This window comes from Poseidonibacter antarcticus, from assembly GCF_003667345.1.
GTDB lineage: Bacteria > Campylobacterota > Campylobacteria > Campylobacterales > Arcobacteraceae > Poseidonibacter > Poseidonibacter antarcticus.
Map to the genome: position 1 here is coordinate 1 of NZ_RCWF01000004.1, position 57,671 is coordinate 57,671.

At 26.3% G+C, this 57,671-nt stretch carries 49 protein-coding genes (1 of these 49 running past the window's edge); 11 read left to right on the forward strand and 38 right to left on the reverse strand.

Features of this window, described 5'->3' with window-relative positions:
- Nucleotides 1-215: 215 nt before the first annotated feature.
- The gene (locus D9T19_RS06315) at nt 216-1,460 is read right to left on the reverse strand and encodes a BaiN/RdsA family NAD(P)/FAD-dependent oxidoreductase (protein WP_121627386.1); all 1,245 of its coding nucleotides are present in this window, start codon (nt 1,458-1,460) and stop codon (nt 216-218) included.
- A gap of 61 nt (nt 1,461-1,521) precedes the next feature.
- On the opposite strand from D9T19_RS06315, the gene D9T19_RS06320 reads away from it, so the two are divergent.
- On the forward strand, nt 1,522-2,520 hold the full coding sequence (locus D9T19_RS06320; protein WP_121627387.1) for an endonuclease/exonuclease/phosphatase family protein: 999 nt from the start codon (nt 1,522-1,524) through the stop codon (nt 2,518-2,520).
- A 175-nt stretch (nt 2,521-2,695) separates the two neighbouring features.
- Here D9T19_RS06320 and D9T19_RS06325 read toward each other — a convergent pair whose 3' ends face one another.
- The 3 genes from D9T19_RS06325 to D9T19_RS06335 form a co-directional block, all read right to left on the reverse strand.
- Nucleotides 2,696-6,256, reverse strand: a complete 3,561-nt coding sequence (locus tag D9T19_RS06325; RefSeq protein ID WP_121627388.1) for an NACHT domain-containing protein — start codon at nt 6,254-6,256, stop codon at nt 2,696-2,698.
- A gap of 69 nt (nt 6,257-6,325) precedes the next feature.
- Nucleotides 6,326-9,313, reverse strand: coding sequence for a transcription-repair coupling factor (mfd, locus tag D9T19_RS06330; RefSeq protein ID WP_121627389.1), 2,988 nt, complete (start codon nt 9,311-9,313; stop codon nt 6,326-6,328).
- Nucleotides 9,313-9,621, reverse strand: a complete 309-nt coding sequence (locus D9T19_RS06335; RefSeq protein ID WP_121627390.1) for a hypothetical protein — start codon at nt 9,619-9,621, stop codon at nt 9,313-9,315. Before D9T19_RS06335 ends, mfd begins: the two co-directional genes overlap by 1 nt.
- Nucleotides 9,622-9,968: 347 nt before the next feature.
- Here D9T19_RS06335 and D9T19_RS06340 point away from each other — a divergent pair, with 347 nt between their 5' ends.
- Nucleotides 9,969-12,233, forward strand: a complete 2,265-nt coding sequence (locus D9T19_RS06340; RefSeq protein ID WP_121627391.1) for a cache domain-containing protein — start codon at nt 9,969-9,971, stop codon at nt 12,231-12,233.
- 67 nt (nt 12,234-12,300) lie between these two features.
- Here D9T19_RS06340 and D9T19_RS06345 read toward each other — a convergent pair whose 3' ends face one another.
- The 6 genes from D9T19_RS06345 to D9T19_RS06370 form a co-directional block, all read right to left on the reverse strand.
- Entirely contained in the window at nt 12,301-13,377 is a 1,077-nt protein-coding gene (locus D9T19_RS06345) for a tyrosine-type recombinase/integrase (protein WP_228197974.1), read from the reverse strand.
- A 64-nt stretch (nt 13,378-13,441) separates the two neighbouring features.
- A complete protein-coding gene (locus tag D9T19_RS06350; protein WP_121627392.1) occupies nt 13,442-13,753 on the reverse strand; it encodes a helix-turn-helix domain-containing protein in 312 nt (103 codons plus the stop codon).
- Between the two features lie 103 nt (nt 13,754-13,856).
- Nucleotides 13,857-14,708, reverse strand: a complete 852-nt coding sequence (locus D9T19_RS06355; protein ID WP_121627393.1) for a site-specific integrase — start codon at nt 14,706-14,708, stop codon at nt 13,857-13,859.
- On the reverse strand, nt 14,701-15,078 hold the full coding sequence (locus D9T19_RS06360; protein ID WP_121627394.1) for a hypothetical protein: 378 nt from the start codon (nt 15,076-15,078) through the stop codon (nt 14,701-14,703). The genes D9T19_RS06355 and D9T19_RS06360 overlap by 8 nt, the downstream gene beginning before the upstream one ends.
- 1,046 nt (nt 15,079-16,124) lie before the next feature.
- Nucleotides 16,125-16,511 (reverse strand): hypothetical protein, encoded by a 387-nt coding sequence (locus tag D9T19_RS06365; protein WP_162984552.1) that lies wholly within the window; start codon nt 16,509-16,511, stop codon nt 16,125-16,127.
- 170 nt (nt 16,512-16,681) lie between these two features.
- A complete protein-coding gene (locus D9T19_RS06370) occupies nt 16,682-17,617 on the reverse strand; it encodes a COG2958 family protein (RefSeq protein ID WP_121627396.1) in 936 nt (311 codons plus the stop codon).
- A 720-nt stretch (nt 17,618-18,337) separates the two neighbouring features.
- Between D9T19_RS06370 and D9T19_RS06380 the strand changes: the two genes are divergently transcribed.
- A complete protein-coding gene (locus tag D9T19_RS06380) occupies nt 18,338-19,147 on the forward strand; it encodes a restriction endonuclease (protein ID WP_121627398.1) in 810 nt (269 codons plus the stop codon).
- Nucleotides 19,148-19,738: 591 nt separating this feature from the next.
- On the opposite strand, the gene D9T19_RS06385 is transcribed toward D9T19_RS06380, so the two are convergent.
- Entirely contained in the window at nt 19,739-20,446 is a 708-nt protein-coding gene (locus D9T19_RS06385; protein WP_121627399.1) for a DUF445 domain-containing protein, read from the reverse strand.
- Between the two features lie 121 nt (nt 20,447-20,567).
- On the opposite strand from D9T19_RS06385, the gene olsF reads away from it, so the two are divergent.
- Complete coding sequence (olsF, locus tag D9T19_RS06390; protein WP_121627400.1) at nt 20,568-22,280, forward strand: bifunctional ornithine lipid synthase OlsF; 1,713 nt, start codon at nt 20,568-20,570, stop codon at nt 22,278-22,280.
- An 11-nt stretch (nt 22,281-22,291) separates the two neighbouring features.
- Here olsF and D9T19_RS06395 read toward each other — a convergent pair whose 3' ends face one another.
- The 10 genes from D9T19_RS06395 to yajC form a co-directional block, all read right to left on the reverse strand.
- Nucleotides 22,292-23,905, reverse strand: a complete 1,614-nt coding sequence (locus D9T19_RS06395) for a cation:proton antiporter (RefSeq protein ID WP_121627401.1) — start codon at nt 23,903-23,905, stop codon at nt 22,292-22,294.
- A 16-nt stretch (nt 23,906-23,921) separates the two neighbouring features.
- Entirely contained in the window at nt 23,922-26,045 is a 2,124-nt protein-coding gene (locus D9T19_RS06400) for a DEAD/DEAH box helicase (RefSeq protein ID WP_121627402.1), read from the reverse strand.
- Between the two features lie 93 nt (nt 26,046-26,138).
- On the reverse strand, nt 26,139-27,308 hold the full coding sequence (locus D9T19_RS06405) for a Mur ligase family protein (RefSeq protein WP_121627403.1): 1,170 nt from the start codon (nt 27,306-27,308) through the stop codon (nt 26,139-26,141).
- 3 nt (nt 27,309-27,311) lie between these two features.
- Complete coding sequence (lptE, locus tag D9T19_RS06410; protein ID WP_228197975.1) at nt 27,312-27,851, reverse strand: LPS assembly lipoprotein LptE; 540 nt, start codon at nt 27,849-27,851, stop codon at nt 27,312-27,314.
- Nucleotides 27,852-27,858: 7 nt separating this feature from the next.
- Nucleotides 27,859-30,324 (reverse strand): leucine--tRNA ligase, encoded by a 2,466-nt coding sequence (gene leuS, locus D9T19_RS06415; RefSeq protein ID WP_121627404.1) that lies wholly within the window; start codon nt 30,322-30,324, stop codon nt 27,859-27,861.
- Entirely contained in the window at nt 30,324-30,668 is a 345-nt protein-coding gene (locus D9T19_RS06420) for a DUF6394 family protein (RefSeq protein WP_121627405.1), read from the reverse strand. Before D9T19_RS06420 ends, leuS begins: the two co-directional genes overlap by 1 nt.
- A gap of 107 nt (nt 30,669-30,775) precedes the next feature.
- The gene (locus D9T19_RS06425; RefSeq protein WP_121627406.1) at nt 30,776-31,270 is read right to left on the reverse strand and encodes a hypothetical protein; all 495 of its coding nucleotides are present in this window, start codon (nt 31,268-31,270) and stop codon (nt 30,776-30,778) included.
- A 134-nt stretch (nt 31,271-31,404) separates the two neighbouring features.
- Nucleotides 31,405-32,373: a protein translocase subunit SecF gene (secF, locus tag D9T19_RS06430; RefSeq protein ID WP_121627407.1), complete on the reverse strand. Its 969-nt coding sequence runs from the start codon at nt 32,371-32,373 to the stop codon at nt 31,405-31,407.
- Nucleotides 32,373-33,938, reverse strand: coding sequence for a protein translocase subunit SecD (gene secD, locus D9T19_RS06435; protein WP_121627408.1), 1,566 nt, complete (start codon nt 33,936-33,938; stop codon nt 32,373-32,375). Before secD ends, secF begins: the two co-directional genes overlap by 1 nt.
- A 76-nt stretch (nt 33,939-34,014) precedes the next feature.
- A complete protein-coding gene (yajC, locus tag D9T19_RS06440) occupies nt 34,015-34,290 on the reverse strand; it encodes a preprotein translocase subunit YajC (protein WP_121627409.1) in 276 nt (91 codons plus the stop codon).
- Between the two features lie 28 nt (nt 34,291-34,318).
- Between yajC and D9T19_RS06445 the strand changes: the two genes are divergently transcribed.
- Nucleotides 34,319-35,551 carry an apolipoprotein N-acyltransferase gene (locus D9T19_RS06445; protein WP_121627410.1) on the forward strand — a complete coding sequence of 411 codons (1,233 nt, stop codon included), beginning with the start codon at nt 34,319-34,321 and terminating at the stop codon, nt 35,549-35,551.
- Here D9T19_RS06445 and D9T19_RS06450 read toward each other — a convergent pair.
- From D9T19_RS06450 to D9T19_RS06490, 9 genes are read right to left on the reverse strand one after another with little or no spacing between them, the layout of a single operon-like run.
- Nucleotides 35,541-36,947, reverse strand: a complete 1,407-nt coding sequence (locus tag D9T19_RS06450; protein WP_121627411.1) for a CCA tRNA nucleotidyltransferase — start codon at nt 36,945-36,947, stop codon at nt 35,541-35,543. The genes D9T19_RS06445 and D9T19_RS06450 overlap by 11 nt on opposite strands.
- Complete coding sequence (locus D9T19_RS06455) at nt 36,922-37,749, reverse strand: mechanosensitive ion channel family protein (protein ID WP_121627412.1); 828 nt, start codon at nt 37,747-37,749, stop codon at nt 36,922-36,924. The genes D9T19_RS06450 and D9T19_RS06455 overlap by 26 nt, the downstream gene beginning before the upstream one ends.
- A gap of 15 nt (nt 37,750-37,764) precedes the next feature.
- Entirely contained in the window at nt 37,765-39,486 is a 1,722-nt protein-coding gene (locus D9T19_RS06460) for a proline--tRNA ligase (RefSeq protein ID WP_121627413.1), read from the reverse strand.
- Between the two features lie 17 nt (nt 39,487-39,503).
- On the reverse strand, nt 39,504-40,796 hold the full coding sequence (gene hemA, locus D9T19_RS06465; RefSeq protein WP_121627414.1) for a glutamyl-tRNA reductase: 1,293 nt from the start codon (nt 40,794-40,796) through the stop codon (nt 39,504-39,506).
- Nucleotides 40,797-41,696 carry a polyprenyl synthetase family protein gene (locus D9T19_RS06470; RefSeq protein ID WP_121627415.1) on the reverse strand — a complete coding sequence of 300 codons (900 nt, stop codon included), beginning with the start codon at nt 41,694-41,696 and terminating at the stop codon, nt 40,797-40,799. It abuts the gene before it with no gap.
- Nucleotides 41,697-41,706: 10 nt separating this feature from the next.
- Nucleotides 41,707-42,009 (reverse strand): DUF2018 family protein, encoded by a 303-nt coding sequence (locus tag D9T19_RS06475; RefSeq protein WP_121627416.1) that lies wholly within the window; start codon nt 42,007-42,009, stop codon nt 41,707-41,709.
- A gap of 32 nt (nt 42,010-42,041) precedes the next feature.
- On the reverse strand, nt 42,042-43,337 hold the full coding sequence (gene hisD / locus D9T19_RS06480; protein ID WP_121627417.1) for a histidinol dehydrogenase: 1,296 nt from the start codon (nt 43,335-43,337) through the stop codon (nt 42,042-42,044).
- Complete coding sequence (locus D9T19_RS06485) at nt 43,338-43,847, reverse strand: shikimate kinase (RefSeq protein ID WP_228197976.1); 510 nt, start codon at nt 43,845-43,847, stop codon at nt 43,338-43,340. It abuts the gene before it with no gap.
- A 42-nt stretch (nt 43,848-43,889) separates the two neighbouring features.
- Nucleotides 43,890-44,747 carry a 1-aminocyclopropane-1-carboxylate deaminase/D-cysteine desulfhydrase gene (locus D9T19_RS06490; protein ID WP_121627419.1) on the reverse strand — a complete coding sequence of 286 codons (858 nt, stop codon included), beginning with the start codon at nt 44,745-44,747 and terminating at the stop codon, nt 43,890-43,892.
- Between the two features lie 62 nt (nt 44,748-44,809).
- On the opposite strand from D9T19_RS06490, the gene D9T19_RS06495 reads away from it, so the two are divergent.
- The gene (locus tag D9T19_RS06495; protein ID WP_121627420.1) at nt 44,810-45,289 is read left to right on the forward strand and encodes a MotA/TolQ/ExbB proton channel family protein; all 480 of its coding nucleotides are present in this window, start codon (nt 44,810-44,812) and stop codon (nt 45,287-45,289) included.
- Between the two features lies 1 nt (nt 45,290).
- Nucleotides 45,291-45,680, forward strand: coding sequence for an ExbD/TolR family protein (locus D9T19_RS06500; RefSeq protein WP_121627574.1), 390 nt, complete (start codon nt 45,291-45,293; stop codon nt 45,678-45,680).
- A 28-nt stretch (nt 45,681-45,708) separates the two neighbouring features.
- Here D9T19_RS06500 and D9T19_RS06505 read toward each other — a convergent pair whose 3' ends face one another.
- Nucleotides 45,709-46,086, reverse strand: a complete 378-nt coding sequence (locus tag D9T19_RS06505) for a DUF779 domain-containing protein (protein ID WP_121627421.1) — start codon at nt 46,084-46,086, stop codon at nt 45,709-45,711.
- Nucleotides 46,087-46,179: 93 nt separating this feature from the next.
- Entirely contained in the window at nt 46,180-47,676 is a 1,497-nt protein-coding gene (locus tag D9T19_RS06510; protein WP_121627422.1) for an aldehyde dehydrogenase family protein, read from the reverse strand.
- A gap of 219 nt (nt 47,677-47,895) precedes the next feature.
- On the opposite strand from D9T19_RS06510, the gene D9T19_RS06515 reads away from it, so the two are divergent.
- Complete coding sequence (locus D9T19_RS06515) at nt 47,896-49,812, forward strand: FIST N-terminal domain-containing protein (RefSeq protein WP_121627575.1); 1,917 nt, start codon at nt 47,896-47,898, stop codon at nt 49,810-49,812.
- Nucleotides 49,809-50,468: a response regulator transcription factor gene (locus tag D9T19_RS06520; RefSeq protein ID WP_121627423.1), complete on the forward strand. Its 660-nt coding sequence runs from the start codon at nt 49,809-49,811 to the stop codon at nt 50,466-50,468. Before D9T19_RS06515 ends, D9T19_RS06520 begins: the two co-directional genes overlap by 4 nt.
- A gap of 6 nt (nt 50,469-50,474) precedes the next feature.
- Here D9T19_RS06520 and D9T19_RS06525 read toward each other — a convergent pair whose 3' ends face one another.
- Complete coding sequence (locus tag D9T19_RS06525; protein WP_121627424.1) at nt 50,475-52,022, reverse strand: ATP-binding protein; 1,548 nt, start codon at nt 52,020-52,022, stop codon at nt 50,475-50,477.
- Nucleotides 52,023-52,078: 56 nt separating this feature from the next.
- Nucleotides 52,079-52,954: an AraC family transcriptional regulator gene (locus D9T19_RS06530; protein WP_121627425.1), complete on the reverse strand. Its 876-nt coding sequence runs from the start codon at nt 52,952-52,954 to the stop codon at nt 52,079-52,081.
- Nucleotides 52,955-53,070: 116 nt separating this feature from the next.
- Between D9T19_RS06530 and D9T19_RS06535 the strand changes: the two genes are divergently transcribed.
- On the forward strand, nt 53,071-54,525 hold the full coding sequence (locus tag D9T19_RS06535) for an acetyl-CoA carboxylase biotin carboxylase subunit (protein ID WP_205588695.1): 1,455 nt from the start codon (nt 53,071-53,073) through the stop codon (nt 54,523-54,525).
- Between the two features lie 25 nt (nt 54,526-54,550).
- A complete protein-coding gene (locus D9T19_RS06540; RefSeq protein ID WP_121627426.1) occupies nt 54,551-55,234 on the forward strand; it encodes a hypothetical protein in 684 nt (227 codons plus the stop codon).
- Nucleotides 55,235-55,294: 60 nt separating this feature from the next.
- Here the strand turns inward: D9T19_RS06540 and pqqE are convergent, their stop codons facing one another.
- The 4 genes in view from pqqE to pqqB are tightly spaced (at most 17 nt apart) and all read right to left on the reverse strand, a layout consistent with a single transcriptional unit that may run on beyond the window.
- Nucleotides 55,295-56,395: a pyrroloquinoline quinone biosynthesis protein PqqE gene (gene pqqE / locus D9T19_RS06545; protein WP_121627427.1), complete on the reverse strand. Its 1,101-nt coding sequence runs from the start codon at nt 56,393-56,395 to the stop codon at nt 55,295-55,297.
- On the reverse strand, nt 56,388-56,657 hold the full coding sequence (gene pqqD / locus D9T19_RS06550) for a pyrroloquinoline quinone biosynthesis peptide chaperone PqqD (protein ID WP_121627428.1): 270 nt from the start codon (nt 56,655-56,657) through the stop codon (nt 56,388-56,390). Before pqqD ends, pqqE begins: the two co-directional genes overlap by 8 nt.
- A complete protein-coding gene (pqqC, locus tag D9T19_RS06555) occupies nt 56,626-57,369 on the reverse strand; it encodes a pyrroloquinoline-quinone synthase PqqC (RefSeq protein WP_228197977.1) in 744 nt (247 codons plus the stop codon). Before pqqC ends, pqqD begins: the two co-directional genes overlap by 32 nt.
- A gap of 17 nt (nt 57,370-57,386) precedes the next feature.
- Nucleotides 57,387-57,671, reverse strand: the end of a protein-coding gene (gene pqqB / locus D9T19_RS06560) for a pyrroloquinoline quinone biosynthesis protein PqqB (RefSeq protein ID WP_121627430.1). It continues 633 nt past the right edge of the window; 285 of the gene's 918 nt are visible here — the last part of the coding sequence; its start codon lies off the right edge, out of view — the gene reads right to left on this strand; the stop codon is at nt 57,387-57,389.

The window sequence follows — 57,671 nt, forward strand, 5'->3', positions numbered from 1 at the left end:
TATTTAGAGTATTATATTCAGTTTATAAAGATTACTTTACAAACTTAAATTACATTGTTAAAGATCATCCATTTCTCATTAGTCTTTCATCAAATGTTTTTGATGTCGTTCCTCTGTTTTTGGACGGGAATTATAGAACTTTTTTCTCTCTTTGTCAAGAGGATTTACTTTAAATAAACTTAAATTTGTTAATTTATGGTTTTTGGGGATTTTTATTAGTTTTGTAATAAATGTCCTGCTAAGTTTCCGCTTGAAAATGACCATTGTAAATTATATCCACCACAAGGTCCATCTAAATCCATTACTTCCCCACAGAAATATAATCCATCTATTAATTTACTTTGCATTGTTTTTGGATTAATCTCTTTTAGTGTAACTCCACCTCTTGTAATCATTGCTTTTTTATAACCCACTGAATCTATTACTGTTAATGGTGTTGATGCTACTATTTTTACAAGATTATTTCTTACTTCACCTTTTTGATCTTTAAATTTTAATGAGATATCTGCATTTACAATATTACATAATTCTTTTGATACTGATAGAGGAAGTAACAAGGCTAAACTTTCTAAGACTGTTGCATCAGGATTAATGACAGATTGTTTTTTGAAATGTGAGAAAATATCATCTTCATTTTTTCCTTTTACCATATTAATTAGTAAAGGAACTTCTTCATACTGTTCTAATAATGGTGTGATTTCTCTTGAAAAATCTAAAACTACTGGTCCTCTTAAACCTTTTGAAGTAAATATTAAATCACCTATTGCTTTTAATTTTTTTGCTTTTTTCAAATCTATTTTGATAATAGCTTTTGCAATAGTATCAGCGGTACAGTTTGCAACCCAAGTTTCTTTTGTATAAACAGGAAGCATTGCAGGATAAAGGTTAGTAATTTTATGTCCTAAATCTTTTGCAAATTCATATCCATCACCATTAGCACCAAGAACAGGAAAACCTAATCCTCCTGTTGCTACGATTACATTTTTGCAATTAAATATTCCCTTATTAGTATTTACTCCTGTAATTTTAGTTTCTTCACATAATAAGTTTTCAACTTTTACATCACATTTAATTTCAATTTCTAATCTATTTAGCTCTTTTTCTAATGCTTTTATAATTGTTGATGAGTTATGAGTAACTGGGAAAATTCTAAAACCATCTTTTGTATCAGTTTCAACTCCAATACTTTTGAAAAATTCTCTTAAAGAATTCTTATCAAGCATTTCAATAGCAGTACTCATAAAACGTCCATTTTTCCCAAATGAGTTCATAAAATCTTCATTACTTAGCGTATTTGTTAAATTACATTTTCCTCCACCTGTTGCTTTAAGTTTTGCTCCAAGTGTTGAAAGTTTTTCTAAAAGAAGTACGTTTTTACCTTGTTTTCTTGCAGTTATTGCAGCAATCATTCCCGCACCACCAGAACCTATTACTATTACATCATATATATTTGTTTTCATAAGCTAATAATAACTAAAGATGCTTAAATGTTTTATCTTTAAAATTCGATATAATAATAATATGAAAATAAGACTAGCAACATTTAACCTATTTCAATTTGTAAAACCACCACACTCATGGTACACTAAAAAAGAAAAGTTTACTAATGAACAATGGATAAAAAAAACCACTTGGATTAAAAAACAAATTAAAAAAATGGATGCTGATGTTATTGGTTTTCAAGAAGTTTTTTCAAGAGATGCATTAAAAATTCTAGTTAATGACTTAGGTTATAAATATTTTGAGACAACTGATGCTGCAAAATTAAGTAAAAATAATCCATTAATATTTGTATCTACAACAGTTGCAATTGCTTCAAAATATCCTATTACAAATATGCAAGAAGTTAAAGCACATATTCCAAGTATTAAAAAGCATAATTTTGAAGGTTTCTTTAAATTCTCGAGAATTCCTATTAAAGCAACAATAACTCTTCCTAATGAAAAAGAATTTTTAGTTTATGTTTCTCATCTGAAATCAAATAGATTAAATGAATTTGAATATGTTTTTAATGAAGAAGATAAATTATCTTATAAAAAAGAGTTAGTAAATAAAGCTTTAGAAGATAAATATTCATCTAGTCTAAAAAGAAGACTTTGTGAAGCTTCTTCACTTTTTTTTGATATTAAAAAATCAAAGAAACCATGTGTATTAATGTGTGATTTAAATGATAAAGAGTTTTCAATAACAATTGATGCTTTAAGTAATAATAAATATCATGATGAAAAGAGAAAAGAGACTTTTATTTTACATGATGCATATCATCAAATTGAACACGAAATATATAATCCTCATCCTGAACAAAAAGAGATTTTAAGAACTCCTACTAGTTATTTTGCTGGAAAAGGTAATGTTATTGATTATATTTTTGTTTCAAAAGAGTTTAATAAAAGAAATAAGCAAAATATTGCAAAAGTTAGTTCATATGAAATATATGATGATGCAATAAGAAGTAATCATGATGGATCTTTGCTTACAAGTGATCATGCACAAATAGTTTGCGAATTAACCTTTCATTAATAAATCATTCACAAACTCTTAACAATAGGAGTATATAATACTTTTATCGTTTAAGAAAGACCGCGAATCTTTCTTATTCTTAAAAGAGTAATTTTGTTGTGATTTTTACTTTTTCTCCTTTTTAAGGTCAAGTGTCTTTTGATATTTGGCCTTTTTATTTCCTATATTAATAAACTTAGAAATCATCCATAAATTCACGCTTTTTTTCTCTTTTAATATCATTTCTTTTATATTCTATAATTTCTTCAACATATTTTTTGTGTTCAATTCGATTAATCCCTTTAAACAAATCAAGTAAAGATTCAAAATATTCAAGTTCTTTTTGATACATAGGAATAGCACTACCACTCCAAAACTTAGAATATTCTTCAAAAGACAACTCTTTAAAATCTTTAAATTTAATACCTAAATCTAAAATATGTTTTATAAATATTTTTCTTTGCTTATTACTTAAACATAATATTAGGTCTTTAAATATAAATTTAATCTTTTCATTCTCATTTATATTTTTTTTGATAAAAATTTTTAAATAGTCAATTTGTTTATCTTTTAATTCACTTTGTGAATCTCTATGTTCTTTAATATTAAAAAATACTCTAAATTTTGAACCAAAAATTTCTATATCTTGATTTTCATAAAAATAGTTTGTAATTTTTTCTATTATGTCTTGATAATTGTTTCTTTCCCATAATACTTCATATTTTTTATGTAAAGATTTTTCTTTATCTTTTTGTTTTAAATAATCAAGTATAAAATTTGAGTCCAAATCTAGAATTACACATAGAGTTTTAGAATCATAATCAAAATGTTTTGAATAATTATCTAATTTTAAATAAATTAGTTTCAGTAATGTAAAATCATTTTTAAAAAGTTTAATTACATCAGTATTTGAATCAAAAAACATTTCTAATCCATCTAGAAATCTATTATTTATATTTGACTTTTCAAATAATATTCTTGATATTTTGATAATTATGTCTTTATCAATTTTTGTATATTTTTCTAAAAAAATCGGATGAAATGGAATTAGTTGTATATCTTCATTTATAGAATATAATTCCACTAAGTTTTTTATATCCTTATTGTTTATATATTTTTCTTCTAAACATTTATAAAAACTAAATTTGTATCTATTTTTAAATCTTGGAGATAAATTATCAATAAAAATTTCAATCTCATTTTTTTCTTTTATTTTTAATAATTTAGAAACAATAATATCTTCATTAAAATTCAAATTATAATCATTCTTAACTATTATATTTAGTACATCTATAAACATATCATTATTAATTACTAGTAATAACTTTGAAAGATTAGTATTAAAAATATATTCTCTATTATCTCCAAAATTTAGACTATAAATTTTACTTAAATTATTAAGAAGTTTTTCAATATCTGTTATTTCATAGTTTTTGATATATTCAAATATTTTATTTTTTATTAGTTCATCTATTTTTTCAGTATCTTTATCTTTATCCCAAAAATTTAGATAATCTAAATAAAATATTTTTTCAATTTCAATATATTCATGTTGAAATTTTCTCTCTAAACTTAAATCATAATCGATTGAGTATTTTTTCCATAATTTACATAATTTTAAAACAGTTTTTACTTCTAAATAATTTTTTGAATCAAATCTTTCATATATACATTTAGTAATAACATCTTTATCCCAATTTTCTATTTCAGAAATTTTCTTTTCATATCCATACTCATACTCAGATAATAAATCTAAAACTTTTTTTGCTTCAATTTTGTACAAAGAAAAAATGTTTTCAAAAATAGTTTCTCGAAAGCTTTTTAAACTAGGTATCTCATACAAACCAAATATATTAGTAGAAATAGTTTTATTATCAGATAATTGAGTTGATTTAAATTGTGTTTGTAAATAATACTCATTAATCTCAAACAATAAATCTATATAAATTCCACTATTTTCATTTTGTATTTTCTTTACAATAAAATCAATAATAAATTTTTGAATTGAATAATCTTCTTTATAAGAATACAGATGAAATCCAAATTCATTTTTCAATATTTCTAGTAATTTATCAGAAATAAGATTATTCTTTTCATAATAGGTAAACATTAATTCAATTACATTTTCATAATTTTCTTTATCATTTGAAAATACTTTTATTAATTCTAGGATTTTGTCATTTGAATATTTAGTATTGTTTATTTTTTCAATATCTTCATTTGATAAATTATCTATTAATTTTTTCAAATATACTAAATTACTTGTTCTATCAAGATACCAAAAGAATTTGATTAATTCATATTCTTTATCTAAATCTTTTTCATATTCTTTTTTCAATTTATCAAAAGAGTTTTTTAGTTTATTTGTTATTTTTTTAAAATCAAAACTATTTATAATAGGATTTATAACTTCATTTAATTTTTGATTTTGTATTAAAAAAAACTTAGTAATAAATAAATCACTATCTAAAATATTTTCAACAAATACAATTTTATAAAAAAGATATGTAGATAAAATTTGATCAGATACTTTTACTACTTCATTTTCATATAAATCAACAATTTCCAATTGATTTAGAACTTTCACTTTTTCCCAAAATAAATTTATCTTTAAATTAAAAAGTTCTTCTATTTGATTAACTTGGATTTCATTTGTTTTATCAACAATTCTATAAAAAGATATTATTGCAAATACTTTCATAAGTTCAATATCTTCAAATATCTTGATTTCACTACTCATTGATTTATAATAAATATCATAAACATTTGAAATATCATTTATAGTTGCTAAATTATTTGATTCAGAAGCTATTTTTGAAATCATTACAACAAGTCTTGGGTTTCCTTTTGATAAATATTGTATTCTTTTTATATATGAAGGATTTAGAATTTTAAAATCTTTTTTTATAATATCTTCGATATAGTTTTTTTCTAATTTATCAATAAAGACCTCATCAAAACTAAGCTTTCTATTAGATAATATATCAATAATCTTATCTTTTGCATAATCTCTTACTGTCATAATGATTTTCAAAGTATTATCATTTATTTTTTCTGGATATAACTGAATTAAATAGTCTAATGTATTATGAACTCTATTTACATCATCTATAAAGATTAAATATTTCTTTTTCCCTTGAAAAAAAGTATTAATATCATCAAATAAGTCAGCACTTCTATTGTAAATACAAACTATTTCATAATCAAAATCTTTTTTATAAGACTTTATTACCTCAATTACAACTTTTGATTTTCCTATTCCTGCTTTTCCTGAAACAAGTACAAAATTGTTTTGATTTAATTTTTCAGTAATTTCTTTTTTTTCATTATCTCTACCATATAGATTTATATCTAAAGGAGTTGCAAATTTATTGTATTGAGAGACATCAATAAATTCATCAAGTTTTAAAATTTGTTTTGTTGAAGGTTTACGCTTATATATTATTTCTAACATTTTTAATACAAAAATCATTATTGTAAAAAACATTGTTATACTTACTATTAACCAGCTTCCACCACCAACAAATATATCAACTAGTCCCAGTGCTAATTTTTCTTCTGGAGGAATGTAACTTTTTATTAATATATTTAATTTTTCACCAAGATTTATAAAAAATATTTCACATATTATTACAAAAAAGAACTTCCAAATAAGTGTAAGATATGATGGACTCTTTATTAACCATTTAACAAATTTATTCTCAAATAATATCCCTGTAAATTTGTTAATTCTTCTTAGTTTTTCAAGATAATTCATATAAGTCCCCTAATAATTCTTTATTATATTATTTTTAAATAAATTATTAGTGAATATATCGAATAATCTTTATTTCCTCAAATACTTCAAAGTCGTAATAATAATATCATCATCATCTTTACTTGGGCTTTTTATTGTTTCTTTTGTATCATCACTTTTTGTAAATGTTATATTCATTTCGTATGAGCTTACTGTTTGAATGCCTTTTTGTAAACAAAGAATTTTAATCATAATTAACTCTAGAAATTGTTTTGTTGGTAGGTCTGGTTTTCCAAATCTATCTTCCATTTCTTCTTCTATTTTATAAACTTCTTCTTTCTGTGTTGATTTTGAAAGTCGTCTGTATAATTCTAATCTTACTCTATCTTCAACTATGTAATCACTTGAAATAAATGCTGATATTGCTAATTTTATATCAACAGCTTTTTTCTCTTCTTGTGAATCTCCACTAAGTGTTGCTAGTGCATCTTCTAACATTTTTAGATATAAACCATATCCTATTTGTTTGATGTGTCCACTTTGTGCTTCACCTATAATATTTCCTCCACCTCTGATTTCTAAATCTTGATGAGCTAGAGCTGTTCCACTTCCTAGGTATGAGTTTGATTCTAAGGCTACTAATCTTTTTACTGCATCTGATGTGATTTGTTTTTTATCTTCTACTACGTAATAACAAAAACCTTCTTTATTGCTTCGTCCTACTCTTCCTCTTAGTTGATGTAAATCTGCAATACCAAATCTATCTGCTCCATCTATAATAATAGAGTTTGCATTTGGAAGGTGAAGTCCTGATTCTACTATTGAAGTTGCTAATAATATATCAAATTTCTTTTCTTCAAAAGCATCTAGGATTTTTTCTGTATCGGCTGGTTTTATTTTTGAGTGAATTATTTCAACTTTTATATTTGGAACTATTTCTTCTATATCTGCTTTTTTTGCTTCAATCGATGCGATATTATTATGAACATAGAAAAGTTGTCCACCTCTTCTTTTTTCTCTTAAAACTATTTCTTTTATTAACTTGTCACTATACTCTTTTACATAAGTTCTTACACCTAATCGCTCTGTTGGTGGTGTTAAAAGTGAACTCATTCCTTTTAGTTTTGATAAAGCTAGATTTAGAGTTCTTGGAATTGGTGTTGCACTCATTGAGAAAATATGTACATCTTCTCGTAAGTTTTTAAGTTTTTCTTTTTGTTTTACACCAAATTTATGTTCTTCATCAATTATTACTAAGGCTAAATCTTTTGCTGTAATTCCTAATAATGAATGAGTTCCGATTACTAACTGTATTTCTCCAGAATTTAGACCTTTTTTTACTTCACTTTTTTCTTTTGCAGTTGATTTTCCATCAAGTCTTGCAATTGAAAAATCATAAGCTTCAAATCTTTTTTTCATACTGTGATAATGTTGAGTAGCAAGAATTGTTGTAGGACATACAAAAATTGCTTGATGTCCGTCTAAAATAGTTGCTAGTAAAGCATTCATAGCAACTTCAGTTTTTCCAAAACCTACATCTCCTGAAAGAAGTCTATCCATAACTCTTCCTGAACTTAAATCTTTGAAGATTTCATTTACTGATCGTGTTTGGTCTTTTGTATAATCAAATCCTGAACTTTTTCTAAACTCTTCTAGTATATTTTTATTTGTATCTATTTTTATACCATTTACAAGTTCTCTTGCTGCTGCTAGTTTAATAATATCATTTGCTATTGCAAATAATCTTTCTTTTACTTTTTCTTTTAATTTAGCAAACGAACCTTTTCCAAGTTTATCTACAACTGCATAAGAGCTTCCATCTGCTACATATCTATCTACTAAATCAATATTTTCAACAGGAATTAAAAGCTTATCATCACCTGCGTATTTAACTATTACAAAATCTCGTTTTGCACCCATTACAGTAACAGGTTCTATTCCTTTGTATTGTCCAATACCATGTTTTTCATGAACTACGAAATCATTTACTTGTAATTCATCAATTACTAGTTTTATTTTTTTCTTTCTTCTTTTTTTAATCTCTTTATTTAGTGAGATTATTACCTCATCATTACTTACAAGATTTACAATATATGGTTCAAAAACATAATTTATATCTTTGTTACTTAAATCTAAGTCATAGGCTTTTACCTTAGCTTCAGTACTTGAAATAACAGTTACTTTTTTGCCTTGATGGAAAGAGATAAACTCTTTTACATTTGCAGGTGCTATTTCTTTATGAGTTTTACTTTTGAAAATTTGAGGAGTTGCTAAGAATTTATCTTTATTTATTCTTTTTTCTTCAAATACATAAACTTCTTCAAGTTCATCAAGTGATTCTTGGGTAATAAAACAATTCATGGAAGATGGTAAATATTCACCTAAGTCATTTAAATACCAAAATCCTAGAGAGTGAATATCTTTTATAAATGCATCACTTGAAACTTTTTGGATTTCATCTGTAATACCTGAATATGTTTGTTCATCTAAAGCTAAAAAAGCAGGAGGAATATTTATAGTTTCTATTTCATCTTTGAAAGATTTTTGATCTTCTATATCAAACTTTCTAATACTTTCAACTTCATCATCAAATAGTGAAATTCTATATCCAAACTCACTTCCTAAAGGACAAATATCTATAATATCACCTCTAATTGAGGCTTCTGCTTCGCTTGTAACAATATCTACAAAGTAATATCCCCAATTGTAAAGTTTTGATTTGAACTCTTCTATATTTATAGTATCTGCAAAATTTATTTCATAAGTATCAAAACATTTCTCTTTTGGTAAAGGAAAAGAGATTGTTCTTATTGGTGAGATTAAAATCTTATTTTGTTTTTTATATGAATAAAAATCATTTAATGTTTTTGTTATTTCTTGTAACTCTGTAGAAAAAGATAGTAAGTCATCACCAAAATTTGCTCTAAAATCAGATAATACAAAAGGTGTAAAACCTAAAAGTGCAACAATATCATTTGCCATTTGAGCTTGTTTATCATCATTTACGATTAGTAACTCACAATCTTTTAGTTTTTTATTATCTTTTAAACCTTTTAAAAATTCATATATATTATTCACTATTTAGTTTCTTCTTCTGTTAATTCAAATTCTTTTGTAGTTTTATCATAGTAATAAGCTGGATAAGGAGTTTCATTTAATAAAAAGATTAAATTTGCATCATTAAATCCTGCTTTTTCTAATCCTTCTTTAAACATTTGTAAAATAAAAGCTCTCGTTGTAACCAATGTTGTAGTTGAACTTGATGTATAAACATTTTTTTCACCCTCAACTACTTTAAAACTTTTTCTTTTTAAAAATTTATTTAGTTTTTCTTCATCTTCTAAACCACTTACATCTAATAATACTAATACTTCTATATTTTCCATATTTATAATTCCTATATATTTATCTCATTTGAACGTATTGTATTAAAATTAGGTTTAATTAACGAAATATTAAACTATTTACATATTTTTGCTTGCTCAATTTTCTAGATAATCAATTATGATTTAGTTATAAAAGAGCTTTGAGTTCCTAAAAATTTAAAATCAAAACACGAATTTAATCCATAACACAAATAAAATTTTATACTCACTCTTATGAGTTAGTTTATTCTGATACTTATAAATAATATTTTAATGTTTTAAGAAATAAAACTTTTAAATTCTTCATTTCTTAAATTAAAAGATATAATACCCACTAATTTAATACAAAAATAAACAGGGGTAAGTATTTGAGAAATCAAGTAAAAAATTTATTAAGAATCATAAGATTTTTTCCTCTTCTCATCATACTTGCAATTAGTATATTAGTAATAACTGTTCTAATCAATGAAGAGAAAAGAGAAATACAAGTTGAAAAAATAAATATAGAAAAACAATTTCTTCAAGATGAAAAAGAAAGAATAAAATTAAATGTCGATACTGTATACAATTATCTTAAAATACATAAAGATATTGCTGAAGATGAACTAAGAAAAGATTTAAAAAGTAAAATCAATAATGTGTATAAAATAATATCAAATATTTATATTAATAACAAAGACAAAAAATCTAAAGATGAGATTATCCAACAAATTAAAGAAGCAGTTGATACTATAAGATATAATAATGGCAATGGATATTTCTCAATACATACATTAGATGGAATAAATATTCTTCAACCTGTTAATAGAAGTTTTGAAGGAACAAATATATTTAACAGAAGAGATACAAAAGGTAATTATAGTATACAAAAAGCGATATCAATTGCAAAAAATAAAGGTGAAGGTTTTTTTACGTGGTATTTCCCAAAACCTAATGATAAATCAAAAGAGTTTGAAAAAATTGGAATTGTAAAAAAATTTGAACCATATAGTTTAATCATAACAACAGCTGTATATAGAGATGATTTTCTAAATAAATTAAAAAAACAAACTCTAAATTATATTTCACAATTAAAGTATAAAAATGATGGATATATTTATATAATATCATTTAATGGCGATATAATTTATCATCCATCAAAAAAACTATTAACTGCTAATATCTTTAGAGAAAAAAGATTTTCTTATATAAAAAATTCTTTTAAAGAATTAATTTCTAAAAATACTATAGATACAGCAGATTACTTTCTAGTTAAATCCAAAATAGATAAAAAAAATACCCAAGAAACTAATATTACTTATTCAAAAAAGTTTAACAATTGGGAATGGATTATATCTACAAATTTTAAACTTTCAGATGCAAATTATATTATAGAAAATATGAAAGTCCTTCAAGAAGAAAAATATGAAAATTATAAAGATGATATTATTTTTTATGGATTACTTTTTACAATATTCTTTTTAATTATTTCATATTTTATCTCTAAATTATTAGAAAAAGAATTTTTAAAATACCAAATTAAAATTGAAGAAGAAAAAGATACATTACTACTTTCACAAAAAATCACTAAAGTGGGACATTGGAAATATGAAGTAGCAACAAGAAAAGAGTATCTTTCAGAAGAAATTAAAATAATGTTTGGAATAAAAGAGATAAAAGACAATATATTTATTGATTACCTAAAAGAAGTTTTACATAAAGATGATTTACCTAGAGTTATGAAAGCATTTAATAAAACATTAGAAACAAAAAAAGATTTTAACCAAATATATAGAATACATAGACCTAATAATAAGATTAGATGGATAAGTAGCAAGGCTACACTTAACGAAGAAAAAGGATATATAAAAGGTGTTGCACAAGATATAACAGAATTAAAAGAACTAGAACTAGAAAAGAAACAAAAAGATGATATGTTATATCAACAAAGCAAAATGGCTGCTATGGGTGAAATGCTTGGAAATATTGCACATCAATGGAGACAACCTTTATCTACAATTTCAACTGCATCAACTGGTGCTAAACTACAAAAAGAAATGAATATTTTAAGTGATGAGCAATTATATAAATCATTAACTATAATTAATGATTCTGCACAATATCTTTCACAAACAATTGATGATTTTAGAGGTTTTTTTAATCCAAAATATAATATAAAAAAAGAATTTGATATTAATAAAGCTATTAATAAAACTATAAAATTGTTAAATTCTCAATTTAACGCAAAAAATATAGAGCTTATAAAAAATGTACAGAATCATAAACTTAAATCAATTGAAAATGAAATAATACAAGTTTTAATAAATCTACTTAATAATGCAAGAGATGCCCTACTTTCTAAAGAAAAACAAAGAAGATTAATATTTATTAATACATATAGAAAAGATGATAATATATATTTAGAAATATTGGATAATGCAGGTGGAATTGAGAAAAATATTATAAATAGAATTTTTGAACCATATTTTACGACAAAACAAAACTCACAAGGAACTGGAATAGGATTATATATGAGTCAAGATATTATAATAAATCATTTAAAAGGTAGTCTTGTGGTTTCTAATGAAAAGTATGTATTTGAAAACATCCACTATACAGGAGCTAAATTTATTATTTTACTACCTTTGTCTTAAAAGCCTTATTTTAAGGGCTTTAAAAATACCTGTTTTTAAATTGTTCCAAAACTGAACCAAGTTTGTACTAGTTAAGTAAAAAAGTTCCTCTTCTTTTCTTATCATTCTTAATATACTTTGCATAAGTTGAAAGAGTGATGTTAGAATTTTTATGTCCTAGCATATTAGAAACCCAAAGAATATCTTCTCCGCTTGAAATCATCATACTTGCAAAAGTATGTCTCATTTGATATAAATTTCTATATGGAATCTCAAGTTTTTTTAAAACCTTTTTCCAATAAGTTGTAGAAATCTTCATTGCTGAGTGATATGGTTTATTTAAATTAGAATTAAATACATATTCAGAGTTATCTATCTTATATTTTAAATGATTTTTAATGTAAGGAATAAGTACATCTAAAATATCTACATCTCTAATACTAGATTTAGTTTTAGGACTTGTTTCAATTCCTTTATTTCTTGTAGCTCTTACATGAATAACTTTTGAATCTAAATTTATATCAGACCATTTTAGAGCAGTTATTTCTCCAGTTCTCATACCAGTAAAAAATCCTATTGCAAAGAATAGTTTTATTTTATTAGGTGTTGCATCTAAGATTCTAAATATTTCTTCTTTTGAAAAAGGTTTATTCTCTCTTATTGCAATATTTTTAGGAGACTTAACTATTGAAAAAGGATTTTTAGGAATCAATTCATCTCTAAATGCATCTTCTAAAATACCATGAAATATCACTCTTATATTTATTACTGATTTTGAGGATAATTTTTCTAATAGATTATTTTGCCATAAGGCTAATTCACTAGGTTTTAATGAATCAATTTTTCTATTACCAAAATAAGGAATTACATGTTTATCTAAATTAGATTCATAACACTTATGAGTTAATACTTTTCTACTAGCTTCATTCATCTTCAAACTAATATCAATCATCTCTTTTACAGTTGGAACAATTTTATTTTCAAAGAACTCTCCACTATGTACTTTTAAAAGCATTTGCGGAATTATTTGTGTTGTTGCTAATTTTCTATTAGCTTTTGTATCTTCTATATTAAGTGACTTTTTAATCACTTCACCATTTAAACTAAATCGTACCCAAAGCTTTACACCTCGTGTATATAATTTAGGTTCTGTCATCTTCATCATGTTATCTCCTGTGATAACACCTTAAAATAACAACTACTAACAATAGAATTAATTTTACAAGAATTCATATTAAATCCTTTAGAACCATATTAGCTATTTCTTTTGGCTTCATCATATTTTGAGAAGAAGTTACCCATTTATCTAATTCAAGCTTATCAAATAACACTCTTCCTGCTTTTTTATAATAATGTTTGCCTTCTATAAAATGATCAGCCTTTAGCTTATGTATATGGTCTTTTGAGTAACCAAGATAATATGCTGTTTCAGCAACATTTAGCCATCTTTTTTCAACTTTATTTTCTATCTTTTCACTTAATACTTTTACCATTTCTACTATTTGTGGTATTTGATTTACTGCTTCTATATTTAGATTCATGGGAAATTCCTCCTTTCCTTTTTGTTTTTTATATTATTGTAATCTTTGCAAAAAATCTTTTTTAATGATTAATTACAAAGATTTAGACCTTTAATAACTATTATCATGCTCTTTTCAAGTAATAATTAGTCATTTCTTCTCTTGAATGATTTATTTCTTTTGAGATCTCTTTTAAAATTGTTTTATACTCTTGACCTAGTTCAAGTCTTTTTTCAACTTCATTTTTTACAAATGTGTATCTAAAGTCATGAGGGGTAACATCATAAGCTTTTAAATGATTTGCATAAGTTCTTTGAGTTGGAAGATTATCAACTAATTTAATTTTTGTAAGCAATGAAGAAGTAATATTTTTGGGAGTATATTCATGATTTCCTTTTCCTATTACTCCTATTAACTTTCCATCATTGTAATATTTATCAATATTTCCAACAACTTCAAATGCTTCGGAGACTCTAAATCCTAGTTCTAATTGTGTTTGAGCAACAACTGCTATTTCATAGCTTTTTTCATACAAATTATTTATCAATTTATCAGCTTCATTTATTGCTCTTCCTTGTATAGGATTAATATCAGGCATTTGTCTAATCTCCATCATCTTTTCTTCAAATACATCTTTTGTAACTAACATATCAACATTAGATTTTTCTAATCCTTCTAACATAGAAGAGAATGCTCTAACATAGTTTTCACATGAACTCTTTGCTAAATCTTGTGTTCTATAGTTTAAAAACTCTTTAACAGTCTCATTATTCATATGAATATTAAGTTTGCCTTCTAAGCCTTTATTAGTACAGTACTCAGCAAAACTTTTACTCATTTCTGCTCTTTTTATTGATAAAGCTGATGAATGAGTTTGTTTATCTGTTCTTCCATGTCTTTTTTCACCAAAAGCTGAAAGCCTATGGTGAATATCCTTTACTTGCTTTTCAAAGCTACTTCCTTTTAAATTAGCCATTTCTTTGTATCTCATTAGTTTTTATAAAGTTAGCTATTGCACTTCGTGAAATAGTTACCTTGTGATGTAGCTTTAGATATCTTGCAATATTTATTGCACCTGATCCTTCTTGATATAACTTAATAATTACATCCATATATTTTGAGATAATTAGATTTTTTGTTTTATATTTACTCTTTTCTTTAAGTTCTTGTGCTTGTTTTTCATTAGCTTCTGTTTTTAATTCATCTAAAATTATATAGCTCTTTAAAAGTAAATTACCATCTATTTTTAAATACTTTGCTTGTTTAAAAAGTAAAGATTTCACTTGTTCTTCTGGCAAAGAAATATTCTTTACTAATTTTTTAATTTTTATATTATTGAAGCTCATTTTTTATTCTCCTTTTTTTGAATTATTAAGGCAATAAAGCCCACTCTTAACGTGTTTTGAATAGTAGTATAAAATTTAAAAAAAATCTTTTTTTATTGAATAATCAAATTTTTAGACTAATATATTCAGCATTCCCTAGAAGGAAATATAATTTTTAAAAAAAATATTCAATTACAAACACAAAATGTTTTTACTTTACAATTAAAGCAGTAGAGATTGTTTAGCAATGTAATTTACTTTTTAGAAAAGAAGAAATTACGAAAGAAAATAATGACTATATAAAACTTACTAGAAAGTAAGCTCTAATAGTAGAAAGACTGCATTAATAACAGCACCATATAATCTGATTAGAATTTTATAATTGATTGTATTTAAGGCATGTTTCTTATTTAATTGTTGGAAAGCTTCAATTCTATAAAGCTTTTTATCGTTGTTAATAGTTGTTAATATTCATATTCATACCTTTAAAAATTAAGAGATAATCTATCTCCATACTTTTGTTATAGGAAAGTATTTGAAAAAAAACAAGTTTTAAAAAAGAATTTTGAAATTTCTTAAAAAAAGCATAAAAAAGTCGTTTTTAAAGTATCACGAGCGTAATACTTTAAAAGCCCGATATTATCGAAGCTTTTAAGCATCTTACTTAATATCGCATTTTTTATAGAAATTTCCCATACCCTACAGGATGGGTTTTCTATAAAAAAAATTCGGGAGACACGTCTCCCGGTCTCTATGAAAAAACGCAAGCTTATTTTCATAGAGACCGGGAGGGTGACATGCGTGGAAAAGACTTTGTGAGCGTGGATTTAATTGTTTGGAATGGGATATGAAATTGTATGAAGCTTTAAATGATTAATTTTTTGTTCCACAATCCCTTAAGGTTTGTGAGACTTTGTAGTTTTTACTTTTTGAACACTTTGTGGAACACTGAAAACTAATATGAGTGTTTTATGTTCCAAATATAAGAGGTTTAGCAACTTAACGTTTAAAATGAGACAATAAATTGCTCCTAGGGTAATTTATTGTCTCCTCTGATTTGTTAGCATTTAATTTAATCCTAACAATGCAACCAAGACTGCTAGAATTAAGCCAGCACCAATTGTCATAACCCAAGGATTATTTAAGAAGGAAAAAATGAAGTTTGATGTTTCATGTCCAGGAGCTCCTGTAATATACAGAGAAGTTACATCTTCTCCTGCATATACAATATCTTCTAGTTTGTAACCATACCCTAAACTGATTATTGCTATTGAATCTGATTGTCTGTTTAGTTCTTGAACCCTCTTAAAACTTTCGTCTTGAATAATAGAACGCTCGTCTTCATTTTTTTTGTTCGTACGTATAATTTGAACACTTTTAATATTTTCAATACGGACCACGTCTTTGTCGCATAATATATCTTTACCCTTTTTGTATAGTCGAACAAACTTCATTTTTAACTCTTGTTCTGATAAATCATCCAGCACGCACTGAGGATTCTCAGGCGACTCTGTGAATGTGACTAATACATGGTAATAAGGCATCTGTTCTCCTGTATCCTAATGTTTAAAATGAGCCGATGAATTGCCAATAAGGTAATTTATTGGTTCCTCTGTATTGTTAGCTATTTATTCCAATCTTTACTTCTAATTCTTCCCGTTTGATAATACGTTGATACTAATTCTATATAATCTTTAAAATCTTCATTTTCAACGACGATACGATTAACGGACTGCCAATCAATTTCTGGTCTTGCTTTAGCAGGTAAAATCATTTCACTTTCAGATGGATTTTCGGGATTTAGTAAAATTACTCCTACCCCATGAAGAGCCGAAAGCATTCGGAGTTCTTGTTCTACTTGGCTGCTTGAAATTGCTGTTGAAACTAAATAGCCTTCATTTGCCCAACTTGAATTACTTACAGCTTGGAAGAAACTTTTTCGTACATTAGAACCATTGAGTTCTTTTTTGACCTCGAATGACCATAAGCGAACGCTTTGTCCATCGCCATGTTGTATACAAGTTCTTACTAAGTTATTCCATTCTTTGTCTACTGCTTGCATTGCTACTATATCTGGATGCAACCATTGATTTCCACCTGAACCGCGTTGATTCTTTGACCTTTTTTCATCAATTCGTAAGCAGTAAAGCTTATGCTCGGATTTTAAATATTCAATGAGAATTGGATATAGATCATGTTCAGAAAATAATTTGTTGTTTGGAACAGATATCACTTCATCATCCTCTTCATCATTTATATCTATTGTATCTTCCCCAACTAATTTTTCAGGATCATACCAATAAACACGAGGACGAGGTTTGTCTTGCCAAAATACATGTGGATTGTTTTTGATAATTTGATCTTTTTGCGCTCCAATTTCAGCCACAATCTGAGATATAAAGGCCTTGTTGTCATTAAATCTTGGATTGTTCCTTTTTTCTGCATAATCTTCTGGGTACTCAGAAACAATGGCATCAGCAATTTGTCTAGCATTGAAACGTTCATTGGGATTTATTTTTAAAAATTCTATAATTTTTTGTGATTGAGATAACCTTGACACTATTTTAGAACCTCCATATTTTTTCTAGTTAGCTATTTATTCAACAAACATTATATTTAGATTAGCTTGATATCTACTAAATAAATGAACGCTGAAATTATTAATTTGGATTATATATTTTTAAGAAACGAAATATTTTTGTTCTGATTATTTAAAGATGTCCAAGCTAGATAATTTTCCAAAAACAATACTTATTGAACATATTCCAAATTTTAAGTCTTTTTTGAACAATCTCAAAATTAGTAAAAACTGCTCCAAAAATAAGACTTTTAAAGAAAACTATGACTTTTTGTATCAAAAATATTCATTACAATATGTAATTTTTATTAACTATTATATCAATTTGTAATATGAAATATCTTGAATCCTATCACTTAACAGACCTTGAAAGCTATTGCAAGAATAAGTGCATTAGTATTGTAATAGATCATCATAATGAAGATAGAGATAAGATTACTTACTATCGTGGCTTATATGGTGGTTATCTTTATGGTAAGAAGTTAGCAAGTAGTTTAAAAAGAACAAAAAAGAGATTAACTAATATTGAATTGTACAATCATATAAAAGTTCACAAGAATTGGAAAGCTAAAAGTCGAGGTGAGCAAGATGCACTATATGATATTATGAATTATTTGAGTTGATTAAGTAGTTACTTGTAATTAAATAATAATTTATTATGATATTATAATAAAATTATTAATATAAATTATAAGGTTATTAATGTTAAAAAAAGAATATTACTTAATTAAACAATCCTTCCCTCATTTAGATGTAAAAATAAATAAAATTTATTGTCCTACAAATATCCAACATTTAAAAAAGTTTATTTCATATATGGCTGGTACTATCGAAGTATATTTATATAATGAAGAAAATGGAAAAAGAGAAGATTTAACTGAAAGTTTAGGCAATAGAAATTTTAATGTGTATGATCATAGATTTGAATTAGTAAGATTAATTAAAATGATATATTCCCATCCTCATTTAAAAAATAAGTATATTTCATTTTATGCTCTGTCTGACGTAAGACCAGACTTTTTACCAAAATTTTTTATGTTTAATTATGTTTATACAAGTCGTGGTTTAGAACATCAATTTGAAAGTGATGGAATTAGCTGTAAGATTGATGATCATAATAAAAAGCAAACTTATGGAAATGAATATGAAGTTTTTATTGCTGAGAAATATCAAGATAATGGTTATTCAGTAGAGAATAGGGGAATTAAAAACTCATTTAATGATGGAGGTTTAGATGTTATTGCCAGAAAAGATAATAAACTTATTTTAGTTCAATGTAAAAATTGGACAATGTCTAATAGTTTTAAAATAAACCAAAAAGACATTAGAGCATTTATAGGTGATTGTTTTATATATTTAAAAGATATTAATTTAGAAGGAATAAAAGTTTCTTATCATTTTATAGTCTCTCATGATAATATATTAACAAAATCTGCAGAAATATTTTTAAAACAAAATACTTTTGTTAAATTTAAGTGTGTTGCTTTTGAAGACAAAAATTTAATTGAATAAAAAAGTGGTAATAAATGAACTCATACAATAAATTAAAAACTTTTCTAAAAGATAAAATGAGAATGTCTCATATTTATTAACCCGTATTTATAAAAGAACTAATAAAGAATAATGGTACTTGACATAAATTAGAAGATATTGCAAAAGCCTTTTTGAATTATGATAAAAGTCAAGTTGAATATTATGAATACATAACTAAAACAATGGAGTGGTAATATAAATTCATACTCGGAATTGAAAAATTCTGAGATAAAATAACAAGTTTAACAACCTGTAGATTTTGGAATTTCTTCTAAACTTCAAACTAAATTGTTCAACTTTAATATGATTTTAATTACTACTGGTAATTGATATAAAACTCTAGACTATCCTGATTAATTAATCATAGGTCTAAAGTTTCATTTAGATAAATAAAATTGTTCCAGTTTCGTTCCAGTTTTACCAAGGATAAACAAAGCATATATCTTTTTCATTTGTTAGAAAGTTGCTTTTTAAGGTGTTTTGTATATTTTAATCAATTATCTAATAAAATTTATTATAGAAATTCCACTTGAATAAGAATTCTATATTATAAACTTAGCTTTTTTTGCCTTACATTATTAACGTAGAAACTAAGCCAATTAATCCACCAAAAACGGCACCCCAAATTACTAACCATCCTAGGTGTTCTTTTATGATATTTTGTACCATTTCTTTTACCATTAATGGTGTTAATTCATCTAGTCTTTTATTTACAACTAAACTTAATTTTTCATAGATATCTTCTGATAAACTATCTGATTTTAATGCATCTTCTAATACTTCTTGGAAAGCTTTTGTTTTTGTTATATCTATTATTGAGCTTTGTAATTTTTTTGTAAATGGTTCTTTCAAAGGTTCTAAAGCTTCAACTCCTCCGAACATTCCTAGCATTCCACCAAATGATGATTCCATTACTGATTCTTTTAAAGAGTTATAAGCTGGTGTGAAATCTGTTTTATTTAATATTTTTTCAAAGTCTACTGTTTTTTTTGCACTTTGCATTTCATCTTGGAAAAATCTTGATAAGTTTTCTTTTGTAAAAAACTGATTCATTAATAGATTATGAATTGAACTTTTAAATTTTGCAAAATTCTTTTCTATTACTCCACTTCCATATAAATATGGTACCTTTTCAAAAAGCATATGGATAGCTAATGTATTTGTAACTGCTCCACTTAATGCAAAAAGTCCAACCATAAAAATAGTGTCATTTCCATTTGAATAACCATAAGCCATGATTAAAACTGTTATTAGATTTGTTATATCTGATTTGTTCATTTATTAATTTCCTTACTCTTTTATTTGTGAATTTTATCATAATTTTTTGAAAATATTATTTTAATAAATAGTGTTACTGTTTTGTAATCAAAGCAAACTACAATTTCAAGAAGGAGCATATATGATAGATGTACAAAAAGAGATAGAAAAGAAATTTCCTAATATTCATAAGAAGCAAGATTTTTTAAAAAAATCCCTATTTAAGATTGCAAAAAAAATAGTTCATGAAGATTCTATAAACAATTTTTTAGATGAAAATTCACATTTAAAAGGTTTGGAGTTTGTTGATGCTGTATTAGATTATTTTGATTTTGATTATAGTGTTTCTAGTACTGATTTACAAAATATACCAAGTAGTGGGAAAGTTGTAATAATTGCAAATCATCCCTTAGGTGGACTTGATGCACTTTGTTTATTAAGATTAATTTCACAAGTAAGATCTGATATTAAAATAATTGCAAATGATTTTCTAGCAGGATTTGAAGCTTTAAATAATCTTTTAATTCCAATTGATAATTATAAAAACAGACAATCTAAAACAGATATTAAAAAAATTTATAAAGCTTTAAATAATGAAGAAGCAGTGATTATTTTTCCAGCAGGAGAAGTTAGTCGTGCGACAACAAAAGGAATAAAAGACCCATCTTGGAATAAAGGTTTTCTAAAATTTGCTCAAAATTCTAATTCTCCAATATTACCAATTTTTTTAGATGCAAAGAATTCAAAAACGTTTTATACAATTTCTGTAATTAATAAAACTTTTTCAACTCTTTTACTATCAAATGAGATGTTTAATAAAAAATCAAAAAGAATTAATATAAAAATTGGTGAGATTATTCCACATGAAAATATTTCACCAAAAGGTTTAGATAAAAAATATCTAATCAATTTATATAAAAAACACTTATACTCTTTAAAAAAGAGAAAAAAAAGCTTTTTTCAAACACAAAGTGCAATTGCACATCCTCAAAAAAGACAAGATTTAATGAATGAATTAAAATTATCAGAGCTAATTGGTGAAACAAATGATGGTAAAAAAATATATTTATATGATTATACTGATGATTCAATTGTTTTAAAAGAACTAGGACGCCTTAGAGAATTATCTTTTAGAAAAATTGGTGAAGGTTTAAATAAAAAAAGAGATACAGATAAATATGATATTTATTATCAACATATTATTCTTTGGGATGAGAATGATTTAGAAATTGTAGGTTCATATAGAATTGGAAATTCTAATTTTATTTTTAAAAATATTGGTGTTAAAGGTTTTTATTCTAATACTTTATTTAAATATAATGAAAGTTTTACTCCATATTTAAAAAACTCAATTGAACTAGGAAGAAGTTTTGTTCAACCCAAATATTGGGGGACTAGAGCGCTTGATTATCTTTGGTATGGAATTGGAGCATATTTAAAAAAGAATCCAAATATCAAATATATGTTTGGTCCTGTTTCTATGAGTGCTACATTTCCAACAATTGCAAAAGATATGATGATATTTTATTATTCTCATTATTTTAAAGACCCAAAAGAGATGGTAAGTGCGAAACTTCCTTATCAATATTCTAATAATATCAATGAGATTAAAGACTCTTTTTGTTTAAATGATAAGAAAAAAGATTTTAAATTTTTAAAATCTACACTATTAAGTATGGGTTTTTCTATTCCAACGCTTTATAAACAATATAGTGAAATTACAGAAGATAATGGTGTAAGATTCTTAGGATTTAATATTGATAAAAATTTTGCTGAGTGTATAGATGGATTTATACTAGTAAATGTAGAAAAGATAAAAGATGCTCCAAGAAAAAGATATATAGATAGAGACTAAAAAATCTCTATCTAATCAAGGCTACAATACATTACCTCGTCAACTACAGCTCTTGACATATGTTTTGTTTCAACAACTACATGCTTTAAGTGTAAGCTTTCTAATGCTTTTTTCTCACCATCAGTGGTAACAGTAACAATGGTTTTAACATTATTTGTTAAAGTATCAACAGCTTCACAAATTAATTGTAATGCATCAGGATTATTAACTGCAACAATAACAGCTGAAGAGCTCATTATATTTACTGAATTTAAAATATGTTTTTGTGCTGCATTTCCAAAAACAATAGGTTCTTTTCTCTCTTGTCCTAATTGGTAAAACTGTACATTATGCTCTATAATTATATATTTTTGACCAACTGCTTTTAATTCTTCAACGATTGATTGTCCATATCTTCCATATCCTAATACTACAACATGATCTTGTAAATCTTTATCCAAACTATAAGAAGCAGGAGCCACCATTACATTATCACTAATTACTAAGCCTGCTACTTTTTTTAGATTTTTTAGAATAATTGGTGTTAAGATCATTGATATTACAATTGTTACAATTAAAATTTGAGAATAAGTAGGGTCAACTAAATCTTGACTTCTTCCTAATTCTAAAATTGCTAAAGAAAACTCTCCAATTTGAATTAATGAAAAGGCAGTTTTAAAGGCAACTCTTTTTGTATCTTCTAATTTTACTAATGTGTAAATAATTATATATTTTAATCCCATTAATAAAGGAAGCAAAATAAGAATAATTAAAATATAATCTGCCATTACACCAAAATTAATTTGCATTCCAACTGTTATAAAAAAGACTCCTAATAATATATTTCTAAAAGGAATAAGATCAGCCTCAACTTGATGCTTAAATTTTGTTTCAGAAATCATCATACCTGCAATAAATGCTCCAAGTGAATATGAAAAACCAAAATAATAAGCTAAATATGATGAACCAATAGCAAGAAGTAATACAGAAGCTACAAAAAGTTCATCAGATTTTGTTTTTGATACATGAGTTAAGAATGGTTCTAATAAATACTTACCAGATACAAAAAGTAAAGCTAATAATACAACAGCAGCAAGAAGTGTATTTAAAATCATAAAGACAACACTTTTGTCGTCATTCATAGTAAAAAAAGATATCATAAGTAAAATTGGGATTACAGCAATATCTTGCATAATTAAAATACCAAGAACTCTTTTCCCATAAGGTTTTTTTATCTCTTTAGTTTCATTAAAAGTTTTTAATACAATTGCTGTAGAAGATAAAGAAAGTGCTGCACCTATAACCATAGATGTTTTAATATCTAGACCTATAATATAATAAGAAACTAGACACACAACTAGAGTTGTAATTATTATCTGTAATGAACCAGTAACAAAAACTTCTTTTTTCATCTTTTTTAAATGTTCAATAGAGAATTCCAGCCCAATTGTAAACATTAAGAATACTACACCAAACTCTGCAATCTCTTTTAAATCATGATTATTTACAGCTTCGTGTAAATTAAAAAGATATGCGATTATTGTACCCGTGAAAATATAACCTATAATAGTAGGTAACTGAAATCTTTTTAAAATTAAATTTATTACCAAGGCAATTGATAGTGTAGCAACAATTATTCCTAACATTCTTTAATACTCCTTTTTATTTATAGTGCATTTGCTTGTATCCTTGAGCTCTTTTTTTGAAAGCTGAATTAAGCATTGCGTTATTTGAATCTAGAAAATCAATAGCTAAACACTCTTGATTTCCCCTTCCTATTCTTCCTAAATATTGAACTAATCTACCATAATATGAAATAGGTGTTGCAAAAAGAATTGTATTTAAATGAGGAAAATCAATCCCTTCTCCAAAATAAGAAGTACTAGCTAGAATCAAAGATTTATCTTTGACCAAATTCATATTTTCTACTTGTTCTTTTTTATTCATACTTCCATGAATACTCACACAATCAATATTTTCTAACATTAATAAATGCTCTAAAATATTTATATGTTCTATTCTATCTGTTAAAAGTAATATTTTTCTAGATATATTACTTTTAATTGCATTGATAATTAAATTATTTCTCTTTTCATCAATACAAAGTTCATTTATAATACTTGCATAATTATCAGCTTGAGAAATAAAATCAGTTCGAATAACTTCTAATTTATTTGTATGTGTTCTTTTCTTCTTATATTCGTAAGCCACATCTCCTAATTGCTCATATAAAATTGGTTGTAATCCATCTTTTCTATTTGGTGTTGCACTTAAACCTAATATATATTTACCTCTAAAATTCTTAATAATTTGCTCAAATGTAACAGCTGGAATATGATGACATTCATCAACAATTACAAATGAATAATCATGAATATACTCAGGATTATTTTTTAAACTCTGCATTGTTGCTACATCAATACTTCCATTTAATTTATTTTTACTTTTACCTAAATAACCAATATCTTTTTTATCATAAGAAAAATAATCAACAAATCTGTCAATCCATTGGTTTAAAAGCATATTTTTATTTACAATAATTAATGTTGAACAAGCTCTTAATTCAAACATCTTAGCACCTAATAATGTTTTACCAAAACCAGGAGGAGCTACACAAATACAAAAATCATTTTTATTTATTTGATTTATTGCATCTTCTTGTTCTGGTCTTAATTTAAACTGTACTTTTTTTGTTTCAATTGTATTAAAATATCTTTTATCTTCAATTTTAAAAGAAACTCCATTGCTATTAAAGAACTCACATACTTTACCCTTGAGTCCTCTTGGAAGCATTAAATGAACATTATCTTCCTCAAAACTTTGTATTACTCTTGGTGTATTATATAAAGGCTTTCGTAAGCCTAATAATACTTTTATTTGTGGATTTTCAAAAGAAGCTAGAGATTTTAATTTATTAATTAAACTTTTTGATAACATTGCAGTTGGAATATATAAAAAATCATATAAAACCATATCAATACAATTTACAGGAAAGACAATATTCCCAAAATCTTTTTCATCATCTGTATTATTACTAATTTGTGTATTATTGTAAACAATCTGCTTAGATATTTTTTGTACATTATTCAAAATAATCCACTGATCTTCATATATCTTATTTGTATTCGCATCTATAAATATTGTTTTATTTTTTTTTCTATTTTTTAAATGTAAAGGAAGTTCAATACTATTACCAAGATTTGATTTATTTGCAAACTCTTTATCTGGATATATTTTTGCACTTATATTTGCTTTTTTCAAAATATATGTTGCAAAATTATAAACAATTTTTGAAGGAATATTCTCTTGCAAAAATAACCAAGCTACTAAAGAATTATAAGAATTCAATTCAAAATAAGCTCTTATATTTAAAGAGTTTAAAACTGTTTGTAATTTAAATTTATCTTCATCTAAAAGCTCAAAAGCTATAAACTTAGACATATTATTTGAATCAATACAATATGTTGATAGTTGAATCAAGCCTCTTAGATGACTTTCAATTTCTTTATTTGTAATAGGTAAATAATCTTCACCTTGGAAGGTTTGTGTTACTGGATAAAAACCACTTTTATTTCCATCTTTACTTATCCATTTTTTTGCATAAATATCAGAACGTGCTACAAATAAAGATTTAAATATATCTATCTTTTCATTTTTATTAAATGTAGTTTTTAATGATTGAAGATTTTTTTCTTCTTTAATCTCTGATTCTAGTTTTCTAATCTGTATTTCTATATTTTCTTTTTGTAAATAAAGATTCTTTAATTTTTGTTCAAGACTTATCATACGCTATTATAAAGGCTTATACAATAATATTACTAGCTTTTTATTCGATTTCATTGTATTTACCTTCCTAAATCTATAATTTATATTATTTTGCTATTTTTTATTTGTCCCAATTAGATATAAAAAATTTTCCACAACTAAGAATGAACCAAAGACTAAATATTCTTCATTATCATTAATTGTGATTATATCTTCTTTTATTATATTTAATTTATCTATAATTTTTACTAAATTATTTCTAGGAACAATTCTTTTATCATCTACATTTATTATGATTATTTTATTTATTATAGGTTTTAAAATACTTAAAACTTTTTCATAATCTTTATCAGCATAAGAATTGTATATTAAAGTAATTTTTTTATCTTTAAATTCTTCTTTTAAAACTCTAGCTGCCAAAGGATTATGACCGACATCAATAGTTATATTTTTTGCTATTTTTTGACATCTTCCAAATAGTTCAACATCATCAAAATATTCTAAATGTAAAGGAATATTAAGTTCTTCTAAGCATTTTATTACAAGGTGTAAGTTTCGTTTTAAATATGTTGCAAAATTTTTATTTAAAGGATATTTATCAAAAATCTCAACTTTTTTGATTGTAATATTTTTATTTCTTTCTTCTTTTATTTGTTCTTTAACTTTTAATGCTGTTTGATAAACACTATTATGTATTTGATAACCAATTAACATTTTTTTATCAACTGAACGCATTTTTGTTTGAGCTATTTCTTCAACTGTATTTCCTAAAAAACTCATATGATCTAAGTCAATTGTTGTAATCAATGATAAATCATTTTCTACAACATTTGTCGCATCAAATTCACCACCAAGTCCTGCTTCTAGAACAAGATAATCACAATCTTTTGATAAGTAAAATGATAAAAGAGTTAGATATTCAAAATATGTAAGTTTTTCTAATAAGTTAATAGGATATAACTCTTGCAAAAATTTATGTGCAATTTCAAGTTCTTCATCGCATACATCACTTCCATTTATCCAAATACGTTCATTTAGTTTTATAATATGAGGAGAGCTATAGTGAAGTACTTTGTAATTAGCTTTATTTAAATAATGTGCTAAAAATCTTCCAGTACTTCCTTTCCCATTTGTTCCAACAATATGAATAACAAAAGGAAGAGTGATTTCTTTTGAAAGTAAGTCCCAAGAAGATTTTACAATTGTAAAATCTATCTTGTCGTAATAAAGAGTTTTAAACTCTAAAAATTGAGCTAATGAAGCTTTTTTAAAATCAACTAGCATTTATTATTTTTTAAATGATGCTACTGCAATTTTAGATAATACTTCTTCAAGTGCATCATCAGCAGCCTTGGCGATTGCATCAAAACGTTTTGTATCAGTAATAGTTGTATCATCTCCAATTGAGAAATCATTTTCACCATCAACTAAAAAAGATTTTGTAATATTATCTGCTTTTTTATGATATTTTACAGAAATATTTACTTTTGCTCTATAAACTTTATTATAACCTGAAACATCATATTGAAGTGTAGACATTGAAACTGATTGAATTCTTAAATCCATAATAGTATCAGCTAATTTCTCATCATATACAAGTTTTGAACCTATTTTTTGTATTAATAATTGATTCATTGAATCTTTAATTAATACAGCATTTCTTGGATCTTGTAAATCAATATATAATCGTACAAATACTTTTCCTGCAAGCTCTTTTTTCGCATAATAAGTACTAGGTTTATAACCACATCCACTAAAAGTGAAAAAACAAAGACTTAAAGTAAAAAGTACAAATAGTACTTTTTTAATAATATTTATACTTTTCATACTTTAATTATCCTTTTATTACTAAGTTTACTAATTTTTTTGGAACTACAATTTCTTTGATAATCTCTTTGCCTTCAATCCATTTTAATGAACTTTGTTTTGCAATAGCTAAAATATCTTCTTTTGAAGCATTTGGTTCTACTTCAATCTCACATCTTTTTTTACCATTAATTGTAACTGCTAAAGTAAGTGAATCCATTTGGAATACTTCTTCTTTTACTTCAATTTTATTATCAAAATTTTCTTTTTTGAATAATTCATTTGAAATTTCCCAACATGCATGAGGAATTATAGGTTCTAAGATATTAGATAAAATATAATATCCTTCTGCCCAAATTTGTTCATTTTTTTGAGATGATAAAGCATTTAAAGCTTCCATTGATGAAGCAATTAACGTATTAAATGTATATGTTTTATCAAATACTTCATTTGATTTTTGTAATGCTTCATATACTTTTTTTCTAGCATTTTTTTCATCTTTATCTAATGATTTATGATCAATATCTTTAAAAGTATTAATTCCATTTTCACTAACATTTGAAGCTCTTTCAAAGAACTTTTTGATAAATCTAAATGCACCGTCAACAGCTGAATCATTCCACTCTAATTCTTTTGTAGGAGGCGCAGCAAACATCATAAATAATCTTGCAGTATCAGCACCATATTTATCTACAATTAAATCAGGGTCAACTACATTACCTTTTGATTTTGACATTTTAGCACCATCTTTTAAAACCATCCCTTGTGTAAGAAGTCTTTTAAATGGCTCTTTTGAATTTGTATATCCTAAAGAGTTTAATGCTTTTGTAAAAAATCTAGAATATAAAAGGTGTAAAATTGCATGTTCTATTCCACCAATATATTGGTCAACATCCATCCAGTAATCACTATCAGCTTTAGAAATTCCTTCTGTTTCCCATTTTTTTGGATTTGTTGCATATCTTAAGAAATACCAAGAAGATTGTACAAATGTATCTAAAGTATCTGTTTCCCTTACAGCATCTTTTCCACATTTTGGACAAGATGTGTGCTTCCATGTAGGATGAGTATCTAAAGGATTTCCTTCACCTGTAATTTCTACATCTTCAGGTAATGCAATTGGTAAGTTTTCTATTTTTTCAGGAACTAAACCACAATCAGGACAATGTACAAAAGGAAGAGGAGCTCCCCAGTATCTTTGTCTTGAAACACCCCAATCTCTTAATTTGAAATTAACTTGTTTAATTCCTAAAGAATTTTGTTCAAAATGATAAAGAATTGCTTTTTTAGCTTTTGTATTTTTTAATCCTGTAAAACTTTCAGAATTAATTAATTCACCTTCACCTGTAAATGCTTCTGTTTGTTTTTCAATTATTCCATCTTTTCCTACAATAACTTGATTTATTGGTAAATCATATTGTTTTGCAAATTCAAAGTCTCTTTGGTCATGAGCAGGTACAGCCATAACTGCACCACCACCATAAGATGCTAATACAAAGTTAGCAACCCATACTGGAATTTTTTCACCTGTTAATGGATGCATTACATCAATTTCTAAAGAAACTCCTTTTTTATCTTGCGTTGCTCTATCTCGTTCACTTACTTTTTGCATTTTTTTAATTGCTTCAAGTTTATTATCTGGAAGTAATTTATGCTCTAATATATATTTTACAATTGGATGTTCAGGAGCTAATGCTGAATAAGAAATTCCATAAATTGTATCAGGTCTTGTTGTAAATACTAAATATTTAGAAAAGGCTCTATTTAATTTATTTTTAGAATCTTTTGATAATTCAAGTTTAAATTCTAAACCTTCACTTCTACCAATCCAATTTTCTTGCATTGTAAGAACTTGTGATGGCCAAGTATCTTTTAATCCATCTAAATCATCAAGTAATTCTTGTGCATATTTTGTAATACCAATATAATATCCAGGCATTTCTTTTTGCACAACTTCTGTTCCACATCTCCAACAACAACCCTCTTCAAGTTGCTCATTTGCTAAAACTGTTAAATCATGAGGACACCAATTTACTGTTGCTGATTTTCTATATAATAAACCTTCCTCAAACATTTTTATAATAAATTCTTGTTCCCATTTAGTATATAATTCATCAGAAGTTGCGAATTCTCTAGTTTCTGAGAATGATAAACCTAATGCTTTTAACTCATCTCTCATATAATCTATATTTTCATAAGTCCATTTTTTAGGATGTAATTTATGTTTAATAGCTGCATTTTCAGCTGGCATTCCAAAACTATCCCATCCAATTGGATGTAATACATTAAAATCTGACTTTCTAAAATGTCTAGCAAAAGCATCACCTAAACAGTAGTTTCTAACATGTCCCATATGGATTCTTCCACTTGGATATGGGAACATACTTAAAATATATTTTTTTTCTTTACTTTGATCATCACTTGGTTCAAAAGATTTATTTTCGCTCCAAAATTTTTGCCATTTATTCTCTATTACTTTTGCATTATATTCCATTAAAATTCATCCTTATCTTGACTCTTTGCGCTTTCTATTAATGCTAATGCTATTGAGAAAATATTTGCAACAATTGCACCAATAGCTAATGAAATTGCTAAAGATATATTATTCATAAAAGTTAAAACCATAAACGCCGGAATCAGATGTAAATCAGCAACTAATGAACTTGCTAGTAATTCAGCAGCAAGTAAATTTTTAACGCCTAGTTTTAAAATTGTAGATATTACATTTACTCCAGTTGCTATAAACAAAGCTATTTCATTTTGTTCATATAAAAAACCTGCAGTAGTTGTAAGAGACATTAGTGAGAAAAATATATAAGTTACTTTACCCCAATCCATTTTAATCCTTTTATAGCTTTACTTTTAATTTGTTCGTGATAATAGCTAAGTTTTGATAATAAATTGCTTTATAATCTGTCAATATAAGCTAAGCTTAGGTATGGAAGTTAGTTCATAAGTTTTTTATTTTTTATAGATATTAATATTTTTATAAATAAGTAAATAATAATAAATTTTAATATCAACTGAGAAATCATATAAAATCCAAAACCATCAATACCTATTTCAAATGGATTTAAATTATGAAGTAATAAATTAAAAGTTAAATCATGAGTAATAGCTAAATAAATACAAACCGAACCATATAAAGCTAAAGTTATAAATTGCTTTCTATGCATAAAAATAAAACTACAAATGCAATACCAAATAAATATAACAAATATAGCAGAAATCAATAATTCTTTATAAACACTCTCTTCCATATGAAAAATATAAGATTTTCCAATATCTAAATATTCATATTCTAGAATACTTGAAATAAGTTGAAGAATTATTATCCAAATAAAAGCTAATACCCAATCCTTACCATTATTAGATGTGATTTTATCAAAGGTGTTTTTATATATTTTTAGCTTATTAAAAAAAGGATTTTTCTCTTGCATTTGATCTCCAAAGTATTCATATAAATCAATATTTTTATTTTATATCAACTATTATTAAAAAGAGTTATTATAAACATAAAAAAAGGCTAAGAAGAAACTTCTTAGCCTTTTTATAAAAATTAGATTTAAAATACTTATATTGTACCTTGTTCGTACATTGCTCTCATTTTATCTTTTTCTTTTTGTCTTTTTAATTTACTTGCTTCTTTTGTTCTAAAATCATTAATTGAAAATTTTAGTTGAACTAAGAATGATGATGCGACAAATATTGATGAATAAGTTCCAACAATAATACCTACAAGCATTGTAAAGGCAAATCCATTAATAATCTCTCCACCAAATATGTAAAGTGTTGCAACAACAAAAAATGTAGTTAATGATGTAAGTGTAGTTCTTGATAATGTTTTACTTACAGATTCATTTACAAGTTTTTCTAAAACATCTTCTTTTGAACTTTGAACACTTTCTCTAACTCTATCAAAGACAATAATAGTATCATTTAATGAGTATCCTAAAAGTGTAAGAACAGCAGCTAAAATATCAAGATTAACTTCTATACTAAATAAACTAATTGCTCCAAGTGCAATTATAATATCATGTGCTAATGCTAAAATAGATGCAATTGCAAATCTCCACTCAAATCTAAACGATACATAAGCTAGAATTACAATCAAAGACAAGCCAAAGGCCATAAGACCTTTTTCTCTTAATTCTCCACCAACTTTTGGTCCTACAATATCAACTCTTCTGATTTCAAAATTACCAGTTGGTTTTAGAATTTTATGTATTTCATCACCAATATCATTTGTAATACTAGATGATGAACCTGTAATTCTAATTATTACTTCTTCAGCACTTCCAAATTCTGTAATTGTTGCATTTTTATAATCTGTTTGTTTTAATATATCTCGAATTTGATTAACTGGTGCTTTTTGTTCATATTTTGCTTGAACAATAGTTCCACCTTCAAAATCAATACCAAAGTTTACACCTTTTGTTAATAATAAAACAATTGAAGCAATAATTAGTAAAGAAGAGAAACCTAGGAAAGGTAATCTTTTTCCCATAAAATTATAAATTTTATCTGATTTAAAAAATTCCATTAGTTAACTCCAAACCATTTTTTTAAGTCTTTATCTTTTGATATTTTTCCAAGTAATGCTTCATAAATACCATGAGTACCTAAAATAGCAGTTAACATCGAAGCTAAAATACCAATAGAAATAGTTACAGCAAATCCTTTTATAGGTCCTGTACCATATGCATATAAAATCACGGCAACTAAAAGTGTTGTAACATTAGCATCTAAGATTGCTCTCATTGCATTTGAATATCCATCTTCAATAGCTTTTGTAACTGAAACACCTGATTTTAATAATTCTCTAATTCTTTCATTAATAATAACATTCGAATCAACAGCCATACCAACTGTTAATACAATTCCTGCCATACCAGGTAAAGTTAAAGTAGCTCCAAACATTGCCATAACAGAAATTATTATAAAGATATTTGTAATTAATGCAATATTCGCAATAACACCTGCACGTCTGTAATAAACTATCATAAAGAAAAATACAATTGCTAGACCTGAAATTAAAGCAATTAATGAAGCTTTAATAGAATCAGCACCCAAAGATGGACCAACTGATCTTTTTTCTAATAAATTAACTGAAGCAGGTAATGCACCTGATCTTAAAGCAATAGCAACATTTCCAGCTTCAACTAATGTAAATCCACCAGATATTTGTCCTGAACCACCACCGATTCTTTCTCTAATATTTGGTGCTGAATAAACTTTTCCATCTAAAACAACAGCTAGTCTTTTCCCTATACTTTTACCTGTGAAATCTCCAAATATTCTAGCACCTGTTGAATTTAATGTAAAGTTAATAATCGCTTGATTACTTTGATCAAATGCAACTTGAGCATCTATTACTTGAGAACCATTTAAAATAGGAATCTCTTTTACTAAATATTTTGTATTAGCATCTTTAGTATCTTCTAAAATTATATCACCATATTCAGAAGCTTGTGATCTTGAAAGAGTATAAACTTGATCAGCTCTTTGTTCATCAACTTCCATTAGTTCTAATTTTGCTGGTTTTGAGATTAATTCTCTTGCTGCTTTTTCTTCTGCTAATGTTTTAATACCAGGTAATTCTACAACTATATCAGTTGCACCTTGTCTTACAACAGAAGGCTCAGCAAGTCCAAATTGGTCAAGTCTATTTCTAATTGTTTCAACTGCTTGAGATACTGCTAAATCTTCTGTTTTAGCTATATCTGCAGCAGTTAATTTTAAAGTATATGATAATTCATCTTTTGAAATATCAAGACCTTTTATTTGCTTTAACATCTCATCCATTTTTGGAATTTCATCTTTGTCTAAAATAGTGAAACTAACACTTTCATTGTCAATAGATAAACCATCAATTAGTAAGTCTTCATCATCAGCATAATATTTTATAGATGTAGCAATTGTTTTGATTTTAGATGTTACTGCTTCGTTAGTATTTACACCAAGTCGCATATGAAGGCCACCTTGTAAATCAAGTCCTAGAGATATTTTTTTTCCACTGTCAGTTTGCATAAAAGATGGAATTGCAAAAGCAACACCAAAAATAATACTTAATGCAAAAATGACAAGTCTATAATTAAAGATTTTCAATCTTGGTCCTTAGTAAGGGGATTTTTATTTGAAGTATAAAACATGTAAGATAATTACATGTTTTAAATAATGAAATTTAGTCTTCTAAAAGTTTAGAAACGAATTCTTTAACAAGCTTCATTTCTGAGCCATCACTGTTTTTAACTGTAAGACTATCATCTGTTACAGCAGAAACTTCTACCATTAAGCCTCCATTTGTTACAATCTTATCACCCTTCTTTAAATTAGCAACCATTTCTTTATGAGCTTTCGCTTGTTTTTGTTGTGGTCTAATAATTAAGAAGTAAAATATTGCAAATAATGCAACAAGAGGTAATAATGAGCTTATTAAATCAGTACTTGAACTATCCATTAAATTTCCTTTCTATAAGTAGTTTATTATGTTTTTACTAAAACGCGATAATTTTAACAAAAATTTCATAATAAAAGGCTTGGCAACAGCTATTTTATCAAGTGCATTTATATACTTAAGCTATTTTAATATTGAATATAGATTAATTAATACTATTTTAGGCCTAGCAGGATTATATTTTTTACTTACAATTCCAAGAAAAGCAATGTTTTATGCAGGTTTTTTTATTGGTATTCTATGGTTTTATTGGATGGTTCTTAGTTTAAAATATTATGAATTAATCTATCTAACTCCAATTTTACTTCTTGCAATAGGCCTTGTTTACGGTTTAATATTTCTATTTTTTACAATATATGATAAAACCCACTTTAGATTATTTTTAATATTTGCTTTTACTTTTATTGCACCATTTGGTTTTAATTGGATGAAGTTTGAATTATTATTTATAGATTCTTATTTTGGTACTTCAAAAGAAGATTTTGCATTAATTTTAATTTCACTATATATGCTAATAAAATTAAAGAAAATGAAATTTTTATCAATCTTACCTCTATTTTTTGCACTCAATTTGCAAATTAATAATTCTAATAGTAATCCAAATGCAAGAATTTCAATGCCACAATTAAATATAGACCAAGATTTAAAATGGGAAAAGAATTATAGAAATACTATATATGAAAAGAATTTTGAGAAGATAAATACTGCAATTTCTAATAGAAAAGATTTAATAATCTTACCTGAAACAGCTTTCCCTACAGTATTAAATAGAAAAGATTTAATACTAAATAGATTAAAAGATAAATCATATAAAATTGATATTATTACAGGTTCTATATATTTAGAAAATAATCAATTTTTTAATGCTACATATTATATTTCAAAAGGTAATGTACAAATTGCTAAAAAACTAGTTTTAGTTCCCTTTGGTGAGGAAATACCACTTCCAAAATTCTTTGTAACTTTAATAAATGATATTTTTTATGATGGTGCACAAGATTATTCAAAAGCTTTAAAACCAAGTGATTTTGAAATAAAAGGACAAAAATTTAGAAATGCTATATGTTATGAAGCAACAACAGATAAAATTTTTGAGAATATTGGTGATATAAAATATATGATAGCCACATCAAATAATGCATGGTTTACACCATCAATTGAACCAACATTACAAAAATTATTACTTAAATATTATGCTAAAAAATATAATGTAACAATTTTTCATGTTGTAAATGGAAGTGAAAATACTATTATTAGACCTTAATATACTTATTTATAATTTTGTCTATAATTTCACTTTTATCTAAATTCTCATCAATTTGTAAATCTAAAGCAAAATCTAAAATCTCCTTAAACTCTTTTGAGGGTTTAAGTCCAAGCTTGATTAAATCACGGCCTAAAACAAATGGTTTTAATGCAGTATTTTCTATATTCAACTCTTTTGCTTGATTTAATAACCATGATGTTGCTTTTGGGCATTTTTCTTTATCTTCTATATCTCTACCTAGACAATCAGCTAAGCAAACTAAACATAAATCTTCAATATTAACTTTTAGAGATAATCTTTTTACAGCTTTTAATGAAGAGTTTGCTAAGTATAATTGAAATGGTGCTAAATGATTTTTAACTAATGGTAAAATTAAATCAACAAATTTTTTTTCATTTGTAAGTCTAGCCAAAAATGTTTTTGTAGGTTCAATTCCTAGACTTTCATGTTTATAAGATGTTATTTTTCCATTAATTTCATTTGAACAATAAGGCTTACCTAAATCATGGCAAAGTTCTGCATAAAAAAGATATAAAATTCTATATTCATCTTCTATTTCTTCTTCTTTTATTATTTTTGCCATTTCATCTAAAGTCATTAAGGTATGAATCCAAACATCACCTTCTGGATGATATTGCTTATCTTGTTTGCAACCTACTAAAGCTTTTAGTTCTGGAAAGTATTTTAAAACACCTAAGTCTTTTAATAAAGAAAATCCAATTGATGGTTTTTTTGATTTTAAAAAAAGTTTTTTGAATTCTTCATAAACCCTTTCTTTTGGGAGATATTTTAATTCATCATCTAAAACCATTTTTTTACAAAGCTCTTTTGTTTTATCATCAATTTCAAATTCAAATCTTGAAGTAAATTGAATTGCTCGATAAACTCTTAAAGGGTCTTCAATAAATGTATCATCATTTATATGTCTTAAAATATTATTCTTTAAGTCTTCAATTCCACTAAAAGGATCTAAAAACTCATTATTAATAAGATCATATCCAATTGAGTTAATAGTAAAATCACGTCTTAGGGCAGCTTCTTTATATGACAAACTTTCATTAGTACATACAATAAAATCTCCATGACCTATTCCAGTTTTTTTTTCTGTTCTTGCTAATGCAAAATCAAAATCAAAACCTTCTACATTTAAAGTTAAAACCCCAAATGATTTTCCTACTTGTTTAACATTACCAAATTTATTTAATGAATTTTCAATAGATTCAAGAGAGTTTATCCCAAAGATTTCAATATCATAATCTTTACAAGGAATATTTAAAAAACTATCACGAACACAACCACCTACTAAAATAGGAATAGCTCCTATTTCTTGTAGGTCAGTAATAATTTCTTCTAATACTTCAGGAATATTAGGCTTGGTTATGGATGTGAACATCTTGTTGAGGGTAAGGAATTGAAATTCCTTCTTTATCAAATCTTAATTTAACTTGTTCTGTTAAGGCAAATTTTACAGCCCAATAATCAGGAGTATTAACCCAAGCACGAACAACAAAATTAACAGAAGAATCAGCTAATTCTGAAACTGCAACTGTTAAACCTTTATTTTGAATGATTCTATCTTCACTTTCTAAAATATTAGTTAATAACTCTTTTGTTTTTTTAATATCATCTTCATAACCAATACCAACAAGTAAATCAACTCTTCTTGTAGGATTAGCATTTACGTTTACAATAGTCCCTGATGTAATTGCACCATTTGGAACAATCATTTTTTGGTTATCACCTGTAATAATAATTGAGCTAAATATTGATATTTCTTTTACACTTCCTGAAACACCAGCAACTGTAACAAAATCACCTACTTTAAAAGGTTTAAACATAATCAACATTACACCTGAAGCAAAATTACCAAGTGAATCTTTAAGTGCAAGACCAATAGCTAAACCAGCAGCCCCTAGTATTGCAAAGAAAGATGTAGTTTCTACACCAACTTTTGATAAAGCTGTTAAAACAACAACAATCATTAAAATATAATAAATTATACTTTCAAAGAATTTAACTAAAGTTACATCAATACTATTTGTTTTATTTAATAAAAGAACAACTACATTTGTAATTTTTCTAGCTATCCATTTACCAATAATAAATATTGCAATTGCAATAAGAAAATTAATTGCATAAGGTATAACACTCTGCACTATACCTTGTATTTTTTCCTGATCAAAATATTCGTTCATTTTTTATTTTCCTATTTATATTAATTTTTGTAATGTTGATACAACATCATCAATTGAAACTTCAATTTTTTCTGCTGTATTTTTTCTATCTACAATTTCTACTAATCCATCTTGTAATTTTTTACCAACTACAACTGCATAAGGAAAACCAATTAGTTCAAAATCACCCATTTTAAAACCAAATCTTTCTTTTTTTCTATCATCAATTATTGTTGAGATTCCTGCATTTTTTAAATCTTCATAGATTTTTAATCCTGCATTTAATTCATCTTCTTTTTTTGCACTAGATACAATTACATCAACCATAAAAGGAGTTGTAGTTTTAGTCCAGATACAACCTTTATCATCATGATTTTGTTCAATTACAGCTGCTACTAATCTAGAAATTCCAATACCGTAACATCCCATAATAAAAGATTGTGCTTTTCCATTTTGATCTAAAAATTTAGCATCCATTTCTTCACTATATTTATTTCCTAATTGGAAAATGTGTCCAGCTTCAATACCTTTAGTATACTCTAATTTTCCACCACAACAAGAACAAATATCACCTTCTTGAACAGCAATTAAATCAGCATATTTAGCATCTTTTAATAATGATAAATCTGTATTTACTAAATGATAATCTTCTTCATTAGCACCACATGCTAATCCTTTTTCATTTTCTAATTCACTATCAATTACAAATTTAATTCCTTCAGGTAAATTAAATGGTCCACAATAACCAGGAGTTAAACCTGCATCTTTTAGTTCATCTTCACTAATATCAGCTAATTCTAAAGCACCAATACTATTACAAGCTTTTGTTTCTTCTAATTCATCATCACCTCTTACAAAGAAAATAACAGCTTCGCTACTTTTTTCATAAACAGCTCTTTTCATTACTGCTTTAATATTTTGAGCTTTTGGAATATTTAAAAAGTTTGCTAAGTCTTCTATTGTTTTTAAATTTTGTGTTAAAACCTTTGACATAGATTCAGGTGCATCAGAATTTTCATACCAAGTAGGAACATCTTTTTTAGCTCTTGTAGCTGCTTCAATATTTGCACCATATTCACAATCAGGACATACAACAATAGTATCTTCACCTGAATCAGCTAAAACCATAAATTCTTTTGAACCGCTTCCACCAATAGCACCACTATCTGCATCAACAATTCTAAATTCTAAACCTAATCTATTATAGATTTTTTTATACGTTTCTTCCATAAGATTAAATTCTCTTACTAAATCTTCTTGTGAACTATGGAAAGAATAAGCATCTTTCATTAAGAATTCTCTTCCTCTCATAAGTCCAAATCTAGGTCTAGCTTCATCTCTAAATTTTAAATTTATATGATAAATATTAAGAGGTAAATCTTTATAAGAAGTAATTCTATTTTTTACAATATTTACAGCAGCTTCTTCATTTGTTGGTGATAGAACATACTCAGTACCTTTTCTATCTTTGAACTTAAGAAGTTCAGATCCCATTTGTGTAGAACGACCTGATTCATCCCAAAATGATAACGGTGTAACAAATCCCATTTGAACTTCATTACAACCTGCATTGTCCATTTCTTCTTTTACTATTGCTTTTATTTTTTCAAGAACGATTTTACCAAGTGGTAAAAAATCATAAATTCCAGCACCAGTTTGATTGATAAACCCACCTCTTATTAGATATTGGTGAGATGCTAATGAAGCATCTTTTGGAGCTTCTTTAGTTGTTGGCATAAATAATCTACTAAATTTCATTAATGTTTATCCTATTTTTAATTTTTTGATAAATGTTCACATTTATATTGTTCAATGTTTTCATCATTATCTAATTCAAACATATTTTGTATTGTTCCTACAACAATATCACATTCCATATTTTTAGAAATATTTTTTAATCTTTTTGAAGGAGTATGTAAATATTCAGTTATAACTGTTTGACAAAGTTTTCTTATATTTTCTTCATCTTCTGCTTTTATAAAACCTTTTTTTATTGCGTGTTCTACTTTTTTATCTATTACATTTTCAGCTTTTACATAAAGATTTTTTACAACAGGTTCAATATCTAAAGACTTTAACCAATCATAAAATTCTAAAGACATTTTACTTACTATTGAATATGCAGTTTTAGCTTGAGTTGCACGTAAACTCATATTTTCATTTACAATATCTTGTAAATCATCTACTGAATATATTTCTAAACCGTTTTTATTAATATCATCAATATCACGAGGTACTGCTATATCAAACCAATGTCTAGCAAAATTAACATCTGGTGTATTATTTTCTGTAATTATTGGATAAGGTGCAGAAGTTGCAGTTATCATAATAGGTACTTGACCTAATAATGTAGTTAAACTTTCATAAGGTGCAACATCAACATTTTGCTCAAAAGTATTTGCTAAAACTTGTGCTTTTTTAATATTCCGACTTGTTAAAATCACATCAAAACCTGAAGATAATAAGTGTTTAATTGTTAATTCACTCATTTCCCCAGCACCAATTACAAGTGCTTTTACACCCTTAGTATTTTTTATAATATCTTTGGCTTTTGCAACTGCTGTCGAAGCTACTGATACAGAACCTGTTCCTAATGATGTTGCATTTCTAACTGTTGCAGCACATTTAAAAGCATAATGCATAATTCTTGTAACACCTTGCGAACAATGACCTTTTGATTGTGAAAACCTAAAGGCATCTTTTAACTGTCCTACAATTTGCGTTTCACCAATTACTAGTGAATCAAGAGCAGAAGCTACTGAAAAAAGATGATGAACTGCACCATCATTATCATAAATATCTGCACGTTTATATAAAAGTGCATAATCAACACCTGAGTATTTAGATAACTCTTTTAAAATTAATTTTGCACTTGTATGTGCGTTTAAAGATTTTGTAATTATTTCAACTCTATTACAAGTTGATAATAAAACTGCTTCTTTAGTGAGATTATTCCCTAAAATTATTTTTAAAAACCTATCTTTATCCTCATCTGATCCAAAGGCTAGTTTTTCTCTCATTTCAATATCTGTATTCTTATGGGAAAAACTAATAATCAAATAACTCATCTAAAACTCTCTCTCAATCATAGCCTTCATTATAAAAATTAAAGTATCACTATTTTTTTCATTTTTTACTGCTTCTATTGCTTCATTTCCAATATCTTTAGCCATTTTAATTGAATCTTCTAAAGCATTTGTTTCGCTCATTTGTTTTTTAATCCAAGAAGATTCTTCTTCATTTAACTGTTTTTTATATAATTCTTCTAATTTTGATTTATCTTGTAATCTTTCATGTAATAAAAGATAAGGAATAGTAACTTTACCTTCAACAAAATCTAACATTGCAGGTTTACCTAAAGTTACACTATCTTGCGTAATATCTAAAATATCATCAATCATTTGAAATGCAAGACCTAAATTTCTTCCATAAAGTGCATATTTATCTTCATCTAAACCAGCTAAAATTGCTGCTGATTTTGCTGCTGCTTCAATTAATGATGCAGTTTTTTTATAAATCATATCATTATATTTTTCATATGAAGTATTAAAGCTATTTGTTAAATCAACATCTAACATTTCTCCAACACTTAAAAGTGTTACAGCATTAGAAACTGTAAAAGCAATTTTTTTGTCCATAAAAGTAAGCTGTGTAAAGGCTCTTGAATATAAAATATCACCAAACATAATAGATGTTTTATTATCATAAAGTGCATTCACAGAAGGTTTACCTCTTCTTGTATCTGACTCATCTATAACATCGTCATGTAAAAGTGAGGCTGCATGAATCATTTCAACAATTGCACATAATTTTATACTCTCTTCATTTACACCTGCAATTTTTAGAATAAGCTTAGAACGTAACATCTTTCCAGTTGCTAGTTTCTCTAAAAGTTCTAAACTTTTCTTATCATTACAATCTCTTACAAACTCTTTAATTTGACTTTTTACAGCTTCTAACTCTTCCACTTAACTTACCTTATGAATCTAATCTACAAATAATCTCACCCGTAAACTCAACGTATAAACCTTTTTTTACTGCGTTTACTTTTTCTTCATTATCAAATAAATATTGTTTAATAACTTGATTAATCTCAAAGTCTTCACCTTTCCCTTCAGAAAGCATCAACTCTAAAATTGCAACTTTTTCAATTACTTTATCCCATTCTTCATTTACAATATCTTCTGATGCTGTTCTACTTACATCAAAAAATTTTGATTTAGGACTTCCCATAAATATATCATCTTCATCTTCACTTAACCAATCATTAAAAACTGACATTTATTTTCCTTATTTTATTTATTTTATTAAATTTATTTATCTTCTAATCTAACTCTTACAGATTTTGCATGAGCTGTTAAACCTTCTGTATCAGCTAATAAAGCACAAGCTTCTCCAAGTTCATTTATAGCATTTTTTGAAAAGTTAATAATTGAACTTTTTTTCATAAAATTTTCTACATTTAATGGACTATAAAATTTAGCTGTACTTCCTGTTGGAAGTGTATGGTTTGGACCTGCTATATAATCGCCAATAGGTTCAGGAGTATTTTCACCTAAGAAAATTGCACCTGCGTGTTTAATATATGGTAATAATTCAAATGCATTTGCTGTCATTACTTCTAAGTGTTCTGGAGCAATTTCATTCATAAGATCTATTGCTTCTTCAATAGAAGAAGTCACAATAATAGCTCCTCTATTTTCAATAGAAGTTCTAGCAATTGTTTCTCTTTTAAGCGTTTTAAGATACTTTTCTACTTCAGTACTAGTTTCTTCTGCAATTTTTGCATCACTTGTAATCATAATAGAACTAGCCATTTCATCATGCTCAGCTTGTGATAATAAATCAATTGCTAGGTATTTTGGTTTTGCACTTGAATCTGCTAAAATTCCAATTTCAGAAGGTCCTGCAATCATATCAATATTAACTTCACCAAATACCAGTTTCTTAGCAGTTGCTACAAAAATATTACCAGGTCCTGTTATTACATCAACTTTAGAAATTGTTTGTGTTCCATAAGCCATAGCTGCAATCGCTGAAGCTCCACCTACTTTATATACTTTTTTAATTCCACAAAGGTGACATGCTGCTAATAATAATTCATTTACTTCATTATTAGGAGTTGGAGTACATACAACTATTTCTTCAACACCAGCAACAATTGCGGGAATTGCATTCATTAAAAGTGAACTAGGATATGCAGCTTTTCCACCAGGAATATAAAGCCCTGCTCTATCAACAGCTGATACTTTTTGACCTAAAATAGTTCCATTTGATTCAAAATCAACCCATGATTTAGGAAGTTGTTTTTCATGATATTTTTTAATTCTATCATAAGCAGTATGTAATGCTGCTCTTAATTTATCATCTATATTATTATATGCATCTTCCATATCAGAAGTTTTTATTAGAAGCTCAGTATCTTCTTTTACTTCCCATTTATCAAACTTTGAAATATGTCTTTTAAGAGCAATATTTCCTTCTTCTACAATTTCATCAATAATACCTGTAACAATTGAGGAAACACCTTTTATATCACTTTTTGCACGTGCAAGAATTCCATCAAACTCTTCTTTAAAATTTGAATCTTCTATATTAATTATTTTCATTTAAATTTGTCCTAATATCTCTTCAACAATATTTTCTAAGTCTTTATTTTCAACATCAATTACAATATCTGATACTCTTTCATAATCACTTATTCTTGAGTTATATAATTTTGTAGCTTCTTCTAGATTTTGTAATAATGGTCTTTTCTTTAATTTTTTTTCTGCATTAGCACAGGCATTAATTCTGTCTAAAATACCTTGAAATGAAGATTTTAAATAAACTATTTTCCCAATACTATTAATATTTTCTTGTTTATAAAATCCACCACCAGTTGAAATAATAGTATTTGAAACATTATTTTCCAACCAGAGAGCTGTTTTCTTTTCTAAATTTCTAAAATAAGGTTCACCATCAAGCTCAAAAATTTTTTTGATTTTCCGATTTTCCATACTTTCAATTAAATCATCAGTATCAATCGCAAACATCGAAGATTTTTTTACTAATCCTCTTGCAATTGTACCCTTACCAACACCCATAAAACCTATTAATATTATATTGTTCTTTTTCATAGTTAGCGATTATATCTAAAGTTATGTAAAACTTTTATATCTCTATTTATCATATTTGTATTTATATCTTTGAAGCATTGAAATGTTGCCTAATAATCCACCTTGATGGATATATAAAATATTTTTTTCTTTTTGCTTTAAATGCTTATTTACACATAACCATCCAAGACAATCATAAAGAAAATCAAATTCAATATTTGTCTGTTTTTTCAATTCTTTATGTATTTCATAAAACTCTTTATAAAGTTTTCCAAAATGGTATTTCTTATCCATTTTTAAAATTGTAGGATGATTTTGTTCTTCTAATTGTAAAAATTGTTTTTCTAAATACTCACTATCTCCAACACAAGCACAAGTAAGAACTTCAAAGGGTAGATATTTTTGTAAATATAAAGATGTAGTTCCTGTTCCTGATGGTAAAAAAATTTTTAGATTATCTTTATTTACTTGATTTGTTTGTTTTGCCCAAGATATAATCTCATCTGCTAATATTTTTATTCCATATTTAGCTTCTTTTAATGCTCCACCTTCTGGTATAAAAAGCGTATTTTCATCAAATTTTAATGGAATATCATTTTCAATAATATTCATGCCATTTTCTAAAGCCTCTTTATAATTACCTATTGGATTTTCTTTTATATATGAAGCAATATGATCAACATAATAATCAAACTTCCAGTTCCTAATTTTGCAAAGACAAGAAAGAGAATACATTGCATTTGATTGAGCAGAACCATGAGATACAACTTTTTTAATATTATTAAAATCATTTTGCAAAAAATAGTAAAACTTTCTAGCTTTATTTCCTGAAAAATTCTTATGTAATAAGTCATCTCGTTTTATAAAGAAGTTTTGATTGTTAAATGTGATTTGTTCTATTGGGGAATTTGTATAATTCATCCAAAATTGTACCATCTATTAACAAAGTTTTTGTACAATTAGGAAAAAATTATGGGGTAATTATGACATTAATGGATTATATTGATAAAGGTGGAATCATTGTTTATATTCTAATTGCACTTAATACAATTGGTTTTACAATAATTTTTTGGAAATTTTTCACACTTCCTAGAAAAAATGCAATGTTAGCAAAAATTAAAAATAAAATAGATTTAGATAGTAAGTCAACTATATTTTCACAAATAGAATATGAAGTTAAAAAGCTTGAAACTGGACTAACTTTAATAAAAAATATTGCGACTATTGCTCCACTATTAGGTTTATTAGGAACAGTATTTGGTGTATATAAATCTTTTGAAGCTATTACAAAAAATGGTTTAGGAGATCCTACTATTTTCTCAAATGGAATTTCAATTGCATTGATTACTACAATTGCTGGGTTAATAGTAGCAATACCTCATCAAATTGCATATAATCATTTTATTTCTATGCTTGATGGCATTGAGCTAAAAGCTAAAAAAGAAATAGTTGGTTCTAAATAATATGAAAAGAAGAGAAACATTAGGATTAGATTTAACACCTATTATTGATGTTGTTTTTATTCTATTGATATTTTTTATTGTAAGTTCTGTTTTTAAAAAAGAAGAATTAGCATTGATTCTTGACTTACCAAGCTCTAGCGCAAAAGAAATGGAAGTAGATAAAGATCAAGTTTTTATAGAACTTAGCTCTTCAAAACTTGCTATTAAAGGAATTGAAGTATCTTTTGAGTCATTAGAAGATAATTTAAAAGAAATTGAAAATAAAAGAAAATCTGTAATAGTAAGAATTGATAAAAAAGTTGAGTACCAAAGAGTTATTAAAGTATTAGATTTACTTCAAAAATATGATTTAACTAACTTGGCATTGATTACCAATGAAGATAAAGAATAGGAATACTCTTTTCCTATTTTTTATTTATTTATTTTTCTTCATCACTTAATTTTGCATATTCTTCATCTGTAAATATTCTAGAAACTGTTATAAACTGATAACCTAAATCTATTTCTAATGAAAAAGAGTTACCAAAAGCACCTTTTTCTTCTTTAACGTCTATAGTTATATGAGAATGTTTAAAGTATTTAAATTGATCTTCTGCCATATAAAACTCTACACCACAAATTTCACCTAATTTAATATTTCTAGAAGGCATATAAAAATCACTTTTTGCATAACACATTGGAGCAGAGCCATCACAACATCCACCACTTTGGTTAAAAACCAATTCACCATGTTCTTTTTTTAACTCTTCAATAACTTTAGCAGCTGCATTAGTTACAGCTAATCTTTCTATACTCATTTTAAATCCTTTTGTATTTTAAAGTATAACTAAAAAAAAAGGTATAGAAAATACTTTCTATACCTTTTTTATAATCTGTTTTAAGCTTAAGGCCTAAAAGAATCCTAATGCATCTTTTGAGTAAGAAGTTAAAATATTTTTAGTATGTCTATATGCATTTAATACCATCATATGAGTTTCTTTACCGATACCTGATTTTTTATATCCACCAAATGATGCATGTGATGGGTATAAGTGGTAACAATTTACCCAAACTCTACCAGCTTCAAGTCCTCTTGAAATGTTATGTAATTGATGAGCATCTCTTGACCATACACCTGAACCTAATCCGTAGATAGTATCATTTGCAATTTCCAATGCTTCTGCTTCATCTTTAAATGTAGTAACAGCTAAAACAGGTCCAAAGATTTCTTCTTGGAAGATTCTCATTTTATTATGACCTTTGAAGATTGTTGGTTGAATGTAGTTTCCATTAGGGAAAGTTTTATTATCATAAGCATCTCCACCAATTAAACATTCAGCACCTTCTTCTTTACCAATTTTGATATAAGAAAGAATTTTCTCTTTTTGAGAAACAGAACATTGAGCTCCCATTTTAGTTGCAGGATCCAATGGATTTTCTTGAGTAATAGCTTTTACTCTTTCTAATACTCTAGCCATAAATGGTTCATAAATTGATTCTTGAATTAATGCTCTTGAAGGACAAGAACAAACTTCACCTGAGTTAAATGCGAATAACACTAAACCTTCAATAGCTTTGTCAAAGAATTCATCATCTTTATCCATAATTGATTCCATAAAGATATTTGGTGATTTTCCACCAAGTTCAAGTGTAGAAGGAATAATATTTTCTGTAGCATATTGCATAATCATTTGACCAGTTGAAGTTTCACCTGTAAATGCAACTTTTCTAACTAATGGATGAGTTGTAAGGAATTTACCGATTTTCCCACCAGAACCATTAACAATATTAATAACACCTTTTGGTAATATATCTTGAATTGCTTCCATCATAATTAAAATAGCCATTGGAGTAGCAGATGCTGGTTTCATAACAACACAATTTCCAGCAGCTAATGCAGGTGCTAATTTCCATGCAGCCATTAATAATGGGAAGTTCCAAGGAATAATTTGAGCAACAACACCTAATGGTTCATGAATTTCTTCAGATACAGTAGTATTATCTAAATCACTAGTTGTACCAGTTTCCCCTCTAATTACTGAAGCAAAATATCTAAAGTGATCTACAACTAAAGGTAAATCAGCATTTAAAGTTTCTCTAACAGCTTTACCATTATCTAAAGTTTCTGCAACGGCAATATTTTCTAAGTTAGCTTCTATTGCATCAGCAATTTTATTTAATAATGTACTTCTTTCAACTATAGTAGTCTTTTTAAATTCTTGGAATGCTTTGTCAGCAGCAAGTACAGCAGATTCTACATCTTTTTCATTTGATCTAGGAACACTTGTTAAAAATTCTCCATCAACTGGTGAAATATTATCAATATATTCTCCACTTAGAGGCGCTACCCATTCTCCACCGATAAAGTTTTCAAATTGTTTTTTAAATTCTGGTCTAGTATATGCCATTTTTTTTCCTTTTAATTTATTAGTTTATAAAAACATATCCCTTATATAAGAGCTGATGTTTTTTGCTTAATGAAATTCTACTCCATTAAAATAGCATAATTATAGCTCAAATATAGCATGAGTATAGCGATACTTTTTTTTCTTGACATTTCCCTTATTTAGGTGCTTGAAGAAGAGTTTTTTTCTTTTAAATTTTTAATTTATATGATACAATATTTTATGAAAACATTTAATTATACGTATACAAAAGAACCTCTTGATGATTTAATTAATTTTTCTTTAATAAAAAAAGAGAAAAATATACTAATTCAAATCTTTTGTGGACATACAAAAGAAATTATGCAAGAAATAGTTACTAAACTATTAGAAGAGCTACCTCAAGCTATTTGTATTGGTTCATCAACAGATGGAGAAATTAATAATAGTAAAATCACTACATGTAATACTGTTATCTCTTTTTCTATTTTTGAAAATACTACTTTAAAAACAACTTATGTAAGAAAAAAAGACTCTTTCCAAAATGGAATTTCTATTGCTAAAGAATTATTCACAAAAGATACAAAATTACTTATATCTTTTAGTGATGGAGATAGAATGAATGGCGAAGCTTTTTTAAAAGGTATTCAATCTGTAAATGATAATATTATTGTTGCAGGAGGAATGGCTGGTGATAATGCAAACTTTACACAAACATTTGTATCTTCTCAAAATAAAATTATTACAAAAGGTGCAGTAGCAGTTGCCTTAGACTCTAAAACATTAAAAGTTTGTAATGCATATAACTTTAATTGGTCGCCAATTGGAATTGAACATACTATTGATAAAGTAGAAGCTAATAGAGTTTATGAAATTTCAGGAATGAAACCTTTAGATTTTTATGAAAAATATTTAGGTGAATATGTAGCAAAAGCTCTTCCAGCTACAGGAATTGAATTTCCTTTAATTGTAAAAAGGAATGGTTTACCTATTGCTAGAGCTGTAATAAATAAACATAAAGATGGTAGTCTTAGTTTTGCTGGAAATTTATATGAGGGTGATGTTGTAAAACTAGGATTTGGTAATGTTGAACTTATTATGAATAATCCTTTAGAATCTTTATTTGATACTTGTAATATAAAAAATACACAATCTTTTTTTATTTATTCATGTATGGCAAGAAGACGATATATGCCAAGTATGGTAGATATTGAGATAAAACCTTTTTCTCAAATTGCTCCAACTTCTGGTTTTTTTACTTATGGAGAGTTTTACCATAATAAGGGGAATAATGAATTATTAAATCAAACACTTACTATTGTAGCATTAAGTGAAGTTGAGAATAATGATTATAATCTTAAAACATCATGTGAACTTGAAAAATCTACACAAGCAATTTCAGAACACGCAAGAAGCTTACAAGCGTTAACACATTTAATACAACAATCATCAAAAGATTATAGTGAACAATCACAAGAATTAGAAGAAGGCAAAAAATATGTACAAAATCTTCTTGATTCTCAAAAACAGTTTTTAAAATATGCTGTTCACGAAACAAATACGCCATTATCAATTATAATGGGAAATGTTGAAATGTATGAAATGGAGAATGGCAAAAATAAATATATGTCAAATATAGAAGTTGCTATGAAAAACATATCTAGTATATATGATGACTTAAGTTATTTGATTAAGAAAAATCAAGTAAATGAAGCAACACATCAAATAAATTTAGTTGATTTTGTAAGATCAAGAATTGATTTTTTCTCACAATCTGCTATTAAATTTAAATCAAAATTTGAATTTTCATCACAAAGAGAAATTATTATATTAAATTTTAATGAAATAAAACTGCAAAGAATAGTAGATAATAATCTTACTAATGCAATTAAATATTCATTACCAAATGAGCTAATACGAGTTAAAATGAATGTTATAAATAAAGAATGTCATTTAATAATAGAGAGTAAATCTAAACAAATATTAGATCAACAAAAAATATTTGAAGAATATTATAGAGAACAAATAAATGACCAAGAAGGCTTTGGTCTTGGATTAAACTTAGTAAAACGTATTTGTAGTGAAGAAAATGTAGGTATACAATTAGAATCAGGTATAAATTGGGCCTCATTTACATATATATTTAAGGAAATAAAATGAAAATATTACTATTAGAAGATGATGCAATGTTAAATGAAATGATAGGTGAATATTTAACATCAACAGGACATGTAGTAAGAAGTACTAGTACAGGAAGAGATTGTTTACAAATATTAGATAATGAAAAATTTGATTTATTAATCCTAGATATTAATTTACCAGATATAAATGGATTTACAATATTAGAAACATTACACGATCAAAAAAGAGTTATACCAACTATATATATATCTGCATTAATTGAAATAGAAGACATTTCAAGAGCTTTTGATATTGGTTGCCATGATTATTTGAAAAAACCTTTTCATTTAAAAGAATTAACTATTAGAATAAATAAAATTTTAAAAACAACTATTGTTCCTCAAAGACATAAACGATTATCAAAAAACTATAGCTATGATAGTGAGACTATGACTTTATTATTTAACAATGAACCTCATATTTTACCAAAAAGACAAATACAAATTATAGAACTACTAGCTCATAATAGAAGCTTAGTAGTTCAATATGATATGTTTAGAAACTATGTATGGAATGATGATTTTATTGATAATGCTACTATACGAGCTGAAGTAAATAGAGTTAAAAAAGTTTTAAAAGAAGATTTTATTAAAAATATCAGAGGAAGTGGTTATATGGTGGAAAGACCAAATTAGGTCTTTTTAACACTCTTCCCACTCAAACTTAGAAATATTTTTATCAAGAGAATTAAATTCAATTCCTATAAGATAAATATCTTTATTATGATTAAGGTATTTTGTTGCATATTTTTTATCTTTAATCTGCTCTAATGCATTTTCTTTACCATCTACTTTAAACTCAATTATAAAAATTGCATTATCCATAATAATAGTTAAATCAATTCTTCCTTTACTTGTTACATCTTCGCCTATGATATTTAAGCCTAGAGATTGTAGGTAAACATATATTACACTTGCGTAAAAACCTTCGTATTGAGATATATTATTTTTTGCGTAATTGTTATATGGTATTGATGAAAATATTGATATTAGAGATTCTTTGAAGTTTTGTATATTTTTATCTTCTAATGCTTCATAAATATTATCTTGTGTATTAATTCTAGTAGTTATATTACTAGAAACAAAATAATCTATAATATAATCACTTAAAGAAAGTCTTACTTCCTTATTTGGAACTTTAAGATAATACCAAAATCCTCCTCTTGGTTTTTCCACTACTTTATCAATAGTCAAATATCCACTTTGATATAAAATCACTTCTAAATCTAGGTTTTCTATATCAAAGCTATTTAGCAATTTTTCATCTACTTTTAGATTTGAAAGATTTGGTAAGAAATAATTTTGTTCTTTGATTAATTTCATTAAAAATGTTGGTGTTCCAGTTTCAAACCAGTAGTTACTATATTTGTGTTTCTTTGCAATAAATAATAATATATCAAAAGGATTATACATATCACTTTTTAGGAAGTTATAGCCATTGTACCAAGTCTTTAGCATTTGCATATCTACACCTTTTAAATATGCTTTGAATGTTGTTTCTACATCATTTTGAGAGTATCCACAAATATCTCCATAATCTTCATCAAGACTAATATCTACTATATTGTTTAATCCACTAAATAATGACGTTTTAGTAAACTTGCTTACACCTGTTAAAAATGCAAATCGTAAAAACTCATCACTTCCTTTTATAACACTATATAAATCAAGTAGTCTATTTCTTATGTCTTTTGCAAGTTCTGGATTTTCTATATTATCTAAGATTGGTTTATCATATTCATCTACTAAAATCACTACTTTTTGTTTATACTTTTCATTTGCTTTTATTATTAATTCTCTAAAGCATCCTGATACACTACCTTTTTCTTCACATTCTATATTTAAGTTCTTTTGATTTTCTTTTAATGTACGAATAATAGCTTCATTTATTTCTTCTTTACTCTTACATTTACCATTTGCAAAGTTAATATGAATAACAGGATAACTTACCTTCCAATTCCATTGATTTTCTATTGCTAAGTCTTTAAAGTATTCTTTTTTTGCTTCAAAGATGTTTCTTAAGGTATCTAAAAAAAGGCTTTTCCCAAATCGTCTTGGTCTTGATAAAAAGATATATTTATAGTTATCTATTAAATCAAATGCTATTTGTGTTTTATCAATATATACATAATTATCTTCTCTTATTTCACTAAATGTTTGTATCCCTATTGGTAATTTTTTCAATTTCATTTATAGCCCTTTATATTATGCTTTACTTATTTATATTGTATCTATCTTTCATTTGTTTAAAAATTAATAGAAACATAAAAACTAATATCAAAATCATCTTCTTTATTTAGATAATTATTCTTTTTATATACAGTATATGATGGTTTTGTAGTTGTTTCATATTCACTATTTGGAAGCCATTCGTGATAAACCCAATGTATGAATTTTAACACATCTCCTTTTTTTCCTTGTAAATCAAACTTTGCATAAACACCTGCTGCTATATTAAAACTAGGAAGTCTATTGCTTGTTATTATTTCACTTTCATCTGGGACGATACAAGCTATATATTGACATTCATTTAATGGTGTGATTGTTGGATTATCATGAAATAATGCTATTTGCTTATATGAATGAATATCATTTGTTAAAACCCAAGTTTGAAGCTTTTGCCACGTTTGTTTAATATTTAAATTATAACCTCTATTTCTAATATAAAAACTTTTCATAGCAGGCATTTTTACTATCTCTGGGCTTATATTTGAAAAATCTGCTGTTGATTTTTTTGCTATTTCCGATTGCTCTAAAATTTTATTTGAATAATCTTTATAACCACCATTTCTCCACTGTTTTGGTGTTTGTTCAAATCGTTCTTTAAAAATCTTTATAAAAGATGATTGAGATGAATATCCGCACATATTAGCAATATTTGAGATTGTTGAGTATTTATTTGTCAAAAGTAGATTTGATGCTTTTTGTAATCTAATTGATTTTATATTTTCATATATATTTATTCCAAATATCTCTTTGAAAATACGATGCATATGAAATTTACTCACACCTAAATCAATACTAAGTTCTTCTATATCAATATTTATTTCAATATGTGTATATATATAATATAAAATATTGTTAGCTATTTTTGTTCTTTTTTCTAGAGTTTCTTTTTTCATAAATATATATTAGCATAATTAAAGTATTAAATTAGCACAAATGAACAATTTTAGAAGCAATAAGAAAGAAGAACTAATTTAAATAAAACAATACAATAATATCATAACTTAAAAGGATGAATATAATGAAAATTAAAAAAGTTTTAGTAGCCAATAGAGGGGAAATTGCTTTAAGAATCATTAGAGCATGTAAAGAATTAGATATTAAGTCTGTTGCAATTTTTTCAGAAGTTGATGTAGAGGGTCTTTGGGTTAGAAAAGCTGATGAGTGTTATCCATTAGTTGGAAATCCTATTGAAGCATACTTAAACTATGATCGAATTATAGATTTAGCAAAAAAAGCTAATTGTGATGCTATTCATCCTGGATATGGTTTTTTATCTGAAAGTGCTGAATTTGCTCAAGCTTGTGATAAAGCAGGTGTAATTTTTATAGGTCCAAAAGCTGAACATATAGCACTTTTTGGGGATAAAATGGCTTCAAAAGAAGCTATGAAAGGTATTGGAGTTCCAGTTCTTGAAGGTATAAATACTCCTGTAACAAATATCAAAGAAGGTGAAAAGATTTCAAGAGAAATTGGTTTTCCTGTTATTATCAAAGCTGCTTTTGGTGGTGGTGGTAAGGGTATGAGAATAGTAAGAGAAGAAAAAGATTTCAAAGAAATGTTTGAAGCAGCTACAGATGAAGCCAAAAAGTTCTTTGGAAAAGGTGATGCTTTTATTGAAAAGTTTGTTGAAAACCCAAGACATATTGAAGTTCAAGTAATTGCAGATAAATATGGAAATGTTCTTCACTTAGGTGAAAGAGATTGTTCTATTCAAAGAAAACACCAAAAAGTAATCGAAATTGCTCCAAGTCCAAGACTTAACGAAAAAGTAAGAAGAGAATTATATAGGGTTTCAACAAAAGCAATGTTCAAATTAGGATATGAGAGCGTTGGAACTATTGAATTTTTGGTTGATAAAGATGACAATATTTATTTTATTGAAATGAATACAAGAGTTCAAGTTGAGCATCCAGTAACTGAGATTATTTCAGGAATTGATATTATTCAAAGAATGATAGAAATAGCAGAAGGTGATAAACTACAATTTTTACAAGAAGAAATAAAATTTAGAGGTTATGCAATTGAGTTTAGAATTAATGCTGAAGATCCTAAGAAAAAATTTATGCCATCATCTGGAACAGTAGAAAAATACCTAACACCAGGAGGTCCAGGAGTTAGAATAGATACTAGTATTTATACTGGATATAAAATCCCTGCGAACTATGACTCAATGATTGGAAAACTAATTGTTTGGGGATTAGACTGGGAAGGAACAGTAAGAAAAGCTAGACGAGCATTAGATGAGTTTTATATCCAAGGACTTCCTACAAATATTCCTTTACATAGAGAAATTGTAAGAGATATTGACTTTATAGAGGGGAATATTGATACAAGTTATCTTGAAAAAAAATTAGATAAATTTAATATGGATGCAATAAATCATATTGAAGAAGAAGAAAAAAAAATGAAAAATATAACTCAATTACTTAAAAGTATAAAAGAAAAAAACGTTAGCGTAAGGTAATTATTTTATGTTAGATAGGAATAATATGGATCAAAATAATCAATTTAAACTAGTATTAAAACAATGTGAATCAATAAACTTACAGAAACTAAAAGTAGATACCCTACTTTTAGTTGTACATACATTATTAAGTGATTTTGATAGATTAGAATACACAGATCAATCAAACCCAATGCTTATAACAGCAAGTAAAAGTGACTTAGAATTAATAAATAAAAGTGTAGCTAACTTAAAAAATTATTTAGATAATAATATAATAAATAGAGATACACTAATAAACTTATTTAATAACAAAAGCCAATCAGCCCTACATGGAAAAATTGTAAGAAGCTTAGAACCTATGAAAGTTTATTACAAATATATTACAGCAATTTTTTCTACAAAATTACAAAAAGGCTCTTTATGGATTCCAGAATTATTAGCCTTTAGCCTACTTTATAATTATAAAAAAGAGTATGGAAAATCTTTGATTTTACATCCATTTGTAGATAACTTTCCAGTAGACACTATCCTAAGAATTTATAATAAAAATAATCTAGAACTGAAAAAAAATAGAAGCCAAGTAGAAAATGAAAATGTATGGAAAGTCAAAACTAATATTGATGAAATGTACGATGTTTCAGAAATAATGGTGAAAAAATATCTAAACTATAACTTCAAAATAAACGAAAAAAGAGTATCAAAAACTAGAAGAAAAAAGAGAAAATAAAATGCTTAAATATGCACAAAAAGCGGTGTACTTTTAAAAGTACACCACTTTTCTAATTTCTTACGAAAGTAGAAGTGAGTTTTTTCTATTTCTATACCATATTTTTGCATCTGTAGTTCCTAAGCTTTCAGCTACTTTATCTGTTACTACATGATGGAATTTTGATTTAGAACATACAGGATCAGCTTCATTCATATCTCCTGTTAATGCAAATGCTTGACATCTACATCCTCCAAAATCTTGTTCTTTTTCATCACAAGATGCACAAGTTGGGTTCATCCAAGAATCACCTCTAAAATAATTAAAAGCGTGAGATTCATTCCAAATTTGTTCAATTGAAAAGTCATGAACATTTGGAAATTCCAAAGGTAATGTATTTGCTGTATTACAAGGAAGTGCAACACCATCTGGATTAATTGTTAAAAATGTAGTTCCCCATCCATTCATACAGGCTTTTGGTCTATCTGCAAAATAATCTGGAACAACAAAGAATACTTTCATAGCTTTTTCTTTTGATCTATAAAAATCTGTTACTTTTTTTGCAACATCTAGTTGCTCTTGTGTTGGAAGAAGTGCATTAATATTTTTTAATGCCCAACCATAATATTGAATATTTGCAATTTCAAGGTAGTTCCCACCTAATTCATCTGCAAACTCGATAATCTCACCTACTTGATGAATATTTTGTCTAGTAATACAAGTATTAATAATAAGCTGTAATCCAGCAGCTTTTACTTCTTTTGCAAAAGCTATTTTTTCATCATACGAGTTTTTATTATTTGTAATTAATGTCATAGTATTTCTATCATGAGATTGAATTCCAAGTTGAACAGTTTTAAGCCCTGCATCTTTTAGTTTTTGTACTATTCCTTTTGGAGCTCCAACACCTGAAGTAATAAGGTTTGTATAAAACTTTTTATTATTTGCATATTCTACAATTTGTACTAAGTCTTTATTTAATAATGGTTCACCACCTGAAATACCAAGCTGAACAGCACCCATATCTCTTGCTTCATCCATTACTCTAAACCAGTCTTTTGTACTCATTTTATCTTTTGTATTTGTAAAATCAAGTTGATTATAACAGTATGCACACTCTAGTGGACATTTATGTGTTAATTCTAAAAGTATCCATAATGGAGGTTTTATTTCATTAGTCATTGTAAATTACCCACTTTCTATTCATCGCATCTTCTAAAAATTCTTTTACATCATTTAAAAGTCCAACTAAATTAAATTTTTCTTCTAATGCATTTGTAATATCTATTATAGTATTTTTTCCATCACAAAGGTTCATGATTTCACCAGCACTTTGGCTTAGTTGAACCATTCCTTCTGGATATAATAATACAAAACAATTTTGTTTTTCTTCCCATTGAAGTTGAAAATGATTATTTATCGCAAGTGATTTTTCTAGTTGCATTACAATCCTTTATATTAAAATATGGTGGTCTTTTTAGTTCATATGCTAAATATAAAGCATCACACATTGTCCATAGAATATCCAATTTAAACTGTAAAATTTCACAAGCTCTATTTTGTAATTCTACTGTATCAAACTCTACTAAAGTCATTGATAATCCATGTTGAACATCTCGTCTTGCTTCACTTAATCTTTTTTGAAAATATTTTAATCCATCTTGTTCTATCCATGGATAATTTTTAGGCCATGTATCTAATCTTTGTTGGTGAATTTGAGGTGCAAACATTTCAGTTAATGAAGACATTGCAGCTTCTTTCCAAGGACTTCTTCTAGCAAAGTTTACATAAGCATCAACAGCAAATCTTACAGCTGGAAGTACAAATTTATGTGAGATTAGATCTTCTTTTTTTAAACCAACTGCAACACCTAAATCTAGCCAAGCTTCAATACCACCATCAACACTATCATGATCTAATATTCTATCAACCCATTTTCTTCTATCTTCAATAGGTGGATTATTTGACATAATTGCCGCATCTTTAATTGGAATTGCACATTGATAATAAAATCTATTTGCTACCCAACCTTGTATTTCTTCTTTAGTACAAGAACCTTCATACATTCTTACGTGAAAAGGATGATGAATATGATACATTGAACCCATATCTCTTAGTTTTTTTTCAAAATCTTCTCTACTTAATAATTCACTCATTTTCATTTTCCTTTTGCTTATATTTCAATACTCATACCATCATATGAAATTTCTATTCCATGTGAGATAAGTTCTTTATATTCATCGTTTTTTTCATCTAAAATTGGATTTGTATTATTAATATGAATTAATATTTTTCGTGGTTTTTCTAATGAATCTAAAATTTTTATAAGACCGTTTTCACCATTTAAAGGAATGTGTCCCATATCAGTTCCTAGTTTTTTAGAAAAGTTTCCTTTTATCATTTCATCATTTGTCCAAAGTGTTCCTTCTATTAAAAGAACATCTGCTTTTTTCATTTC

What these genes read in the sequence shown, in the direction of transcription:
- D9T19_RS06350 (WP_121627392.1), bottom strand. Translation starts at nt 13,753, where the DNA reads ATGAATCTAAATATAGAAGCAGTAAATCAAATACCACAAATAGTAGAA.
- D9T19_RS06515 (WP_121627575.1), top strand. Translation starts at nt 47,896, where the DNA reads ATGAAAACATTTAATTATACGTATACAAAAGAACCTCTTGATGATTTA.
- secF (WP_121627407.1), bottom strand. Translation starts at nt 32,373, where the DNA reads ATGGAATTTTTTAAATCAGATAAAATTTATAATTTTATGGGAAAAAGA.
- D9T19_RS06455 (WP_121627412.1), bottom strand. Translation starts at nt 37,749, where the DNA reads ATGAACGAATATTTTGATCAGGAAAAAATACAAGGTATAGTGCAGAGT.
- D9T19_RS06405 (WP_121627403.1), bottom strand. Translation starts at nt 27,308, where the DNA reads ATGCTAGTTGATTTTAAAAAAGCTTCATTAGCTCAATTTTTAGAGTTT.
- pqqE (WP_121627427.1), bottom strand. Translation starts at nt 56,395, where the DNA reads ATGACTAATGAAATAAAACCTCCATTATGGATACTTTTAGAATTAACA.
- D9T19_RS06385 (WP_121627399.1), bottom strand. Translation starts at nt 20,446, where the DNA reads ATGAACAAATCAGATATAACAAATCTAATAACAGTTTTAATCATGGCT.
- pqqC (WP_228197977.1), bottom strand. Translation starts at nt 57,369, where the DNA reads ATGAGTGAATTATTAAGTAGAGAAGATTTTGAAAAAAAACTAAGAGAT.
- lptE (WP_228197975.1), bottom strand. Translation starts at nt 27,851, where the DNA reads ATGAAAAGTATAAATATTATTAAAAAAGTACTATTTGTACTTTTTACT.
- D9T19_RS06355 (WP_121627393.1), bottom strand. Translation starts at nt 14,708, where the DNA reads ATGGCTAATTTAAAAGGAAGTAGCTTTGAAAAGCAAGTAAAGGATATT.
- hemA (WP_121627414.1), bottom strand. Translation starts at nt 40,796, where the DNA reads ATGAGTTATTTGATTATTAGTTTTTCCCATAAGAATACAGATATTGAA.
- D9T19_RS06495 (WP_121627420.1), top strand. Translation starts at nt 44,810, where the DNA reads ATGACATTAATGGATTATATTGATAAAGGTGGAATCATTGTTTATATT.
- D9T19_RS06500 (WP_121627574.1), top strand. Translation starts at nt 45,291, where the DNA reads ATGAAAAGAAGAGAAACATTAGGATTAGATTTAACACCTATTATTGAT.
- D9T19_RS06420 (WP_121627405.1), bottom strand. Translation starts at nt 30,668, where the DNA reads ATGGATTGGGGTAAAGTAACTTATATATTTTTCTCACTAATGTCTCTT.
- D9T19_RS06315 (WP_121627386.1), bottom strand. Translation starts at nt 1,460, where the DNA reads ATGAAAACAAATATATATGATGTAATAGTAATAGGTTCTGGTGGTGCG.
- D9T19_RS06365 (WP_162984552.1), bottom strand. Translation starts at nt 16,511, where the DNA reads ATGAAGTTTGTTCGACTATACAAAAAGGGTAAAGATATATTATGCGAC.
- D9T19_RS06450 (WP_121627411.1), bottom strand. Translation starts at nt 36,947, where the DNA reads ATGTTCACATCCATAACCAAGCCTAATATTCCTGAAGTATTAGAAGAA.
- D9T19_RS06320 (WP_121627387.1), top strand. Translation starts at nt 1,522, where the DNA reads ATGAAAATAAGACTAGCAACATTTAACCTATTTCAATTTGTAAAACCA.
- D9T19_RS06335 (WP_121627390.1), bottom strand. Translation starts at nt 9,621, where the DNA reads ATGGAAAATATAGAAGTATTAGTATTATTAGATGTAAGTGGTTTAGAA.
- D9T19_RS06460 (WP_121627413.1), bottom strand. Translation starts at nt 39,486, where the DNA reads ATGAAATTTAGTAGATTATTTATGCCAACAACTAAAGAAGCTCCAAAA.
- leuS (WP_121627404.1), bottom strand. Translation starts at nt 30,324, where the DNA reads ATGGAATATAATGCAAAAGTAATAGAGAATAAATGGCAAAAATTTTGG.
- D9T19_RS06445 (WP_121627410.1), top strand. Translation starts at nt 34,319, where the DNA reads ATGTTTTTACTAAAACGCGATAATTTTAACAAAAATTTCATAATAAAA.
- pqqD (WP_121627428.1), bottom strand. Translation starts at nt 56,657, where the DNA reads ATGCAACTAGAAAAATCACTTGCGATAAATAATCATTTTCAACTTCAA.
- D9T19_RS06525 (WP_121627424.1), bottom strand. Translation starts at nt 52,022, where the DNA reads ATGAAATTGAAAAAATTACCAATAGGGATACAAACATTTAGTGAAATA.
- D9T19_RS06425 (WP_121627406.1), bottom strand. Translation starts at nt 31,270, where the DNA reads ATGCAAGAGAAAAATCCTTTTTTTAATAAGCTAAAAATATATAAAAAC.
- D9T19_RS06345 (WP_228197974.1), bottom strand. Translation starts at nt 13,377, where the DNA reads ATGATGAAGATGACAGAACCTAAATTATATACACGAGGTGTAAAGCTT.
- D9T19_RS06520 (WP_121627423.1), top strand. Translation starts at nt 49,809, where the DNA reads ATGAAAATATTACTATTAGAAGATGATGCAATGTTAAATGAAATGATA.
- D9T19_RS06490 (WP_121627419.1), bottom strand. Translation starts at nt 44,747, where the DNA reads ATGAATTATACAAATTCCCCAATAGAACAAATCACATTTAACAATCAA.
- olsF (WP_121627400.1), top strand. Translation starts at nt 20,568, where the DNA reads ATGATAGATGTACAAAAAGAGATAGAAAAGAAATTTCCTAATATTCAT.
- D9T19_RS06510 (WP_121627422.1), bottom strand. Translation starts at nt 47,676, where the DNA reads ATGGCATATACTAGACCAGAATTTAAAAAACAATTTGAAAACTTTATC.
- D9T19_RS06400 (WP_121627402.1), bottom strand. Translation starts at nt 26,045, where the DNA reads ATGATAAGTCTTGAACAAAAATTAAAGAATCTTTATTTACAAAAAGAA.
- D9T19_RS06325 (WP_121627388.1), bottom strand. Translation starts at nt 6,256, where the DNA reads ATGAATTATCTTGAAAAACTAAGAAGAATTAACAAATTTACAGGGATA.
- D9T19_RS06535 (WP_205588695.1), top strand. Translation starts at nt 53,071, where the DNA reads ATGAATATAATGAAAATTAAAAAAGTTTTAGTAGCCAATAGAGGGGAA.
- D9T19_RS06530 (WP_121627425.1), bottom strand. Translation starts at nt 52,954, where the DNA reads ATGAAAAAAGAAACTCTAGAAAAAAGAACAAAAATAGCTAACAATATT.
- D9T19_RS06380 (WP_121627398.1), top strand. Translation starts at nt 18,338, where the DNA reads ATGTTAAAAAAAGAATATTACTTAATTAAACAATCCTTCCCTCATTTA.
- D9T19_RS06395 (WP_121627401.1), bottom strand. Translation starts at nt 23,905, where the DNA reads ATGTTAGGAATAATTGTTGCTACACTATCAATTGCCTTGGTAATAAAT.
- D9T19_RS06475 (WP_121627416.1), bottom strand. Translation starts at nt 42,009, where the DNA reads ATGTCAGTTTTTAATGATTGGTTAAGTGAAGATGAAGATGATATATTT.
- D9T19_RS06540 (WP_121627426.1), top strand. Translation starts at nt 54,551, where the DNA reads ATGGATCAAAATAATCAATTTAAACTAGTATTAAAACAATGTGAATCA.
- D9T19_RS06360 (WP_121627394.1), bottom strand. Translation starts at nt 15,078, where the DNA reads ATGAGCTTCAATAATATAAAAATTAAAAAATTAGTAAAGAATATTTCT.
- D9T19_RS06485 (WP_228197976.1), bottom strand. Translation starts at nt 43,847, where the DNA reads ATGAAAAAGAACAATATAATATTAATAGGTTTTATGGGTGTTGGTAAG.
- yajC (WP_121627409.1), bottom strand. Translation starts at nt 34,290, where the DNA reads ATGGATAGTTCAAGTACTGATTTAATAAGCTCATTATTACCTCTTGTT.
- D9T19_RS06505 (WP_121627421.1), bottom strand. Translation starts at nt 46,086, where the DNA reads ATGAGTATAGAAAGATTAGCTGTAACTAATGCAGCTGCTAAAGTTATT.
- hisD (WP_121627417.1), bottom strand. Translation starts at nt 43,337, where the DNA reads ATGAAAATAATTAATATAGAAGATTCAAATTTTAAAGAAGAGTTTGAT.